Below are 57671 nucleotides of genomic sequence, written 5' to 3'. Positions count from 1 at the left end.
ATCCAGCTCGTAGCCGGCCAGCGTGTATTAAAAGAGGGCTATCGGTTTTTGGACTTTGCCGTAGAGAACACGCCGCAATAGCGGTTTACAGTAAAGGCGGCATAAAAATTGACCTGCATTAGGTAGGAAAAAAGCACCGGACACCTTTAATTTGTGTCTATGTTGCACTTCGCAGTTTGGCAGCGGCTGCCGTATAAACGACCATCGCACGTTTGCAGTCACCAAGGGCGCGATGGGTATCATCTGAAGACAACCTCCCATCTTTTGCAAGATCACTGAGACGGTAGCTCTTCCTGCCGGGCCATGCGCGACGAGCCATTTTCAGGGCACACGAAACACGGTTATTGGCAAGTGCACCAACCTGAGTTTTACTAATTGCGGCATTCAGAAAAGCCATATCAAATTCAGCATTGAAGGACACGAGTGGTAGATCACTTACGAATTCAATGAATTGGGGGAGAGCTGTCTCTAAAAAATCACCGTCTTTCTCTACCATATCTTGGGTAATGCCGGTAATTCCAGTGATCTTTTTTGGAATCTTCTTAGTGGGCCGGACCAACGCTTGAAATGTATCGTGCTTACCAGAGTCTCGATTCACTCGGATTGCTCCGATTTCAATGATTTCGTGAGTATCTGGCTTTAAGCCGGTAGTTTCAAGATCAAAAACCACGAAGCGTTCTGGCAGGATTGTGAGGTCTGGCCGGCTTATTTTTCGCTTTACCCATACATAAATGACTGCGGCTACAATTATCGCTATGACGAACCAAGCCATACTTTCCTCCGAATGCTAACGCTTGCCATCACCGGCGGAAATGAAGCGCAGCGGAATTCCCGTCCGAGTGCATGGCTTTGTTATGCCATTCAGTTATGCTATCGGCTATCAGTTTACCCAATTTCGAGTATCCATCGTGATTTAGATGTGATGAATTTGCGTAGAGATCTTTGCTGGCATTGTAGTCATTAGCGATTGACGAGAATCTAACAAGAAAAACTTTGTCATCGATACCTGATGCTTGAAGTTCTTCTTGAAGTGCCTTTCTATATTCTCTTATCACATCCACCTTGCCACCATCAAACAGCCAAAGGTAAATTGACCGTTTCACCCACGACAGCAAACCAACTGATGGAGTATCTTCTATTCCATATTCTGGAACTTCGACAATTACAGGTTTTATTCCACGAGCTAATGCTGCCTGAACGATGAGAAGCATATGATGAGAGTAAAATGCCTTTCCAATGTGCCCAGCAGAATCGTTTACCCCAGCAACAACTACCAAGTAATCCAAATCATCATCCATGAACAGAGCATTGCTTGAGTTTTTGTTTCCACTTTCTAAGAAGAGGTTTCGATATATTTGCCGACTCTTTGCCCCTGGATGACCCGAGCTAAGAACTACTGTCTCGAATCCAGATTCGGCGACCGTTGATTCAATTGCGTAGTCCAGTTTCTGACGTGCAACCCAGCTGTCCCCAATAACGCCGATTTTTAGTTGTCCGGACAGTCCACTTGATGTTGCTCGTGCAGGGATTTCTGAAAGACTATCAAGCGACGTATCTTTGTGGATGTAGACGGCACAGATAATAAGTCCAATCAAACCAGTAGCAACGACTAACAATAAGGCTTTCTTTAACAGCTTAGTATTCCGCATCATGTTTCCTTGATGGCATAACAATAGTTATATGGTTTCTTCATAACACCTTCGGGCTGCGTCATTTGATATCTAAACCGAGTTCTACTGTAAAGGAACCGATGTTATTGTTGGTGCGCGAGTCTCGTAAAAGGATTGGCGTATACGGGGTCAAACCATCGAAGTAGTACGCATACACAACAGAAACAAACGACTGCTTATCTTTGAAATCGAGCGTGTAAAACGCTGGTTTGACAACTATTGTCGCGCCGGAAGATCTTGGGATGATGTCGCCGAAGATGCCCTCCCTTTGAAGTCTCTCAATGAGATTAAGGCGATCGGCCTGCATCTTCTCAGATTTGTCGATCTTTGGAGTCTTTGGAACCCTAGCAGATGAAGTTGCGTGGTTGCCGTTGGAGTCAGTGCTTGTGCCGGAGTGGTATACCGACATGAAGATTGAAATGATGATGGGGATTATGACGAAGCCGATGACAAAAAATCTAGCGAGAGATGAAATAATATCCCTGCTTTGCATCGGCCTGCCGCAGTGAGGGCAGATTTTCGCAGTGCTACTAACGGAGTTGCCACAATCCTTACATTTCCTCAGAGGCATATTTCCCCCGGTAAGGCCCAACAATGATTGGACAGACTCCTCTTATTCGGATAATTAAAAGGCGGTCGATACATTTTTACCTGCATTTGCTTATTAATCGCCCCCGGCTACGCCGCCGGGCAAAACAAGTCGTATTATAGCCGGATATTGTCCGGCGTCAAGGGTTTTAACGGCATTTTGATTCGTTGCAAAACGCCCCGGATTGCGTCCGGAACGCCCCGAAAGCGTTTTGGAACATTCCAAAAGCATTCTGGAACGCCCCGGAAAGCGTTTGGGGAGTCTGGAACGCCGTCCGGGACACTCCGAATGCCGTTCGGGAAGCCGCGAAAAGCGTCCGGGAGCATCCGAAAACGTTTCTAAAGGCTTTTACTTTTGATTTCGATTCCGTCCGCAAACAGGGTCAGCCATCCTTATGGCCTGTGCGAAAGGCCGGAATTATTTACTTTTAAAAGAGCGAATTATTTATGCAGCGGCCCTTACATATAATGACGCTGCGGTTAAAACAGCCGCCAGAGCCAGCAGGATGCTCAGGGCGCAATAGTCGTTTTTCCTGAATTTTGCAGGCTTTAGAAACTGTCTTTGGTTCGGGCGAGCAAGCCCCCGTGTCTCAGCAACGGCGGCCAGTTCATCTGCCATTTTCAGGCTTCGGATTGTCACCAGTGATATATAGCTCTGGCCGATCAAATGAGGCTGGGTAATCAGGTCACGCTTTCGATGAGCCAAGCGTCGAAGCCGCATGGAATCGTGAATGACCAGGGATTCATTGAGCAGTGTCGGTATAAACCGAACCGCAATTGTCAGCGGCAGGATAATAATATTGGGGATTCTCCAGGCTTCAAGTGCGATAGTCATATCACGCAATTTAGTGGTCACAGCAAACCATAATCCGGTGGTTGCCAGTGCAGTTCCTCTGAAAACCATTCCAACAAACATGGCTTTGGGGTCTTCCATCGGCTTGTCCAGGGCATATTGGAATATCACCATAAAAATAACCCAAAAAATGGCCGCCAATACAGTTGTAAAGAGAAACAATTTCATCAGCTTCGAATAAAAGGCGAGAAAACCGGCAGCTATGAACAGGCCTGCAGAGAAAACGCTGTTGCCTATAATGATCATTATGGTAACAGCAAAAAGGATGATCAGTTTACATCTTGGATCAAGCTGTTCGAAAATACAATCCGGATTTCGCTGTCCCAGTCGCTGGATGAATGAGCGTATCATGCCATCACTCCCGCTTTTGAGATCTTTGCCGTTAGTTTTATACCGGCTAATCCTCCGACAATCGCACCTATTGCAGAAGCGATGATTGAAAGCACGACCAGATACCATACAAATTGCACCTGTGTCATCTCAGTGATGAATGCATACAGCTTGCTGAATGTTGTCTGAGAAGTTCGATAGATAACTAAAGCAATGATCAACGGAACCGTTTTCCCAATCCCGCCAAGCCATTTGGCGGTCAGGTCGCCTAAAACACCGCCGATCACCAGCCCAAACCCCATCAGAATACTGCCGGACAACAGCATCGTTACCAGAGAATATACCGCTGTCATAATGCTAAGTGCCCCGGCTTTGGGGACTTTTTTTATGGCGACAAACAAAATGATACAGGAGGCAAACGCCATTACAAACTGCATCAGGCCGGGGATCAGAGCAATCCCAGTCATATGTAAAACCATCGCAGCTATAAATTGGACAACAACCACCAGCGCAGTCATAACACCCAGAACAGAAATGTCTTTTAATGAAAAGCCCCGCATGGAGTGACCTTGTTTTTTGCTGCCGTATTTTAATGCATGAGGATGCGGCTTTTTGCCGCTTGTTTGCGCAAATGACATTACAGAACTGCTTGCGGCACTTTCATTTTTGCCCATATCCGCAAAATCGGCTGCAATGTTATAACACCAGCACCAGCCATCATCGGTTAATCGGTACTGCTGTCCATCTTTTTCAAGCAATCCATTTTCAAGGTACTGATCAATCTTATCTTGCAAAAGAGTCTTGGGTTCCAACGTACCATCCTGCCAAACAGTTTCAACATTTAGAAAACCACGCTGAAGCTGCCCGGTAACCGACCTTAGCATTCTGGATTTCGACGGCAGCAGAACAGAAGCCATATATCCGGACTTGCCTCCAGAGATTTGCATCTGATACATCTGCTTATCCATGGCGTTCATAAGAACAAGCGGGCCAAGATAGCCGCCGGCACTGCTGCCGATGGGCAGACAGTCTCCATCATCCAGACGGATATTCGCATAGAGATTTCGATCTGTTGGCTTGACAAAATGAGTGCACGTGTCCTGCTGGTAGCCAGCATCGATCAGGAACTTCTTTGTTGCTTTACATTGTTCCAGCTCGATAGAAATATCTGGTAATGGAGGAATTTTGCCCTCTTTTAGCCGTTTTTCTAAAGGTGTTCCGCCCATGGCAATCAAAGGATACAAAGATACACCATCCAGGTTTAACTCGACCGCGCATTCAAGATCAGCCTGGAATTCCTGAAGATTTTGACCCGGCAGGCGATAAAGAATGTCAGAAGAAATGGTTTTGATTCCGGCCTTTCTCGCCATTTCGATGGTGCTGTAAATCGTTTCCTTATCAGAGAGCCTTCCCAGCTGCCGCCGCATATCAGAATTAAATGTCTGCACGCCAAGGCTGATGCGTGTTACGCCAGACTGGACCATTGCATCAAGTTTTTCCTGAGTAAGGTCATGTACCGTTGACTCAATGGTGATCTCTGCCGTTTCGTCAAGTCCAAGTGTTTTGCGAGCAGTATTCAGCAGTTCCGACATAGCTTCAGCAGGTAATAGTGACGGTGTCCCGCCCCCCAGATACAGTGCCTCAAATCCGCCTTGAGAAATGTAACCAGAACCCTTATACCATTGTAATTCCTGTATAACCAGTTGGGCATAATCAGCGGCCATCGCAGCAGTGCCGGGCTTTCTCATGAAATTACAGAACGTACAAAGTGTACCGCAAAACGGAATATGAATGTAAGCTGTTCGCCTGTTCATTTCACTGCTGCCGTTTTTAATGATATTCAGCCGGTATTCTTTTTCATTGCCGGTTGGTGATACCCGGCTCCAGCCGTAAGTATCCATGTGGCTGCGAAAACGTGAGTCAAAAGGAAATTCACAGGGTTTCTCCGTTTGATACTGCTTTTGTCCATTACTATTGGAAAAATTGATTGTTTCAGTTTTTGCATTCATTTTGCAGTCCTTTCGGCCTTTTTCTCTTTGACTTGAGACTGCACGGCAATTGCTACGGTTTCACGGCATTGACAGACTTTGCATTTTCCATCACAGTTACAATTAGAATTTTCACATTTTGGTTTCATTTTATTTCCATTTTAAATAAAAATTCACTAAATCGTCTGCACCAGCAAGCCTAAACTCGCTGGTGTAAACATAACACTTTCGAGTCCCCCCATTTAATATAGAAATAGGCTTTTTATTTTAATTTGATTCTTAGTACTTATCCAATTGTCCATCAAGGTTTACAACATGTAGATAATCCGCTACAGGTGTTTCAAAACATTTCAATTGTTGATGAGAAGTTTTAACATCTCTACTCATTGCTTGCATGCTTTTAGATAATTCCACATCTCCGCTCCCGCTTAAAACAACAATTCTATCTTTTAAATTCGGCAACCTTCGCTTCAATCGAGATGGAATTCCCGAACCATGAATCAAATGGCCACTGCCGCACAAGACAACAGCTATGCTATTTTGCTTTTCTGAAGATTTGATTGCCTTATAAAGACTTTCTGCCATCATTTCATCTCTGCAAACCTGGGCGGTAAACATTCTATCCAGCATGTCAGGATTGTTTTTTACATGTGCCATTACCATCATTGTGTTATTCATATGTTGACGATAAGATTCATTACTGGTGTCAATTTCAACAGGCAACTCATTCCTTTCCTCGTTAGTCAAAGAATCCATTCCTTTTCGAGCCACCTTCCTGACTATTTCCTGACGGGCATTGAGTCCGACTACTTCACCGCCTGCATCATGTACTGCCTTTACAATATCACAATAATCAAGGTAGTTACTCCATCGTGATGGCCAATCAGTTTGTTCGGTTAACTGATCAAGTGTGATTTCGCTACGATTATATTTTTCAATTATTGGCTGCTGAAAAGCTTCGAATTGTTCAAGGCCAAGGATAATATGCTTATCTTTTAAAATCAGCTCTGTAATAATTTTTTGCTGAATATCATGGTGGCGTTTTAGTGTATGTCTCTCACCAAGATAAACAATATCGACCTGCGATAAATCTGTTACCAATTCATCATAAGCAATAGGTTCGCCTATGTAGGCATCTACCCAAAAACCATAACGGCCAACATTAGTATTCATTGTATGGCATCCAGTCAAAAATATAAGTAAGCTTAAACAACATTTTATAAGGAAATTCATTAGTAACCTGGCCCCCACAGCGTTCTCTTTTCAATTGAATCCGGCAACGAAAGTTCGGGCCAGAATATCCCTCCCTGAGACGAAACCGAGAACGGCGCGGGCCATGGATCGGCTTTTTTGCCACTTATGGATTCGACATGGCCATCGATGAACATCAGATTCATTTTGCCACTATGATAAAAACCACTTGTATTTCGATGATGTCCCTCCGATGGTAAAGTATATGGTCGGACATGGGGGTTTTTCATGTCGTAAACCTGACCATAATAGCTGGTTTCCATCATCAGCATCACACTTGATGGGTTTCTGAGCTGGGTGTATTTATATCCGCCGGCAGGCCCGATCCTGATTTCCGGTGACCCGCCAGACCATCCGGAACCGGCCTGGGCTTCTTCATAATATCCATTCAATGCGTAACTTGTGTACTCCTGACCATGCGGGGCGTAATGTAAAGGGTATGGATCATGGTCGGAAGGACAAAACCAAAGCTCTGCCGGTCTTTCAAATGTCTGTGATTTGTTCTGGTCACCCTGGATATAAGGCAAAAGTGCCCATATCCATGGGTTATTGGCTCCCATTATTTTCGATGCGACCGGAATTTTGTCTTCGTTTGACATTCCATACATGTTGAACGCAAGAGATATCTGTCGCATATTAGAAGCACAGGATATTTGCTTTGCTGCTTCTCTGGCCCTGCGCAAAGCAGGCAAAAGAAATGCTATCAACAAACTGATAATAGAAATAACTACCAGAAGTTCTATAAGGGTAAAGCCATTTTGTTTTTCAGTAGAATATTGCATATGTTAGTCCTGCGTTAGTTATCCTGTTGTAAGTATCTAAACAAACTTGTATGCAGCCATGATTCCGAAAATAGGGCCAAGTCCTCAATTCCCACAAAACCGCTATCAGTAAGATCGTAAAACAAAGGTGGTTCTGTTTGCGTCCATTCCAATGCAAAAACAGCAAAATCACAAAAATTAATGATCCCATCAAAATTGTAGTCATTAATATGTCGAACTGGACCTTGCGGTACTGCTGTATTCAAAGCAGTCGTAACCGAAAAAGAGGCGAGGTAGGGCTCCTGACCCGAAATAATAAACTCCACTTCTATTTCTCCGGGGTTGTCAATAAGTTCATATGCCCTTGTGCTGCGGTACCAACTGTGATCCCCTGCAGTACCGACTAATACATCAAAGCCGTTTTCGAGGAATATCTCTTGGCCGGATATAACATTAACATCAACAACACCTCTGTCAAACCAGTCATACTGCACCAATACGGTTAATGAACCTTGCTCTTCTCCGGTTGGTACGAAAGCCGAAAGCGTATGTTGATCGTACGATCCGCCTGCGCCCCGATAAACCCCGCCATAGACTCCCCCGACCCAGTCCGGATGTGCGCTGCCATCGGGGCTGTCAGCAAATGGGTGCCATGTTAAAAAAGGATTAATGATTTCTGAACCGGCAAATTCTTCTTCCTGCTCCCACTCAATATAGGGCTGACCAAAACTGTTTTCCATATAGCCGTCCGCAGTTGCTCCTTGCTCCAGCCGACCAGCCTCGCCTGAAAGGGTCCAGAATTGGGTAGAGAAACCTGAATTGACGCTCCATTCAGGAAGCCACGGCAAATCTAATGGGTCTTCGGATTCTATAATGAACAGAGCCGGCCGCGCAGCATTTGGCATACTTTGGGCTCGAGATGACCAGAAACCTGCATGCTCATTATCATTGGGATCCAACGCTCCTGCATCATCTCTTCCGGTAATAGCCAGTCCCAGATTCTCATATCCCTCAGAGCCGGCAGTATTTTGATAAAGAATCCAGTTGTTTACAATGTCAGTAATGTCCCAGTAACAAACTCCATCTTGAAAGACCATAACACTATCAACCGAGTCAAGAATATGATCGTTAAATACATAAAAATCTCGGGGAGATGTTGTCCCGTCAAGCATTTCTGAAATATCCCTGTCCACAGGATGAACGGAAACCAAAACTGGACGAGAGGTCTCGCCCATTGTGCCTCCAGCCCCTGAACCCAGCCTAAGCCATGCCTGAGAGACCTCTTCCTGGGGGACTGAATCTGTGTCGAATTTCAAAAAAAGCAATGTTTCAAAACTTTCCGGCCCGGATCCCATGTCCATCCACTCGTATGCATTCGAGGTAAGCAAATAAGTCCTGTCTGGAACAACCATTGTTGACATAGGTGTATAGAAATCCAGCTCAGGGTTTAGTTGGAAACCGTTCGATACACCGGTTAAGCAGCCGCATAGCAAAACTGTAATTATGATATATCTTTTGTTCATTTTTTTGGTTTTCCTTTCTTTAAAGATATCAGGCCCTGCCCAACAGGGCCGGATATCAAAATCAACAATTATCTATTTTATTTCCGTTTTCTACGGAACAATAGCCCGCCAAGGCCAAACAAAGCTACTGTTGCCGGCTCAGGAACTACTGTTGTGCTTAGGTATGGAGCATCACCATCAGGATGTCCTATGCTTGAAAATTTTCCTGCTCCCGAAAGAACCATACCGTAGTTGTCTCCTGTAATCCAGCCATTGTAGATATCTGTAATGTCCACGCTAAAGACACCGGGACTTAAAATTGAGGCTGTTATTTCAGGAATCGCAACAACATTGTTATTTTTGAAATTCTCCATAACCGCAGTGTCGATTGTAATGCCGGCCACATCTGCGTTTACTGAATGAATGGAAAAATCAACCGGATTTTCTGGCGTTGGTTCAACATATCCCATTCCGTCTCCGGGTAGTTGGTTCAATACCAGAAATGCCGAATCGACAGGTGCTGTTGCGGTTACATCAAATTTCATCCATGCATAACCCCACATCTCAGGACCATACATTCCGCCATCGAGCGGCTGCAAAAGGACATAATCTCTATCACCTGGCTCTTGGCTAATATGCCCCAGTGGGCTGCCTTGGACACTTCCGCCCATGGCGGTGTAACCTGTTCGCTCCAAATCGCCAAGACTGGCATTCGCACCTGAAACAAGACTCAAAGCTGCAACTGCCGCAACCAACAACGTTAAATTTCTTTTTACATTTTTCATGTGAATTTCTCCAATTCTTTCTTCTTCGTTTTTCATTTAATAAATTTTCATTTCTGCTCCGAAACCATTTCGAGGCTTTATACAAAAACTCCTTTCAACTTCTTCAATCCGTTTACTTTTTAAGCCTATGCCATATCACCAACCTCCTTTCCTCGAAGACTTGCATAAAAAAAGAGCAATAGATGCATGAGGTAAATGCTTCTATTGCTCCCTGGCTGGCTTTTGGATTGCTTGCTGGGTTGCAAGTTATGTCTAATATTGTTAATTATTTATTCATTATCAATTTTCCGTTCCGGGTTATTCTAATTCGGTATAGCTCACCTTCATGGTGTATTTGTATTTCATTGTGGCTTCCGAAAAGCTGCGACGATTCATAAACCTTTGGTTTGCAATCATTCCCATCTGCCTTAGACACTAAATCAAGTACTTGTTTTTTTTCAGAATCCTTCATTTTAATTATCACCTGAAAATCGCTTAAACCGCTTTGCCAGATCATCAGCATTGATATTGCCGTTTAACTTGTTCCCTTCGGCCCCTTCGACATCGCTAAAAAGATGCATAAGCTCTGCCGGCATAGTCAGACATATCTCATAGAAAACCGTGCCGTGGATACATTTTCTTTGCGCCAAAAGAAAAATGAAATCACCTTTTCTCTTGACCTTGATGTCGTTCACAAAAAAAGATGCTTGTGCCATTATTTGCCTTTCTTTAATACTAAACTCGAATCGATCTACTATTGGCCGGCATCGCTGTCATTATTGATAACCTCAAAACACTTGTCAGGCTCAACAGATAAAATATTCAGCAATGCCTGTTGTTTTAATTTGCTCAACTCCGGGTTGCCGCAGGTCGCCCCCTGGTTCTTGAGTTCAAAAAATTCCTCAGGTATTATTCCCGGACGAAGACCGAACACAAGTGATTTGTCCTCGGATATTTTCCTGGCCGTAAACGTGAAACTTTTCAAATCCATCGGCTGGGGTTCACCTTCGAATCTCATCTCCTTGCCCGTATATAAACTCATCATGTCCCATACGCCATCCATTGGTCCTGTTACACTAATCTCAAAGTCAGATGCCTGCGGGACGCTTTGGCCGAAAAGCTCATCAACAGCATAACGAATAGCCTGGTATCCGGTTAAAACTCCCATACAGAGATGGTGATCATTTGATGGGTGCGAATCTTCGGCTTGAGAATGAGAATGTTCATGGTTTTCGTGAAAGGCCATTGCCTGATTGACAGAGATGGATAAAACCTCATTGTCGTCATGTTGAACCTGCAAGGGCTTTATTTGGCCGAGAAGACTATTTATTTCTGTAGATTTATTCTCAGCTTTTTCACATCCCTGTAAAAAAGAAAAACTACCTACCACTATGGCTAAAATTAATATATATTTTCGCATTACCTATATTCCAAAAAAAATTATAAATAACCTTTAGTTTACCAATTTACAATACAGTTCAAATCTTCAGGATTATTGCAGCATAAATAGTTTTCGATCATGGTCGCCAAATCCAAAATATCTACTTTGCAATCCTGATTAATATCCGCGGCCAAGCCCATACCAGCCTGCCAAACTCCGTGGCAAGTTGAAGGTATCGAATTTGGATCATCAAAAAGCGATGCGTCAAAGTCGGGATCATTAGGATCATTGCACTTTTGCCATTGATTCGCAAGCATTGCGAAATCCTTGAGGTTAACATAACAATCCTTATTGATATCGCCCGCTAACGACCATCCAAACAAACCAACCTCATTGCAATCGCCGGGCAGATCGATATAAGCGGTGCTGAATGAATCAAAAAACATTCCGGATTGCGGCTCGGTCACTTCTCTGAAAACTCGGATAAAATGAACATCTGCCGTGAATAAGCCGTCAAAGTCAAAATACGCATCATAAAGCTCACCGCCTATACCGGGAATTTGGTTTAAGTGCCCCTCGATGGTACCAATTTGGGTAAAATCATTGCCATCAGTACTGGCCCAGACAGAAGCTTTCGCTATAGGGCCGCAAAACAGCCTTATAACAAGGTCCGCACCTTCAATATCCTTAATTCCTGCATGAAACTGAACGATAATTTCCTGATTCGCGTGTAAAAGCGATCCTGTCCGCCAGCCTGCGACATAATCGCGGTCGCCCAGGGCAAAGTCATGGGCGTACATATCGCCGTTTCCATCGGCATCGCTGGGACCAAGTACCCACCATGTTGTGGCAGGGGTATTGGGATCCATGAAATGTGCTCCGGGGCCGCCGCAATAACCATCCGCCCAGCTTTGAATCTTATCCGTATGGCTTACAACCTCGTCCGCCCAATTTATTCCTTCAATATACCGAGCCTGTACTGCCTGGCTAAAGGCCAAAATAGCTAATAATATGTAATATTTATTTTTCATAATTCCTTGTTACCCTTATTTTTTCTTTGCATACCAAAATGTACCGAATCTCCTTTCATCAAACCTGGTGCAGAAAGGAATATCCTCTTCTTTGAGGGATTCGATATGCTGGTCGAGAAATATTGCGTTAACTTTACCTCTATGTCTAAATTCAAAATTCGATTTGGGACAACCGTCATATAAGACAGTTCCCGGAGTCTGCATTGTTCCATTGCCGTCGCAAAACATCATTGCCTCACTTGGTCTTCTGTATTCGGATTCATGACGATATTCCATGGCAACAAGAGCTTTCCCCGAAACACCAAGTGTTCCGTTGGCCATATAACTCAATGAATACTCTCGCTCTTGGGCCGGGTAATCCGGCGGGCTGTCTCGCGTCATATCGGGGTGCCTGTGGGTCGGACAGGTCAGAACAGAACGCTCTTTACCTGGACCGATTAGTTCACCGTCCTCATCTTTGAGAACCTCAAGACCCATATTCTTGAGCAATACAGAGTTCATAAACCAGTGCTGACTCTTTTGGCCGTAACTTCCCGGGTAAGGGTCGGCAGAGGGCATTTTGCCTTCATAATCATCAAGATACACTCTGAGGGCAAATCCAATATTTTTTAAGTTGGATTTACAGACAACACATCTTCCCTGTTCTCTGGCAACAGATAATACAGGCATAAGTATCCCCGTAAGCAGCCCTATAATACTTATAACGACTAACAGTTCAACTAAAGTAAACGCGTTGTTAACCTTTTTTGTCATCTTATCAAGCCTTAGCAATCAGAATACAGGCCGTTTAAACGGCCTGTATCCTGATATATTAAATCAACCTACTTCCGCCTTCTTACAAAAGCAGCGCCTAATCCCAAAATCAACATAGTTGCCGGTTCCGGAACGGATGCAAACGAATCAAAGAACATGCCTGTCTGCGGGCCTGCAACATCTCTGTGCACCTTGACATAGTAGGCGTCACCTGAAAACAAACCCGAAAAATCAAATGCAGCATCATACAAATAACCTGGAGTACCCGGTATTTGTCCTGATTCGCCTGTTATAGTGCCAATAGAGGTCCAGCTTGAATTATCCTCACTTACCGAAACGGATGCCTGGGCATTTGGGCCGCCATACAACCTGATAACAAGATCGTCACCGGCAATATCCTCAAGGGCCGTATTAAAACCCACAATGATTTCCTGATTAGCTGCGACACTTCGCCAGCCAGCAACGTAATCCGGCTCTCCAGTATCCCATGCGTACATATTTCCATTCAGATCTACATCTGATTGACCCAGAACCCAGAATTCGGTTGTACTGTCCATAAGCGTGCCGCCATAATTTTGAATTTGGCTGGTGTAGCTTACAACACTATCCGCCCAGTTCTGTCCATTGATGAAAGCTGCCTGACTGGAAGCACCACTAAAAGCAACCGCTGCGATTGCCAATAACATTAAAGTTCTTTTTACATTTTTCATTTGAGTTTTCTCCAATTCTTTTTTGTTTACTTAATTCTTTTCTTCATCCTGGTCCGAAACCATTTCGAAGCTTTTACCTAAACACTCCTTTTTAACTTCTGCACTCCTTTTACTTTTATAAGCTTATGCCATACGATCAACCTCCTTTCAAACCTTGTGCAACCGGCTGGCTTACAGCTTGCGTAGATGCAGGAATTTTTTTGGATTCATTGTTATGATTTATCACCCTTTTTTCATTTCGGGTTTGTTTTAGCCTGAGATATCTTTCACACTGTTGGCAGCGGTCATATCCAAGCATAATGCCCAAAATAAAATCTTCTTCCGCTGTATACCTGGAGAGACATAATTTGCCGATTCTTCTTACGATTTCCAGACAGTCGGTATTGCCGAAAAACACATTGATGCGTTTTTTTCCAAGCGGATAAATAAGGTATTCGATATTATGATGTTCCAGTTTGCAAATAATGCCATATCCTATATCCCTGTAGCAGGTGTGCAGAACGAGATTGCGCAGGCCTTTCTTGTATTCATAAAAATGGTGAAGGAATACTTCCATGCCGCCCGATATACGTCGTTTTTCAAGGTCAGGCGATACCGATGCAAACTTAGATGTTTCATTTAAAGCTATCATATCCTCAGCTCCTCTTTCAATTGTATAACCCATTGCTTAATGCGGTCTGCTGTCATATCAGACTGATTATCATTATCAAGAGCAAGTCCAACAAATTGCCCGTCAACCAAAGCCTTCGAGTCGTCGTATGAATATCCTTCTGTTGAAGTCATTCCAACGATTTGTGCCCCTCTGCCTTTGACGATTTCATACAGCATCCCCATCGCATCGACAAAAGTGTCAGCGTAGCCGTACTGATCTCCCAATCCAAAAAACGCCACTTTTTTACCCTTAAAATCAATGCGTCCCAGATTACTTTCAAACCCCGCCCAGTCGTCTTGAGGTTCGCCATATCCCCAGGTCGAAGTGCCAAATATAAGTATTTCATACTTTGCAATGTCTTCAGTTTTTGTATTTTCAATTCCGAATAATTCTACGGTTGCCGATGACCCGAATTCATCTTTAATCATCTTAGCCGCATTTTCAGTATTGCCTGTTGTACTGCCAAAAAATAATCCTATCTTGGTCATTATTTAAATCCTTTCATTAATTTTTTTCATAACCTGCATGGCCATCTCCGATTTTGATTGCCACTAATTTCGTATAACCATTGTATTTAACAAAAACAAACTTCCGGCGGTTATTGCCGTTAATCCTGCAACCGCAATTGCCGCGATATACGAATTGTCCGGGAGTTTGAACAATCTGTTTAATTGCATGCAAAACCATTTCCAGTGTAATCCAATTTGCTTCCGTTTGGAATATCCAACAGGGTTGTTTGTGTCGTTGAATTGGACATTTTTTCTCTTTCCTTTTCTAAGTGATCAATGCTTTTTCCTAAGCAAACTTGACACTGCTCAATTTCACAGGGCTGAATTTTATTGAAATAACCGTGGAACTTTTCGATCATATCGCTGCCGCATCGGGGACAGGCCTGGATAAATTCCGTGAATGAGGTCAGGCGTTTAATAAGCCTTTCCGGAATAACATGTTCGATTTTACAAGCCCCTTCTTCAGCAACCTTCGGGTCGGCACCAAGAATTCCCACAAAAAAGTCCTTCAGTATTTCATGCTTTCGGATGATTTCTTTGGCCTGCTCAAGCCCCTTAGAGGTCAGGGTAATAACCTCATAGGGCTGATAATTAATATGATCTGTCTTGGAAAGGGCTTTCAGGGCAACCGTGACGGAACCTGCTTTAACGCCCAGATATTTGGCAATATCCTTAGCGCGAACGGCCCCCTTGTCTGAAATGATATTGAATATCGCTTCCAGATAGTCTTCCAAACTCGCACTTAATTGTTCAGTCTGAGTCATTTTTGCCTTTCTGAAAATAAGGAGCATTTAATATAATAAGGCCAGCCTTATTTGTCAAGAAAAATTTATTTACTTTTATTTTTGCCGTTGAAATAACATAAGTTCTTTCTATAAAAGGAATTAAGTAAATATCAGTGCGTTGCAAAGAAAAAATATTTTTTTGATAATCAGTTTTTGACAATAATTTTATGTCCTGTTATAATTGCAACAATGTTGCAGTTTTGGCTTATAGTTACAGGAAAGAATATAAATGAATTACCCTGAAAAAATACTGAAAGATCATGGATTCAATTGCACCCAAATGCAAATTGCGACTCTAAAAGTTCTTATTCAAGCGGATCACCCTGTTTCCAGAGGCGATATTTTGGATTCTTTAGAGGACAGGAGTCCCGATAAAACTACCGTTTATAGAATCCTTGAAAGGTTTTGCGAAAAGGGGATAGTTCATAAAGCCTATGTCGATAAGAAAGCATGGGAATATGAACTGGCCGATAAATGTACCGACCGCCAGTGTCATCCGCATTTCAAATGCACTAATTGCGGCAAAGTCACTTGCTTATTTGATGTTCATGCACCATTAGTGCAGGGCCTGGGAGAAGAATTCATTTTTCAGCGTCAAATGACAATGATCGAAGGTATCGGACCTGAATGTTCGAAAGGTTTTTTTAAGACATGCGGGTAAAACTGAAACAATCTTTTTCATTTATAATATTGGCAATATTCATTGCTAATATTTCAGGTGCACTGTTTTTGTGGCACATTGCCATAGAAGGAGGTTGCGAGCATCATGATTGCGACAATTGTCCAATCTGTCAGAATACATTTATCAATTCTTCCAAGATTATAAACGCACCTCCGGCAACGACTTTTTCGATCAATACAATTGAACAGAAAATTGAATATCATAATGATATTCCTCTAACATTTCTATGCACACCTAATCTCATACCTCGAGCACCGCCCGTTTAATTCTTCGTATTAATTTGAATCAAAAATTTCTGTTTTCATAGAGTATGTCTGTGCACATATTCTACGAACTAATCTTCGATAATAGGAGAATAAGCGATGAATCTTAAGATCATTATTACGCTAATTATGTTATGTGTTTTTGTCAATATAAGTTACGCTGAATGTACATTAGCTCATACTCACATCGGAGTCAATCCGACCTGGAGACCTGACTGGTCTGATCCGGGAAATCCAAGCAAGGCTACAGATTCGGACTTAACCGATAACGATAAACTCTGGTTCTTCTCACTGCCGCCGGTTCACGATGCAGCTACACCCGGCTGGCCGAACTGGGAACAGGCAAATGGCGATGTATTTTTGCAGTTAGTACCTGTTTTAGAAAGCGGCAGTCCGATCATGAAAGGTGATGCCTCAGGGAAACAGCTTTGGACATGTCAATTCATGTATAGCAAGTCTAACGGCTATGGTGATCCGTCAGGCACGCAACATCTTGACGGCTGGCATTCCGCTCATGGCCCGCAGGGAAAATGGAATCTTGAAAGTGTTGATCAGAGCACAACCCCCCAGTGGGATATTTACCTCAAACGCGAAGGGACATCTGTAGTTTCGGATGATTTCTTTATGCTTTTACCGAATGACACACCTGTTTTAATCGCTGACGCAGATACTTATCAGTTGGACAAGGCATGGTTGTCAGATAAAAATGCATGGGGAATTCATGAGCATATGAGTTTTAATTTCTGGCTTACGCCTGATATTGGCCAGGAAGTTACAGCAACATTTTCAGCTTATGATGCAAGTGGTATGTACACAGCATCAGATAATTTTGAAATGGCCTTTGTAACAGTTCCAGAACCTGCTTCTTTATTGCTCATAGGCTTGGGCGCAATCCCTCTTTTGAGAAATAGAGAGAAAAAATGCAACGCGTAAATAAGTTCAGTTTTAGCCGGGGCAGCGAGAACTGCCTCGGCTATAATTCAATCGCTGGCCAATCCAGAGGGTTTACTTTGATTGAGCTTTTGGTGGTGATTGCAATTATTGCTATGCTGCTTAGCATTTTAATGCCTGCTTTAAATAAAGCAAGACAGCAGGCTAAAAGGCTTATATGCACCAGCAATATGCGGCAAGTTGGGATTGCGGTACAGGCTTATATTATCGACAGCGAAAACCGTCTGCCCCCCAGTTCGTGCCATATTAGTAACCCGGATCAGTATTGGCTTAGGGTTCTTTCGAGATATACAGGTGAACAATTGTTGTTCCACTGTCCCAGTGATAAATCCAAAAACTTTGTAGATTGGGACAGGCCTCTAAACGAGCAGCAGGATAAACGTTATTCCAGTTTTGCGGTTAATGCTCTCTTAGACCCTGTCTGTTTCAGATATGGCGGCTCTACGAACCGTTATAATCGTGTCGATTCGATCCGAAAACCCATGTACTGTATTTGGATCAGCGAAGCACCGGATACTGAAAATTTTCTATTGGCCGACCACATACATCCGGAATCATGGGAAGGCTCTGTCGAGTATGCAAAAAAGTTTATCGCATGGGACCGCCACATGGGAAAATCAAACTACCTTTTTGCAGATGGACATGTTGAAACACTGGAATTTGAAGATACTTACCAATGGCCCGGTAAATGTTATTGGTATCCTGAATCAGCTCCGACGTGGCCGGAGAATCCATAACCTAAAACTCCTAAGGAATAGTAAAAATGAAAAAACATATATTTCTAATTTTCTTTTTATCCTTTGTGACTGTTCATGTATATGCTGAATGTCCGCTGGATCACTTTATCATCGGTATAAATGAAGATAGCATCTCTGGTACTGATGATGATAATAAGCTTTTTGTAGATTGCCGTCAAAAATACCGCAGTAGTGGAAATTGGTATTATTCTCTATCGGCGAGTATATTTTCCGATTATAAATGGCGAATCGGTGAACCCGGATTTGATGGTTTCCAGGGAACCAATTCCAATGCCATGTATACTTATGATCCTAACCGATGTCTTGCTGGAAACCCCAATGAAGATTACCAAATAATGATTGAATGTATTTCAATGCCGGCAGATTTCAGAGCGGTTCATAAAGATTACCCGCAATTTACAATTAATCAGATTGGGCAATCTTTCAATCACAGTGAAATTCATGCTCTGCGCGGCGATCCTCACATGCATATGTCTTTTCAGGCAGTCGACGGGATCAGTTTATTTTGGATTACGTGGCAAATGTATGATGCTTTAGGTCAATACGAACCTTCAGAGCCTTTCACTTTAGTTTTCAATGTTAAACCATTGGCCGGTGATTTGGTAGTGGACGGCACAGTAGATATTTATGACCTTGCTGAGCTTAGTTATTATTGGCTTAAAGATGAAGGCTCAATATACAACGATTATTACGAACGAGCCGACTCAAACAGGGATGGTAAGGTAAACTTTCTGGATTTTGCAATGCTCGCTTCAAACTGGCTGGATAGCTTATGATAAAAAACTTCTGTATGAGATATATCAGATTATTTAGAATATTATCAGATAAACTCTGGCGTTTCTTTTTATGGTTTACGGGTATTTTTTTTATCTCAGGTGGTGGCGATGGACCGTGCCCTTTTTGCGCGCAAACAGGTTGTATTGGAGGTCAAGGTGCTTCAGCATTATTAGCGAGCTTAACTGCGGTTTTTATGTGTTTATTGCCCAAGCGAATATTTGGCAAAAAAGATAACTCAATCAAAAAAGAAAAGGTCATTTAAGGCTGTTTTGAAATTTTAAATCCCAATAGTTTCTATGACTTGGTCATAGAAGCATAAAAACATCTTAAGTTGTTAACATGCATTATAGCCAATTACTAATTGGCAGATGTTCTATTGCTTGGCGTAAGACTGGGTCTACGTTTGTATACACTTTAGATTAGGCGAGGAATGTTTCAGGAGTCGTTGGGTGACCGCCGTGGAAACACCATTCTGTGCCAGTAGCGAACAAAATGTTTTATGCAAATCGTGAAACTTCAATCCCGATAATCCAGCTTTGTCACCAATCTTACGCCATTTGCGATACGGGAATTTTTTCGAGAACAATTTCTCTTGGCCGATTTCAAAACCGCAGACATACTTTGAAAGCTCAGACATAATTACTGCTGAAAACGGTCGTGAAGGCATGTATTTTTTCCTTTTAGTGCAAATGCAATTTTGTTCGAAATCGATATCAGAGATTTTTAATGAATTAATATCACCGTTTCTTAATCCTATAGCTAATGTTAAAAGTATACGCATTTTGAGCAGAGGCCCAAATCCTCTTCCAACCCAAATAAATTGGGCCTCTGCTCAAGCTGTTTTCTTTGGGCTGCGTTCTCTGTGGTTGCGTTAATTCGTATCTCAGTCCGAAAATTTGATTCTTTCTAAGGGCAGCAAACGTTCCGGTCTAGTAAGCTTCTATCCTAAACAGCCCTGTGGCGTTTTTATACGGAGCCAAAAACAACCAGTGGCGTAAAAACCACTGCTAACGATTAACGAAGAAGCCCGGTCATGAAAATGGCTGGGCTTTCTTCTTATCTGGATATTTGGCTCTAAATCCCGGTATTTGGGGATTGCCTCGCTTGAGGCGATTCTATCCTACACATCTCTGTTTTCTTTGGGCCGCCAAAAAAAAGGCATATCCTCCGCCGAACTGGCCCGGAACTCTCTTAACCTCTCTGCCAAAAGTTCTATCGTTTTGCTCTCTTACCATAATCGCGCCATCTTCGGGCAAATCATGTGACCGACGATTCTATCTTTTAAAAACGTACCACACTTTGGCTGCTGACATATTTTCCACCGGAACCGTATATTAAAAACAGCTCTGTCCACGCCTTTCGAGAATCTACTTGCCGCAAACAGAGCCTTGTTATTTGCCGCTCACCAGTGAGCCGCAGGACAGGCGGGTAGTCCCTGAACGGTACGGTCGCAGCAGCTATGACACCGTTGCGATTCTGACCGGCAGATTTATCGTAAGGGGCTTGGAGGCGACGCGGAACCCTATGTTGTTGTTCTCGTTGTTCGGGTTGTTGTTGTTCCGGTTGGACGATCTGAGGTTGTTGTCGTTGTTGTTGTAGGAGCCACCGCGGATGCCGCGATTGGATCCATCGCCATTAATCCCGCTGCCCTTTATGAACCGCATAAAACCGCCTTTCTCAAATTCCAGCTTTGGGCGTGTTTGACATGGCCGACCCAGGCAGCCACTGACTGCGACAGAGACGCAGCATCGCCCAAACAATTATTAACAGCTTCCAGGTTCTTTTGATACCGTCTGTGGAAACGCCGCGCCGTTGATCGACGTACACGAATACGACCGTTACCAAACACCACAAATCCGCAAAAGTCCACCCCGCAGTCACACCGCAGCAATCGATATTTATCGGGATGAATCTTCAGTCTCAAACCGTTGACGATTTCACGGACTGCATCACCCCAATCCCGCAACTGATGCTTGTCATTACTAAACAGCAGGAAGTCATCCATATACCGCACATACCCCTTGCAGCGTAAATCGTGTTTGACAAAATGATCCAGCGGATTGAGGTAAACGTTCGCCGAAAACTGGCTGGTCAGGTTTCCGATAGGCAGTCCCCGGCTCGCCAGCTGACCGTCAAACAGCGGCAGCCCGCCTTTCGGCACTACCATCCGCCAGCCGTCACGATGACTGCCGATGACATGTTGCAGCAGGTCCAGCAGCTGTTTATCTCCGATGACCTTTGCGAATAAATACAGAAGAATTTCATGGTCAATATGGGCAAAATACTTGCGAATGTCACACTTCAGGGCATAATCAAAACGCCGCGCATAATGTGCCGCCCGTTTCATTCCAGCATGCGTACCCTTATTCACCCGGCATGCATAGCTATCTTCGATAAACCGTCTCTCAAACAGCGGCTCGATAACCCGGATAACGGCATGATGTACCACCCGGTCCCGAAATTCCGCCGCCGCTACGGTCCGCTGTTTCGGTTCGTGAATCTCGAAGTAATGATACCCGCCGTGACAATAGGTTCCATCCAGAAGCTGCTTTTGCAGCGTGATGATCTCATCCTCCATCTCGGCATAAAAGCCCGCTCCCGGCCGTTTGCCGCGTTTGCCCTTCATGGCCTTTACCGCAGCGGCATAGAGGTTTTCAAAGGAACAGACCGACTCATAGAGTTGTTTATGTCGTTTCATGGCCGGTTCCTTTTTTCGGAATCCTTTATCCAGCCCCCCAGCATACGCCCGCACTCAACCAGTAGACCGCAGGCATATTGATACTGCTTCAGCGTGATGATCTGCCGATCTTTGGCCATGCGGATCAGCCATCTCAAGACCGCCAGATCACGATTGGCGGTCCTGAGCAACTCTAATTTTTTATCACCGCTGCTGTAAGCGGCCTCAACCAGTGTTTCCAAAATCCCCAGTGACCGGTCTGCCAGGCGTGTGCCAAATATGAACCTCTGGTTCTTTGGAAAGCTGTCAACTTTCGCCAGTATCCATTTGCAGACATCGTACCATTTGGACAGCAAGATGGGCACATCGCCTTTTAAACCGTTGGGTTTCTCAGAATTCATTCATTTTAAAATTCAATTTTCGAGCGAGCAGGGGCTTCGCCCCTGCTCCCCAAAAGGGTAAAAGAAAAAAAGGATAAAGGGAAAGCCCCTAACGTTTCCTGTATCGTAAAGCCAATCCACCTAACCCAAGCAACACTAAACTGCACGGTTCAGGGACGGAGGCGACGCGGAACCCTACGCTGATGCTCTCGTTGTTCGGGTAGCCGCTGCCCCGGATGGACGAACTGAGGTCGAAGTCGCTGACGTAGTAGGAGCCACCGCGGATGCCGCGACTGGGACCAGAGATCAGGGCTTCGTTCCACTCCCAAACATTGCCCATCATATCATAGGTCCCGTTCTGTTCTTGGGTGCCATTTCCAACACCAACTTCCCAGGGCTGTCCTATTACATAATCATAGTTCGTATCAGTACCTGCAATCGGAGCTGTATTCGTTCCATTGGCATACAGCGAATAACCGCTACCGGTGTAATACGCCGCCTTGTACCATTCATCCTCAGTAGGAATAACGTATGTGGTGCCATACGCCGAAATGGCAGAAGCGCGGTCAACACCAAGAAAATCTCCGCTTTGGCTGAAATTGTAGGCCCCGGAATACCTGTCACCGCTGGTCAGGTAATTGCAGAACTGAGCCGCCTCATACCAACTGACACTGTTCGTCGGCACGTTCGTGCCCGTCCAGTAAGCACTTCCGTCATAAGCGTGACTTGGATTGCCTGTCGGTGCACCCGCAGCGGATACAAAGGCATTCCACTGGCCATTGGTGATCTCATATTTGCCGATCTGATACGCATAATCGACTGCACCATAACCGGTACTGTCAGCGGCGTTGCCCGCATTACCAATCGTCACAAAATCAAGGTCAATACCCCCAACCGTCACTGTGCCTGCAAATGAAATACCCGAAATGAAACATACACATAAACAAACTGCCAATAAACTTCTCATCTCTTTTCTCCTCTAAAAGAGCCTGTTGCACAATGATTTTCGAATCCAACCATTGGATTCGACGGCTGTCTGGGGCAGACGGCTCAATTCTCTGTTTCCCAAACACCTTTTCTTAGCTTTTTATATGGTATCGTGTTTTCGCCAAAAAAACAAGCAAAATTACACGTCAAAACGAATAAAAACGGCCTTTTTATCAATTCCAGCAGGCCTTTTTGCTTCGCCACAACTTCAAAAGGTTGTGCGTAGCGCAAATCAGCGACCACTCACCGCGGCAAGCCTCAATGCCTCGTTGCATAAATCGATCAAAACCGCGAACATCTTTAATCTGCCCAAACACTGGTTCGACTGTCTGACCTCGAATCTTATATAATTCTCGCCCTCGTTCGGTCAGCAGTTTACGTTCCATCAATTCTGTCGGCGACAAGCCGTCCGGTATCGGTTCTTCCGGCGGCGGTTGCTCGGCCATTGCCTTTCGCTGCTTATAATCTTTCTGTGTCGCCACCAGCAACTCAATGTCACCAGCAGGCTCCTTTGTAAAATTATCTTCACTGCAATAGCCAGCATCTGCCAAAGCCACACCCATTTCCTCTTCGATTTCAACGGCCTGTCGATTTTCTTCGGCCTGCTCAAGCATCGGATGTAATTGCTGTTTATCATTTTCCTCTTGGGTCACATCCTCAGCAACGATAATCTGTTGCTCTGTTGTCACCGCCTGAGCATTAAGACCCTGAACGAAACCTTTTCGAGTTTTCATGATTCTGCTGTCGGGGTCGGTAACATTGGCTTTGGCATCTTTGTTTCCAGCTTCTTCGGCAGGTTTGGGCTTACGACCACGAGGCTTTTTGCCGGTATTTTCTTCTTTGGATTTCCGCTCATCTATCTTGTCCTGCTGTTGTTTTTCGGCTTCTGCTTTTTCCTGCTCTAAACGCTCTTTACAGGCCTTTAGACGGTTTATTCGGCTATTGCGGTCCCGCATATCTTCGGGCAGTTCATCGCCTCGCTTATCAGCGCCATAAGCTTTGTCTTCCTCGGCGTCTTTAGCGTCCGCCTCGGATAGCATCTTATCGATTTCCTGCTCCAGGTGCTTTAGTGTTCGATTGGCTGATAACGAAGCATTGGCTTTGATCTTTGTCCCATCCAATGAAACATTGCCGAGTTTAACAATGTCTGCTTCAACACAAAGCCTGAGGATTTCCAGAAACAACTTCTTTAAATGCGACTGGTTATCCTTGCGAAATCGGCTGATCGTACTGTGGTCGGGATATTGATTGGCAGTAACAACTTTATAGGCTACATCCGTCTGGCAGTGCTTTTCTATCTTTCTGCTGGAACGCTCGCCGCTACAGTAGGAATATATCAGCAGAGCAACCATCATCGAAGGATGAAAAGCTGAATTGCCGACTCCATCAGTACGGTATTTTTTGTAAAACTGCGATAGGTCGATTTGTTCAACCGCATCAAGAACAAACCACGCCAGATGATCTTCCGGCAGCCAATCCGTCAATGAGGGAGGCAGAAGATACGCCTGATTTCGGTCGCAAGGCAGGAAATTGTAAGCCATTTCGTAATCCTTTACATGTTTAGCAATCCTTTTGGCCTATTATAACCGAAAAGCTGGATTTATTCACTTGTAAAAGAGCAATCACTGACAATTATTTATGCAACAGGCTCAAAAAAACCATTAATTTTCAGATTCTAGCGTGTCTTGACGATCAAAACACTATTTAAAGTATCTATTATACCCCCCCCTATCCACTTTTACAAGTAAAAACTGCAAATATATGGCTTATATTGCCATTTTGTTGAATATTTCAACATTTATTCAACCACCTTAACAGTCCGTTCTTTTCAACCCCGCTCTTTTGTGACAGCATGACAATTCAGCGAGTTAACAACGCCTGTCAGGTAAATCGAAACCGAACACTCATTGGAGCTGAATATGTCAAATCTTAAATCGCCAAGCTATGCCGAAAAACTCTCTGCCGCCCATCGCCGAGCTGTCCTGGTCGAGATATTCTCTGAAGCGGCCTGCATTCTGCTACCTGAATCCTGCATAATGTCATACCCTGATTATACACAAATCTCCATATCACTCAATTTCTGATGTTATTTTAGGCGATCCTCCCATGGAGTCAAGAGAATCCCTGCAATAACCGCTTGACAGCCAGATGGCGAATCGATACAATTTCGTTTTAAGAATTTTCTGATGGGAAAAAGAGATTTGTGTAGAATAAGAAGTTCGGCGATAGGCCGGAGGAGCTTCTATGAGACTGACATTCATCCTTTTGTGCTCGCTGTATATCTTCGTCAATTGCGCGGCTGCTCAGGACGGCTCCCGCCTGCGGCAAGGGTTTGAGCGGCTGGACGCCAACAAAGACGGTCAGCTATCGGCGACTGAGCTCAAAACCGTTCCACGGTTAGAATCGCGTCTGGAGGGGGCTGACCAAGACAACGACGGTTTGCTCAGCTTCCGGGAATTCGCCGGTGCGATCGCGCGATCCATGCGTCGTCCTGCGCCGCCCGAGGAAGCCGGGGGCGCCTTCGGAGCGGGCGATCGCACCCGGACCATTGACGTAGAAGGACAAGAACGCCGTTACCGAATCCACGTTCCTCCGAATTACACAGCGGATCGAAAAACGCCAGTTGTAGTCGCATTTCACGGCGGCGGCGGCAATCCGCAGAGTATGATCCGGCTGAGCGGTCTTAATGAGAAGGCGGATGACGCCGGATTCGTTGTCGTCTACCCGTTCGGCAGTGGGACCGACAAAGACAAGAATCTGACGTTCAACGCCGGCAACGTCGGTGGGTATGCCAAGCGGAAGAAGATCGACGACGTGGGGTTCACAAAGGCTTTGCTCGGCGACCTGGAAGCAGTCGTGAATGTGGACAAGGAACGGGTCTTCGCAACCGGCATCTCCAACGGTGGGATGATGGCGTACCGGGTAGCGTCCGAACTGGCCGACCGGTTCGCCGCGATCGCTCCGGTCGGCGGGCCGATGGGCACCGCGGAGTGCAACCCGGCCTCGCCGGTATCGGTCATCCACTTCCACGGGACGGCGGACGAACTGGCTCCGTTTAACGGCGGGCGGGGAAAAGGCACTTCAAATGTTCCGGCATCCATGCGACCGGAGTTTTTTTCGGTGGAGCATTCGATCAACTGCTGGGTTGAAGCCAACGGCTGCGCAAAAGAACCAACCGTTACCCCAATGCCCGACACGGCAGATGACGGCATGCGGGTGATCCGCAAGGTTTGGGGCGAAGGGAAGAACGGTTCAGAGGTGGTGTTGTATGAAATTGACGGCGGCGGCCACACCTGGCCCGGTATGGAACCGCCCGTTGCCATGCTTGGCGCATCCACCACAGATATCTCCGCCAATGACCTCATGTGGGATTTTTTCCAGAAGCATGCGAAGCGTGCGCACAAGGTCAAGAGCGCCGACGCTGTCCACACGGGGCTCACCGAGGAGGGATTGTCCGGCTCGGTCAACCCACGCGGCAATGTGCTGATGTATCACGGTCCGGGAGGTGCCATCTTTGAATTTGTGGAGTGGCGGCAAAACCAGCAGACGGGGTCTGAGCTGACCCGTCCAGAGCGCCTGTTCCAGCGACTCGATGCTGACAACGACGGCAAGGTCACCCAGGCCGAAGCCGGTGGCCCAGATTGGTTCGACAGGCTCGATCGCAATGGCGACGGGAAGCTCTCCGGCAACGAACTCACGCAGTTTCCCAGCCTCGCCAGGATACTCAGATTCGCGGACCGCGACCAGGATGGAGCTTTGTCGATCGAGGAGCTTCGCACGGTATCGGCACGCTGGCCCGGCAGGGAGGCTTCACCTGGCGGAACGTCCGAAGCCAAGCCTGCCCCCGCCGGTTCAGACAAACCCAAAGACGACGCGGACAAAGCCGCCAACAAGGCGCTGAACCTGAGGTATCACGCCATGGACTTCGACGGAGACGGCGTGGTAACCCAACGGGAATTCCCCAACCAAACCATCTTCAAGGTCTTCGACCAGGATCGCAGTGGGGAGATCACCCGGACGGAATTCGTCGCCAAGCTGGGGAAGAGCGCGGAGCGCGGGCCGATCACGCCGGAATCGGCGCTCGTTCCCATCGGCAAGCAGGTCGATTGGTTCACCTTCGAGAAAGACTACTTCCCCGGCACCCGCGACCCGAACGGCCAGCTTCTCGGCGGCACTGAACTGATGTGGCTCACCGCCCACGAGGGCAAGCTCTTCGCCGGCACCAGCATGTTGAAGAGCGATGTTACCGTGAAACCCTACCCCGGCTATCCCGGACCGCAGATTTTGCGCAAGGACCGCGGCGACGGGCCGTGGATCGCCGAGGAGTCCTTCGGCCGGGACCACCTGCGCATTAACTGCCTGGAAGTGCTGCGGTTCACCGAAGATCCTGACGGCAAACCGTTGCCGAAGCCGGTCTCGCTCCTGGCGGCCGGACTTTACGACATCCGCAGGGGAGAGAAGTGGCTCACCGTCGCGGTTCGCAATGACGAAACCGGCACGTGGACCCTTTCACGGATCGCGCCCCTTCCAGAGGATCAGCCCGGTTATGCAGGCATCCGGGACCTGATTGTGCACGACGGCGAGGTTTTCGCCGCCGCGGACTTCGGCGGCATCTATCGGGGCGTCTACGATCCGCAAGCACCAGGGCGGCTGCGCTGGACCCCGGAAAACGAGATGGCAGGTGGCCCGTATGGCCGTCCGCAGCGCATGGAAATTTGCGATGGCGTTCTCTACGCGGCTTTCGGTTACTCGAATCAACGGCAGCGGGGCAAGCAAGGCGGGCTGTTTCGGCGCATCTCCGGAGCGAAACCGCGATGGGAACGGGTCTATTCCTGGTTTGAAAATGAGGGTCCGTTCGAATTCCTGATGCGCGGCCTGACCACGGTGACCGGAAGCGATGGCAAACCGGCGCTGCTTGGTGCCCTGGAGCGCCCGCCGCTACCGGTCATCCGGCGCATCGAACCCACGAACGAGTTCGCCGCCACGGACGAAATCAACTACGAGAACTACTTCGCGAACGTGTTCGATGCCTGGCCGAACGTCGGTGTCTTCATGACTGGCGCCGCGTTGAACCGGTTCACGCCGTTCACCCGCCCGGATGACGGCCGGGCGGTTTATCTGGTCACCACTTTCGTCATCCACCCGCGCAGTCCGCAGGCGGGCTCTAACGGCGCCTACTTCCTGGTGCGCAACGGTCCCGGTTCCTATGATTGGGGCGCGATCAAAGATCCCGCGAACCAGCCCGATGGCGTCCGGCTTCAGGGGGTGCGCACCATTGAACCGTCGCCCTTTCCGGACGAAAAGGGTAAGGTCTGGTATTTCGGTGGTTTCGCCGCCGATTTCGCTTACGTGCGCGACACGGCCTGGATCTACAAGGGCACGCTGCAAAAAGGCGAGGAGTACAAGCCATGAAGGCGCTCCGGGCGGCTCAAATCATTGGCAATGAAATCTCCGCCGTGGCGGCAGGGTCGCCCTGTATGAAGGGGCTCGTCACCATGAAAGTAATCATCACCATCGGCTTGACCATCATACTTGCTTCCGTTCCCCCAATGCCTTCCCTGGAGACGCTATGAAGTCTGTCCTAGCACTCGTCTGTTTCGCGGCGATGCTGCAGCCTGGCCCGGTCTATGCCCAAGCCGCCGGTGATCGTCTCGACCGCGCCTTCAAACGTCTCGACTCCGACCGCAACGGCAGTTTGTCGCACGAGGAGGCGCCCCGCTTTGCCCCGGTTGCCGAACGCTTGGCGGGAGCCGATGCCGACGCAAACGGCGACGGCACAATCACCCCGGATGAAGCCCGCAGCTGGCGACGGGAGGAACGTCGCCAGAACCGGCCGGCGCCCGCGGCCATGAACGGTGCATTGCCAGAGACGGAGTCTGAGGTGACCCGTCAAGAACGCCTGTTCCAACGACTCGATGCTGACAACGACGGCAAGTTCACCCAGGCCGAAGCCGGTGGCCCAGATTGGTTCGACAGGCTCGATCGCAATGGCGACGGGGTTATCGAGCAGAACGAACTGCCGGGCAACAACGCGGGGCCGCGGAATCGCAGGACGGAAACGGAACGAAATGCGCCTGCGATGCCGCAGGAACCCCCGCACACCGCCCATCTCGATCTCCGCTACGACGAGATCGAGGGCGTCGACCCGAACCTGCTGAGCTTGGACCTCTACGTGCCGGAAGGCAAAACGACGCAAACGGGGCGCCCAGTTCTTGTCATGATTCATGGTGGCGGCTGGCGGGGAGGCGACAAGGCCAATCGAGCCATCGTCGGCGGCAAGATGCACCATTTCGTCAGTAACGGCTATATCTACGCCTCGATCAATTATCGCTTGTCGCCGCAAGGGCCGAACGACGCGGGCGTGCAGCATCCGGTTCACGCGCAGGACTGCGCCAAGGCGATAGCCTGGATTCACGATCACATCGATGACTATGGGGGTGATCCGGCTGGCATACATTTGATGGGGCACTCTGCCGGAGCGCACCTGGCCGGCCTGATCGGCACGAACGATCGCTTCCTCAAGGCCGAAGGCAAATCTCTGGCGATCCTCAAGAGCAACGTGTTGCTGGACACCGCCGCACTGGACATCGCGGGCTACCTCGAGGCGCAAGACGGCAAAGGCATGACGGCACTCTATCACAACGCTTTCACGGACAAACCGGCCAACTGGCGCGACGCCTCGCCCCGATTGCACGTAAAGCCTGACAAGCAGATTCCGCCCACCCTGATCTTCTACGGCGGCACGCGGATGCTCCTGAACCGCTTCGCGCCGGACTTCGCACGCGCGCTCCGGGAGGCTTGCACGCCGGCGCAAGCCATCGATGTCGCTCCGCTTGATCACGGTCAGATCAATGCCTTCATTGGCACGGTGGACGATCCGATGACAGCGCTGATCATGCGGCTGCACGCTGGCGACGATGCTTCGCGATTTCCCGCCCGGATCACCGCCTACGCTGCGGAACCGCCCGATCGTGAGGGCGCGGGGAGCCAAAATAGCGTGACCTTCGAACATAGTTATCTTGCGGGAACGCGCGATCCCGAGGGGCATTTCCTGGGCGGCACCGAGACCATGCATCTGGTTGCGCACGAAGGAAAATTGTTCGCCGGTCTCGGCTACTGGACCGATCAACCCGGCAGCGACCCACGGCCCGGCGCGCAGATCCTCCGCAAGGATGGGCCCGACCAATTGTGGCGCCTGGAACACAATTTCTCGGGGGCTCTTCGAATCAACGCGATGGACTCGGTGACCTTCTCGGTCGATCACCGTGGCGAGAAACTGGGATCGCCCGTTACCCTGCTCGTTGCCGACGCCGGGCTGATTCGTTCCCGGGGGTCGGGCGCGCTCGTGTGTTTCGTCAGAAACGACGGATCGGGCGGGTGGGACGAAAGCCGGATCGTGACGAATGCGAACCGGGCCTACATCCGCGCCTTCGGCTTTCACCGGGACGCGAAGACCGGCGTCGAATACCTGTTTGCGGGCACCGGCGCCGGCGAGGTCTACCGCGGCAGCTACGACGCTACCGTGCCCGGGCGCATCCGGTGGGAATCGACGCCGGAGTATGCGAACCCCGATTTTGATGACAGCCCGTTTAAGCGCTGCCAGGGTTTTGCCGTGGCCAACGGCCGGCTCTACGCCTCCGTGTCGCCGCGATTGTTGGTACGTCGCGACGGCCCCGAGCCGAGGTGGACGGCGGTCTTTCGCTGGAAACCGGAACAGCGGCCCGGCGCTGGCTTGCGCGGAATAACAGCCGTAGCCGCGCCCGACGGCACCCACGAGGTCATACTCGGCTCCAGAGAACAGGAAGTCCGCATCCTCCGCATCGACCCTGAAGATGGGCACAAGGTCACCGATGAACTCAACTCCCAGCAATTCCTCAAAGAGCAGCTCGGCAACTTCCGCGGCGGCAGGCTGGTCGCCTACAACCGCCTCGTTCCCGGCCGGCATCCGGTTACCGGCCAACCGATCCACTGGGTCACCGTGGCGGGAATCAAGCCCAACGACACCCGCGCCGCCTGGCTGCTGATTCGGCACGCCGACGCCACCTACGACACGGTCCGCGTGTTCGATCCGAACCTTGATCCGCATCCGCTGCTTGTCTCCACCCGCACCCTCGAGTTCGCGCCCTGGAATACCCGCGAATTCTACACCGGCGGCTACGACGGCGCGGCCAACGATCGCAAGAACCACAACACCGCCTGGATATTCAAAGGCATCATGAAATAGGAAACTGAACAAAATCATTCACCTTGTTGTCGTGTAGGCACCCCAAGAGGTGATTGTTGTCGTTCTGGCGATAGACAGGAGGAATCTTACATGAGACAGACATCCGTCCTTTTATGCTTGCTGTATTTCTTGGTCTGTTGTGCGGCCGCTCAGGACGGCCCCCGCCTGCGGCAAGGGTTTGAGCGGCTGGACGCCAACAAAGACGGTCAGCTATCGGCGACTGAACTCAAAACCGTCCCACGGTTAGAATCGCGTCTGGAGGGGGCTGACCTAGACAACGACGGTTTGCTCAGCTTCCGGGAATTCGCCGGTGCGATCGCGCGATCCATGCGTCGTCCTGCGCAGCCCGAGGAAGCCGGGGGCGCCTTCGGAGCGGGCGATCGCACCCGGACCATTGACGTAGAAGGACAAGAACGCCGTTACCGAATCCACGTTCCTCCGAATTACACAGCGGATCGAAAAACGCCAGTTGTAGTCGCATTTCACGGCGGCGGCGGCAACCCGCAGAGTATGATCCGGCTGAGCGGTCTTAACGAGAAGGCGGATGACGCCGGATTCGTTGTCGTCTACCCGTTCGGCAGTGGGACCGACAAAGATAAGAATCTGACGTTCAACGCCGGCAACGTCGGTGGGTATGCCAAGCGGAAGAAGATCGACGACGTGGGGTTCACAAAGGCTTTGCTCGGCGACCTGGAAGCAGTCGTGAATGTGGACAAGGAACGGGTCTTCGCAACTGGCATCTCCAACGGTGGGATGATGGCGTACCGGGTAGCGTCCGAACTGGCCGACCGGTTCGCGGCGATCGCTCCGGTCGGCGGGCCGATGGGGACCGAGACGTGCACCCCCTCTCGGCCGGTGTCGGTCATCCACTTCCACGGGACGGCGGACGAGCTGGCCCCGTTCAAGGGTGGAAAGGGGAAAGGGTCTCCGAACGTCCCGGCATTCCTCCGACCCGAGTTCTTCTCGGTGGATCACTCGATCCAGGCCTGGGTGAAGGCGAACGGCTGCGGCCCGGTTCCGAGAGTTCAGAAGTTGCCGGATGTCGCCGACGATGGGATGCAGGTCGTGCGAAAGACTTGGGGCAACGGCCGGGACGGATCGGAAGTGGTGCTGATCAAGATTGAGGGTGGCGGACACACATGGCCGGGTCAGAATCCGCCCGTAGCCTTCTTGGGGAAGTCCACCAAGGACATCTCCGCTAATGACCTCATGTGGGAGTTTTTCCAGAAGAATGCGCGCAAGGCCGACAGTCCACAGAGCAAGCAGAAGGCCCCCGAGAACGGCGCAATGGAACTGCTGCGCACTCCGGATGAGCACTTCGCCAATCTGCGCGGTTATCCATTCGAGCCGCGTTATCTCTATGTGGATGATCCGAATCTGCCAGACGGCAACCGCCGAATCCGCATGCATTACGCGGTCTCCGGACCGGCCAATCGGCCCACCTTGCTGATGCTCCACGGAAACCCGTCATGGTCGTATCTCTTTCGCAAGGTCGTTCCGCTGATCAACGAAGCGGGTTATCGGACGATTAGGATTGATTATGTCGGCCACGGGAAATCCGACAAACCGGCAAAAGAGTCCGACTACACGTATGATCGCCACCTTGAGTGGATCCGGCAGGCGTTCAAGCAACTGGACGAAGACCCTGAACTCGCTCTCAAAGAAGTCGTTTTGTTCGGTCACGACTACGGGCATCCGCTGGGCGCGCGCCTGATGGCGGAGCATTACCCGGATCGTTTTGATGGATTCATCAATGGGAATGCGGGACTGAACCGAGGGCGATGGGGAATCGCAAAGCGCCATGATCGCTGGCGAAGTTTTGTCCGTTCGGTTCCTAAGGTTCCTATCGGCGCGGTGGTCTTCCGTAATGACGTCCGGCAGAACATGGGCTTGCCTCCCGGCACGGACGCCGAGAAAAGAGGCTACGACGCTCCTTATCCAACGGGTGACTATCAGGCTTCGATTCGCGCATTTCCTGAAATGGTCCCTGAAGATGCCACCTGGCCGGAAGCGAAGGCCAATCAGAAAGCCTGGGATTTTCTGACTTCCTCCTATGACAGGCCCTATCTGGTCATCTGGGAGAGCATGGACATGCCCGATGTGCAGAATCGGCGAGACGAATACATTTCAAGCACCCCAGGCGCATTTGGTCTGGAGCAACCGCAATTCAGGACGGGTCACTATTCACCTGAAGATGATCCCGAAGGAGTGGCTGGCGCCGTCATCCGATTTCTCAACGATATCTACATTCCAAACCAGTTCGATGAAATACGCCGCGCGACATTCACAGAAAACCTCGAAGGGTTCGCTTGTGAGGGCAATCACTGCTCCCTCGATCCGGAGAAAGAGGCGGTCCGAATGACGCCAGGTTCTCAAATGGTACATCGGGAAACGATAGACCTTTCCTCAAGCGAGGAACTGAAGATTGCATTTCGCTACCTGCCAGAGGGAGTGGCGTCAGGTGGAACACTCTTTGTCGATCTTTGGTCGGATGGTGATTGGGTGAATCTGCGGGAATTCGAGCGAGGATACGGACCTGGCAGGGGCGATTTCAACAATCGCTCGACCGACTACGGATATATCCGGGTCGAACACAATTCTGCAACATTCTCGACTGATGCAAAGGTTCGCTTTCGCTTTGCCTGCGAAGACGAGAAGGCTGCGATCTTCATCAAGGAGGTCGGGATTTATAGGAAGACAAGAAGGCAGAGATAGAGGGGCAATGTGCAGGGGCAGAACAAGCACATTCACTCGGACACCGCTTCGGTCGGCATGACAACCCTTTTTAAAGCATCGGCTAAGCCGATTCCTTATTTTTCGGATTTATAGCTTTTGATTTAGGATTTTGCTTCGCAGCTCTTCGTGTCCTGCTTTAGCAGGCGAAGGATCCGCGGGTCAGAAAGTTCCTTACCCATTAAAAAATCTAATTTCTACCATCTAATTTCTAACATCTGCCTTTCATAGTGCATTTGCTGATAAATTTTGTCAAAGTTTGTGTTGTGGTATTTAAAGGGAGAAGTATAATAGGATTATTAACTAAGAAAATAGGTGACTGTCCCCATTAGTTTTTTGCTGAAGACGTACATGTACACAGTTTTGAGTAAAACTAGGCATGGAATAAAATTTTATTGACCCTGCGGGTCTGAATTTTGTAAAATTAGGATATCGTTATTAGAATTTATGTTTTTAACAGTTTAAATGGGAAATGTCAGCTTATTATTAAGGAGTAATATTCAAATGTCATTTAAAAAAACACTAAGAAACATCCTTGCTGGTGGTTTAGTAGGTCTTGCAGCACTTGTTGGAAGTGCACAGAAAGCTGATGGTGCGATAGTGTCATTTAATCCTGATCAGTCCACATTGACGGATAGACCGATATACGGTATGTCACAAGCAACTGATGATTTCTACTTAACCGGAAACTCCGACACTTTTAAACTAGATAAGAATTTCTCTGGAAACTTCCAAGAGACTGCGGAATATTCTAATGAACATACCATGCAGGATGCTGCGTCCTTAGGAAATGATTATACACTACATTTAGGAATTGATAATGTGATTTATAGAATGGATAATAATACTGGTAATTTTGCTCCTTTTGGTTCGCAAGGCACACTAGGAAGTGCTGGACTGAATTCATTCGGTCTTGGAGCTCTAGCTAGTGAAAATAAAGCATATTCATTCGCAGTGAATGGCAATAATGAAATTATTGGAAAAGAATGGGATTTGAATTCTCTTTTAGTTACTGACACAATCAACTTTGGAGTTTTAGGATCACAATATGGAACACCTACTGGTGCAGAAGCCTATAAATTAGACAATGGAAACATTGGTTTCTTACTTACAACTAAAGATGCTCCAAGTTCAAGAGAAAATTATTTCCTTGACTTCAATAGAGATGGAACATTTACTGGTAATGGTGGACTGCTTAATGGCGCTTTTGGATCACTAGAAGATTTGACTTACAATAATGGAGAAATTGGACTAGGATATGATTCTGCATTTTTTGGTAGAGTTCAAACAGGTCAATACCAAGGTACTGCAATTCCAGAACCAACAACTGCTCTTCTTTTCGGATTAGGTGCTTTAGGAGCTGCTACCATTAGAAGATCTCGAAAATAATCTTTATTTCATATTTTTGAATCGCCACATTTCTTTTAACAATGACCTTTTGCTGAGGCTATCGGGGGGCATTAATTGCCTTATGTTAATTTTGCATCAAAAAATAATATCTGTAAACCGCCCCAAATATAGAATGGCAGTAAATTTCTATCTAATTTACCCCTGTGCCGTTTTTATACGGAGCCAAAAACAACCAGTGGCGTAAAATCCACTGCTAACGATTAACGAAGAAGCCCGGTCATGGAAATGGCTGGGCTTTTTCAATATCCGCATATTTGGCGTAAAATTGGGGGGTTTCGGGTGATTTATGGCTTAAGGCGGTTCTATCCTACCGCTCTCTGTTTTCTTTGGGCTGCCAATAAAACGGTAAATTCTCCGCCGAACTGGCCCGGAACTCTCTAAACCTCTCTGCCAAAAGTTCTATTGTTTTGCTCTCTTACCATAATCGAACCATCTTCGGGTAAATCGCGTGGCAGACGATTCTATCTTTTCAAAACGTACCACACTTTGGTCGCGAGCTCTCATCCCGCCGGATTTCGCTTAACAACCAGCTATCATGAACCCCGCTCTATCGTGACAGCATGACAATTCAGTGAGTTAACAACGGGTGTCAGGTAAACCGAAACCGAACCCCCGATTGGAGCTGAACATGTCAAAACTTAAATCGCCAAGCTATGCCGAAAAACTCTCTGCCGCTCATCGCCGAGCCATCCTGGTCGAGATGTTCTCTGAAGCGGCCTGCCGACTAGCGGGAATCTCCGTAAATTCGCCAAAATCCGGCAAAAACCTTTCAGAAAATGCAGATTCTGCGTTAACCGGACTTGATGTTTCCGGCAAAACGAGGCTTCATGTGTCTATCGATAAACCCTTAGAGCACAAGGAGCTATAAAAATGAATATGACAATTGAACAACACCAGAAACGCCTTGAGAAGCTCTCTATCGCCGAGCTGCGGGAAGAGTATGAGAAGGTCTTCGGTGAGATCACTACCAGCCGCCACGCCAGGCATATCATAAAGCGGATTCTCTGGCAGATGCAGGCAAACGCCTATGGCGGGCTTTCAGAAGAAGCTCTGGAGCGGGCAAATAAGCTGGCTGACCTGAATCGGCTTCGTATGACTTCACCACGGCCAAAACCACCCTCGGAGGACGCTCAGACCGTCAGCCGGACGCTGCCGCAGACAATCACTTCGAATCAGTCTGACGTTGCACCGGGGACACAACTTGAGCGGATGTACAAAGGCCAGCGCATTGTGGTAACCATCATGGAAAACGGAGTGCGATTTAATGGCCAGCTCTATCGCAGTTTGTCGGCTGTCGCCAAAGAGGTCACCGGTACACATTGGAATGGCAAGCTCTTCTTCGGGCTAAAGAAAAAGAAAGGCAATAAATGAAAACAGATATACCCAAGACAATCCGCTGCGCCATTTACACTCGTAAATCGACCGATGAAGGACTGGAGCAGGAATTCAATTCATTGCATGCCCAACGTGAAGCAGCAGAAGCCTATATCACCAGCCAGAAATCTCAAGGCTGGACATGCCTGCCGGATCAATATGATGATGGCGGTTTCACCGGAGGCAATATGGATAGACCCGCATTAGGCCGCATGCTGGCTGACATCGATGCCGGTTTAATTGACTGCGTGGTTGTCTATAAGGTTGACCGGTTGAGTCGTTCGCTGATGGATTTTGCAAAAATTCTGGAACGCTTCGAATCCAAGGGGGTGTCATTTGTTTCGGTTACACAGCAGTTTAATACAACCACCAGCATGGGGCGGCTGACGTTGAACATTCTTCTCTCGTTCGCGCAGTTCGAGCGTGAGGTTATTTCTGAACGTACACGCGATAAGATTGCCATGGCACGCAAGCGAGGTAAATACACTGGCGGCAGGCCAGTGCTCGGATACGACATTTCGGCAGAAGTCGGCAAGCTCGTCATTAATGAGATCGAAGCTGAGCGAGTGCGGACGATTTTTGATATGTACCTGCGGCTCGGCAGTGTCCTACCGGTAGTTGAAGAACTCCGCCGGTTCGGCTGGCATACCAAGGAATGGGTTACCCGAAAAGGCACAGTACATAAAGGCCACCCATACGACAAGAATCGCGTTCATGCCTTGCTGAAAAATCCTATCTATACAGGCAAAATGCAATACGATGGCGTTCTTTACGAAGGCGAACACGAAGCTATCATTACCGAAGAAATCTTCAAGCAGGCGCAACGCCAACTTGCCGCCAATCGCAATGTGCCAACCTGCGCCAAGCCCAACAAACATGGCGGGATATTGAAAGGCATCATTCGCTGCAAAACCTGCGGCTGCGGGATGAGCCACTCGTATTCTAAAAAGGCCGACGGGCGGCGATACCGTTATTATATCTGTAACAATGCCACGAAGACTGGTTGGAAGAATTGCCCGCATCCGTCACTGCCAGCTGCTGAGATGACAAATGAAACAACCTTTGCCGGTGCCGGCTGGGATTTTGACAAAAGTGATGGAACTGCCGACTGGTTCATGAACGGTTATCCTCAATTGACCTGGCAGCCGCCTGCAGAGAAAGTTGACTTTGATGAACTTCTGACTCTGACAGAGTACTGGCTGTTCACAGGTTGCACCTCGGATCAGCCGTGTACTAGTGCCGATTGGTACACAGATGGCAAAATTAATTTGCTTGATTTTAGACAGTTGGCATTAAGCTGGATGGGTGAGGATATGATCTTTCAGCCGCGGTCTGTTATGACCGATGATTTTGAAACAGGTGATTTTACTGCTCTGGACTGGGACGACTACTATACTGATTGGATCATTGATGATAGCACTGTTTTTGAGGGAAACTTTAGTGCCCGTTCAAAAGTGATTACTAACAATCAAAGAAGTGATATGTATGTAGAAGTCGATACTACCGGTTTTGACCGTATTAGTTTTGTTTGTAAAGTTTCAAGCGAACTTGAAGATGATTACTTGTATTTCTATATCGATGGAGTTGTTCAGCAAAGGTGGAGCGGCGAAAGCAATTGGCAGTTACAAACATTTGAAGTAACCGAAGGCGTGCATTCTTTTATGTGGACTTTTGCAGATGATGCCTCAACAATTGGTGGAGCCAATGCCGCATGGGTCGACAATATAAGACTATTCAAAGCCGAGTAAATAAATAAGTATTTGGTAGGATCATGCAAGATTATTTCTGTAAAATTGATTTTTATTTGAATTGGCGTCCTCGGCTTCGTCCTCTATTACGTTATTCATATTCAGGTATTTTCTTCCAGCGACCCAATCTTCTGATATTTCGATTTCTATTGCGCTGATTAGTCTTATTAGAGCTTTTTCGTTTGGGAATATTCCTGCTACCCTGGTTCTTCTGTTGATTTCTTCGTGCAGTCTTTCGAGCATATTTGTAGTTCTCAATCTTTTTCTGTGTTGTTTTGGCAATTCAAACACTGCCAGTCCTTCTGGCAGATTTTCTTCCATCCACTCAGAGAGCTTAGGTGCCTTATCGGCATATTTTTTGACATAATAATCGAGCCTTGATTTTGGATAGTGTAAAATCTTTCCTGTAAATTGGGTTAAGGTTATTCTCTGGGTGGAGGTGAGGAGGCCGAAAGATTTCGCTTCAAATCGTAAACCTCAATCAGAATTGGTCTGAGATAGATACCGAACTGACTAACATATTGAATTAGAGCCGAAAAACAAAACTGATTCAGGCGAATATGGCCGAGCCGATGCGGAGGTCTGTTGCCCCTTCTTCCACAGCGATTTTGTAGTCGTTTGTCATCCCCATGCTCAGGCGTGAGAAGCCTTCTCTGAGGTTTTCGGGAAGTGCTTTTCGTGCTTTTGTCAGTGTTTCACGTGCGAGGGCGAATGTTTCATGGAGGTGTTTCTCGCTGGCCTCGAAAACTGCCATAGTCATAATGCCGGCGGGTATAATGTTCTCATGCTCTGCGAGCCTTGCGGCGAATTCTGCAGCCTCGCTCGCAGGCACGCCGTACTTTTGCTCTTCGCGGGAGCAGTTTATTTGAATGAACGCCTCAAGCTTTCTCCTCTGTTCTGCGAGGAGCTTATTCAAAACGCCGGCAAGCTTAAGCGATTCGAGCGAATGGAGCATATCCATCAGCGGGAGGAAGTGTTTGGCCTTGTTTCTCTGCATATGGCCGATCATATGCCAGCGGACGCCGGGCAGAAGCTCTGATATTTCTTCGCTGTTTTCTGCGGCCTGCCTGATTTCGGAGAAATGCTGGAGGCGGTTTTCCCCGAGGTTGGTGCAGCCCAGGCGAACCGCCTCTACCACCTGCTCGGGCGCTGCGGTTTTCGTAACAGCAACAAGGCGCAGCTCATCCCTGCTCCGGCCTGCCCTTTCACAGGCGGCTTGGATATTCTCTTCTACGATATTCAATTTTTCTTCGATCTTGCTCATTTTATTGCATCAAATGCGTCGTTTTTGAGGTTTTCGCTGCCGCAGTACATACATTTCTGATGGCGGGGGTTTAATGTTCGCCCGCAGCTGGCGCATTTCTTCAGCTCCTTGCGGAGTTTGCCGTCCAACTCGCCGTCTCGCATATCTATCTCGGCAGCTTTGCTGAAAAGCTCGTCATCAGTGAGGTTTGTCTTTTCGCTGAGCAGCTCCCAGAGCGCACGATTAACGAGGATAAGCCTGTCGAGCTGGTCTTCGAGTTCGTTTATTCTGCTCTGATTGCTGCGGGTCTTCCCGCGGCTGATTGTATCAACCTTGGCGTTTATGAACGTGTCTGCTTCTCTTCCAATATTGTACATAGCATTTGCCCAATCTCAAAACCGCCATATTTCGCAGGCAAGCCTTGCCATTTCCTTCTGCCTTGAATCTATCGCTTCAGGTGTCCAGTGCTGCGGATAGTACTCTGCTATTGCCTGTGTTGTTTTAAATTTGCTGTTTTTGTAAACATCGAGCTTGTATATGTATGGTTTATTGCCCAGATGCTGGTTTTCTTTCTTTTTAAGCAGGCAGAGGTTTCCGATTCGCTCGCTGAAGATATTGAGGTTTTCGCTGCTGAATTCCTGCCAGTTTTCCTCTTGCGGGTTTGTCGGAAGTATATGCTCGATATCGTACTTACTGCTTTCAAAGCTTATGTCCAATTTGTTCCTGCTTTTCGGCAGCTCAAGCAGGATATATCTTGCAATTTTGTTCCTGCTTTTCGGCAGCGTTTTAGTTTCAAAATGTGATTTGAAGGTCTCGTCGGGAGGCATAATCTCCCTAAGCCTTTCAATCACAAATCCTGCCTCTTTTTCATGGTCGAGCTCAAGACAGATTTTGTTGTACTCCTTTTCCTGCTCATTTGGATTAAGCCCGCAGATAACATTATACCTGAATGAAAGAATGCTGCAGGCCTTGAGGATTTTGGTAAAATCAGAGGTCTTAAACATCTTAAAACATCTCAGCAGAAGCGGGTAGGGCTGTTTTACCCTGAAGAGCTTAAGCTCTTTGAGCAGCATCTTCTGTTCGGGGTCTAAATCGCCCTCTTCGGGATTTTTGAACACCCTGTAGATATCTGCGTTGTTCCGGAAATCTCTGAGAAAATCAAAAACCTGCTTTTCGCTTTTTATTTCTTTCTTGAGCGATTTGAAAAGCCGGCTCTTTCTGCAAAGCTTTCTTCTGCTGTTCCAGTATATCCTCAGAAAATCGGGGATCTGCTCAGACTGCAGGATTTCTATTATCTCTCTCCAGTCTCTGTCAACGGCATCAAAATATTCTGCGTTGTTATCAACGATTGAGAAGAAATAATTCTTCACAAGATCTGTCGGCGAGAGCTGCACGCCTCTTGCATTGAGCGTTTCAAAAACTGAGTATGCGTTTATCTCATCACGCACATAGATGGTTGTGAAAAAGAGCTGCTCGGTAAGACGGCTTATGAAGTTTGCGATATCTATGCTGGTCTTGCAGCTTTCGGCGATACGTTCATAATACCAGTTAAAGGCCTTCTTCAGCAGATCGTTAGACTTGCTCAGCCTCCTTGCGGGCATATCCTCAAGCTGCACGAGCGTTTGTTCGTAAAAACGGTCGTTGTTTGCGTTGAGATGGAGCTTTCTGTTTGTTAGAAGCGAAACATAATCCATCTCGCCTATGAAACGGTTTCTAATCTGCTCTTCTCTCTGCTCGTTTTCGCTGTTTTCTTGGTCGCTGAGGCCTCTGAGAACCTTCAAGGCAGAGAGTATCATAAGGTTTATTGTGGTGATTCTCTGCTGGCCGTCGATTATGCGGAAGTTTTTCCCGCCGGAGCCCTCAAGCACAAGATATCCCATATAATGGAAGGATTCGCCAGGCTCCTGCGAGCCTTTCTCACCCGATGCCTGAAGCTCTGCGAGGTCCTGCCAGAAATCGTCCCACTGCTCTTCGCCCCAGCTGTAGTCCCTTTGGAATTTCGGCACATAGAAGCCCCTGCCGTTACCGAACATTTCGGTAAAGGTTTCGTTCCTTGATCCGAAGCCAAAATTTGCCATCATTATTTCCTGCTGAAAACCGGTTACTGCATAACCCATTCAGTTCCGTTTGGGGTGTCTTTGAAGGTAACGCCGAACTTTGCCATCTCGTCTCTTATGCGGTCTGCCTCTTGGAAGTTTTTCTCGGCTCTGGCCTTGGCGCGTTTCTCGATTACATCCTGCATAAGGTAGTCTGCGAGGTCTGTAAGCGCTTTGGAATCTTCGGGGTAGCTCTCGCGCACAACGCCCAGCACATCCCCGCCCAGCGAGCTGAAGAGCTCATCAACTGCATTAAGCGATGCCCTGTTTGCTTTGCCCGCTTCCTTTTCTGCAAGCTTTACCAGCTCATACAGCACAGACAGCGCAACACTCGTGTTGAAATCGTCGTTCATCGCCTTCTCGAAGCGGTGGCGAAGGCCCTCAAGCTGCTTTTGCACCTTCGGATTCATCTCGCCTTCAGGGGCCTTCTCGGCCGCCCTTCTAACGGCCTTCACAGCCGAAGATATCTTATCGAGCCCGCTTTCCGCCGCAGAAAGAGCCGCATCGGAGAAGTCCAGAGGGCTTCGGTAGTGGCTGTTGAGGATCAGCATACGAACAGCAAGCGGGTCGTAGGCCTTGCTGAGACGTTCATGGCTGCCGGCGAACACCTGCTTCAGGTTGATGAAGTTGTTCAGGCTTTTGCCCATCTTCGTTCCATCAACGGTAACCATATTGTTGTGCAGCCAGTATTTCACGAAGGGGCATTCGGTTACCGCTTCGGACTGGGCGATTTCGCATTCGTGGTGCGGGAATTTATTCTCCAGCCCGCCGCCGTGGATGTCGATTGTATCCCCGAGATACTTCATACTCATCACCGAGCATTCCAGATGCCAGCCCGGATATCCCATCCCCCAAGGGCTCTTCCACTGCATTATATGGTTCGGCTCTGCCTTTTTCCAAAGGGCGAAGTCTGCGGGGTGCTTCTTTTCCGATTTCACATCCACACGCGTTCCGCTGAGCATATCCTCAAGATTCCTGCCGGAGAGCTTGCCGTAGCCTTTGAAGCTTGTAACATCGAAATATACCGAGCCGTTCACCTCGTATGCGTGGCCGGCGTCTATAAGTTTTTCGATAAGCTCTATCTGCTCGGGGATGTGCCCTGTGGCCCTCGGGCTGATATCCGGCCTGCGGCAGTTGAGCTTGTCCATATCCTCGAAGTAGCTGGCGGTGTAGTATTCGGCCAGCGCCATCGGATGCTTTTTCTGCTTCTTCGCCGCCACTGCAAGCTTGTCTTCCCCTTCGTCGGCGTCGTCTGTGAGATGGCCTACGTCTGTTATGTTCTGAACGTATGTCAGATCGTAGCCGAGGTATTCGATGTATCGGGCGATGATGTCGAAGCTTACGTAGCTTTTTGCGTGTCCGAGGTGGGCATCGCCGTAAACGGTAGGCCCGCATACGTACATACCAACTGAACCTTCATTGATCGGCTTGAAGCTCTCTTTCTCTCTGGTTAGCGAATTATATATTTTTAAGCTCATTTCCTGTTTCCTGTTTCGGGTGGTTAGCGAAGTTGAAACACTGATGTTATTCTATATTCCTACGCAAGGATTGTAAACAGCAAATAAAGCAGGGGGCAAAGCTGCGGGCTTATATCTTAATGCTGAGATCTCTTTTCGACTTGGTTTTCTATTTCTCTAATTTCTTCCAAGTCTGCTTTTCGAGCCTCAAAAGCTTTTCTTTTTTCATCAAATTGCTGGTATATCTGCCTTGCCGTTTCTTCCATCTGTTTATTGCTTACCGAACCCCGGTCTTTGAGTATCTTCCTATCGCTAAGCTGGATGATTCTTTTGGCATTATCCCGCCAGAAATCGAGCGTTAAATCTCTGCGTTCTTTTGCCCTTAATTCTGCTGTCTCCAAAAATACTGTTACAAGTCGGCTCAGTGTGTCGATTTCATCTTTGAAGAGATAATTTTTAGCAGTAAAAATATCCCTCTTTCGCACTATAGAGCCTTCCCAAGAGGTAAGAGCCATATTGGGCTTATCAGCATCGGCTCTGGAGACAATAAGCTCAGCGGCAGTTTTGCCGGTAACGGCATAGATGAGTTTATTCTGCGTTTCAGCGAAGAACATCTGCGCTGCTTTATCTGTTTTGTCATAATCGCTGCTCAAAGAAAACAAATCTTTAAGTTTCTGATAAAAACTTTTTTTCGATGCCCGTATATCACGTATTCGCTCTAAAAGCTCGTCGAAATAATCCGGTCTCCCGTCAGGATTTTTAAGCCTTTCATCGTCAACCACAAACCCTTTAACCATATACTCCTTGAGGTTTCGGTTTGCCCAAGTCCTGAATTGGGTGCCTCTCTTTCCTCTTACTCGGAAACCAATCGCCAAAATCATATCAAGAGCGTAATAAGTAACGCTGTAATTTTTGCCGTCATCGGCAGTTGTAAAGTAATTCTTTACAACTGAATTTTTGTCTAACTCTTTGTCATTTAGTATTTTAGCTATATGCTGGCCAATGTTTTGCTTAGAGGTGGCAAAAAGTTCAGCAATCTGATACTGATTGAGCCATAGCGTGCCGTCTTTGGAATAAAGCCGCACTGAAGACTTGCCGTCTGGGCTGTTATAGATAATTATATCGTTCTGCCCGCTCAAATTCTTATCCTGACTGCCTGACATTATCCTGCTCCATCGGCCTTTTGACATTCTCTGTAAATCTGGACATATTTATTGAGGCTGTCTTTGAACCCCTGCCTTGTTCTAACCTGCATTGAATCAGGTGCGGTGTTTGTATGCTTTGTCATTTTTCCCTGCTTAAAGAAAGGAATCCTCCGTATGTATTGTGCGGTATTATAAAGGCTTTTCAAAGTCTTGTAAAGTGCTTTTTGCTTGGGCTGATCTGCAGTATGCGACAATTGGCAGGGCTTTTCTAAAAAGGTCTCAGATTACCGGCGAAGAGGAGCTTTAAGATGTGCTGAGGAATTACTAACCACTAATTCACGCTAATTCTCACTGATGATTTTGCCACTTGCTACTCGCCACTCGCCACACGCCACTTGCCACTCGCCACTTGCCACGAATCTGTCCGCTTGTTCTCCGCCTTCGGCGGACAGGCTTGGCAAAACCATTTACCGCAGTCGGAGAGTAAACGGAGGAAGATTTTTTGGGCGGGTAATTTGTTTTGAACCAAGTGGGATTGGTTTAAACCGCGAAGGGCTCGAAGGGCAGGAAGTTTTGTTATAAATTGTTTTACAGCAAGCTCTTACATTCATAAAATTATCTGTGCGATCAGTGTCATCTGTGGATAATAGTTTTACCAAAACATATCCCCTTCGTGTCTTTCTATGACTTCGTGGTAAAAAGACATAAAATATGTGGATAAAACCTAACTCTCGTCCAGAGCATTTTGTTTGGTTTATTGTAATGTGAATTATATCAGCAGTTGAAATTTCGTTTGATTATCTCGAGAAGCTGCGTTTCTATTTCTGCCTCCATAATTTCCAGCACCACCTTCTTCCTCTCTGGATGCCGTTTGCAGTACTGAGAGGCGAACTTTCGGAAGAATCTCGTTACCCTTCCCTCCTCCTGAATCTGCTGCAGAAGCCTGATATGCCTAATCATCACCTCGCCAGCCTCCTGAACGGTGGGCGGGGCCGGTTTTTCTCTGCCTTCGACAATCGCTCTTGCCTCGCTTATCAGCCATGGATTTCCCACGATCCCCCTTGCAAGCAAAACGCCGTCTAAGCCGGCATTGAGCTTTTCAGCTGCAGACTCGGGGGAAAAGATATCGCCGCTGCCGATTACAGTTAGCTCGGGATGAAGGCGTTTGATTTCATATATCGGCTCCCAGTTCGCAGAGCCGGAATACTTCTGGAGCGTTGTCCGCCCGTGGATAACCAGCGCATCTGCCCCGAGCCGGCTGAGCTTTTCGCAGATTTGATAAAAGCTCTCAAGCGATTCTGGGCTGCTGTCGAAGCCTGTCCTGAGCTTTACAGATATCGGCAGGCTGATGCTCCCGCGCACCCTCTCGAAAATCTCGCCCACGGCCTCAGGCTTCGAGAGCATATGACCGCCTCTTCCCCGCCTCAAAACCTTCGGTGCTGGGCAGGCGAAATTGAGGTCTAAAAGCTTGTAGCCCGTGCGTTCGAGATCCTTGGCTGCCTTTGCCATAATCTCGGGGTCTGTGCCCATAATCTGGGCGCCGAGAAGCTCCTCTCCCGGATAAGGCCTGAAGCACTGCTTGCTTAGCACCTTCGGCATCGCTGCGGATTTTGCCAGAAACACCCCGGGGAAAGTGAGCTCTGCCCCGAAGTCCCTGCAGATATTTCGCATTGCCCAGTTTGTATAGCCGCTGAGCGGGGCAGATATCAGCGGACACGATAATGTTAAGTCTCCGATTTTCAGCATAGCGGGGTATTAGATTGAGAAGAGGGGTTAAGTCAAGCGAAATTGGAAAATCGAACGGGCAAATTATTATTGCATATTCAGTATTTTTTTTGTAACCTGAAAACTGCGGTAAACGAGCCTTTGATTAGGGGTATTTCAATGGGCTCAGAGATTTTATATGGTTTTTATTAAAGGGTCTTTAAAATGTACAAAAGCTGTCTTTACGTATTGTCATTTTGTTTCACACTTCTTATCGTATCAAGCTCGATTGTCTCAGGTGCAGGCGATGCAGCCTTAGACAATGAAGAAACGGCGCTCTTGAAAAAAGAGAGCATCCTCAGCAATATGCGGCTTGCAAATGAGTATTTCATGGATAAATGGCCGAACCCGGGCGAGGATACTGTTACCGACAGGCGAAGACCGAGCAATATCTGGACTCGCGGAACATATTACGAAGGGCTTATGGCGCTTTACAGAATCGAGCCGGAAGAAAGCCAAAGTCAGCAATACTATGATTATGCAGTAGAGTGGGGCGAATCGCACGACTGGGGCATGTGGGGAGGCACCAAAACCCGAAACGCAGATAATCAATGCTGCGGCCAAACCTATATCGAGCTGTATCAGATAAAGCCCGAGCCTGAAAGGATCGCCAAGATCAAAAAGAGCATTGATCGTATGGTGAGCAGCGAAAAAATTGACGACTGGAACTGGATCGATGCGATTCAGATGGCGATGCCCGTTTTTGCAAAGCTCGGGGTGGTATGCGGGGATGATAAGTATTTCGGGAGGATGTATGAGATGTATTCCTATACCAGAAACAAACACGGCGACAGCGGTCTCTACAATCCCGAACATGGATTGTGGTGGAGAGATAAGGATTTCGACCCGCCATACACAACCCCTAACGGGAAAAACTGCTACTGGTCTCGGGGAAACGGCTGGGTGTATGCTGCGCTTGCAAGGGTGCTGGATGTGCTTCCGGAAAACGCGCCGCACAGGAACGAATACATCAAGGATTTCAAAGATATGTCTAAGGCGATTAAAGAGGTTCAGCGGGAAGACGGGTTCTGGGACGTAAGCCTCCACGACCCCGAGCATTTCGGCGGCAGGGAGCTCAGCGGAACCGCTTTCTTTGTTTACGGGATGGCTTGGGGAATCAATAACGGCCTGCTCGAGCCCGCTGATTATATGCCCGCTGCAATTAAGGGCTGGGTCGCTATGACTGAACACGCCCTGCACACAGACGGTTTTCTCGGATATGTCCAGAGCACTGGCAAGCAGCCCTCGGACGGCCAGCCTGTAAAATACGATAAAAAGCCGAATTTTGAGGATTACGCCCTCGGGGCATTCCTCCTTGCAGGCAGCGAGATTTATAGACTTGCTGAGTAAATTGCAGAAATAACCTTGCTTGATCAATTTTTACACTGAGCATTTTAACATCTGAAGTTTTCATACTGTCAAGCATTAACAAAAAGTCTTTTAATCCGGTCTTAACGCTTAGAGATTTCGGCGGCAGAGGCCTGCGTTTTGATTTGCAGCAGATTTACTAAAATGCACAGCAAAAAAGTGCTAAAGAGTTTTCCGCTGCTTAATTTTTCAAAGCATTTTAGCACAATACTGCTACTAATAGCTTGGATAGTTAAAGAATAATTCCCACTTTTGCTTTAGAATACTACCATCAAAACAACTATTAAGCAATTAGGGGAAATATTATGACAGGCAGAGAAAGAGTACTAAACGCTATCAGGTGCAGAGAAACCGACCGCATACCTTGGGTTCCTTTTGTGGGCAGCCATGCGGCCTCGCTTCTGGGAATAGGAGCGGAGGAGTATTTCAAATCAGCGGAGCTTATCTCCGAGGGAGCTCAGCTGGCGATAGAGAGATACAAACCCGACGGATTGCCGGTAACATTCGATCTCCAGATAGAGGCTGAAGTGCTCGGATGCGACGTTAAATACTCGCAGGACAATCCGCCGGCTGTATTCGGACACCCGCTGACTAAAGGCAAAAAACTCGAAGAGCTTTGGATGCCCCAAAAGGATGAGGGCAGGATTAAGACTGTTCTGCAAGCCGCCGAGACAATAAGACAGAAGAATCCGGATATCGCACTTTACGCAACAATCACAGGGCCTTTCACGCTTGCCCTGCACCTTCTCGGCACTGATATATTTATGAAAATGTTTGAGGATGTGGATTACGTAAAGCAGCTGATCGCATACTGCAGCGAAGTTGCCAAGAAAATGAGCGAATACTATATTCACGCCGGCTGCGATATTATTGCACTGGTTGACCCGATGACAAGCCAGATTGGCCCGGATATGTTCAAGCAGTTTGTTTCTCCCTATGCCTCAGAAATATTTGAGTTTATCAGGGCAAACGGTGCGGCCGGTTCATTCTTTGTTTGCGGGCATGCCCAGCAGAATATCGAGGCAATGCGGGACTGCAAACCGGAAAACATCTCTATAGACGAAAATATCTCTCTTGAATTTGTGAAACAGAAGTGTGAGGGGATGCAGGTGAGCTTTGGCGGAAACCTCCAGCTCACTACAGTTCTGCTTCTCGGCTCGGAGACTGATTCAGCTAAAGATGCTGTGCGGTGCATTGACAGCGCAGGGAAAACCGGTTTCATCCTTGCCCCGGGATGCGATCTGCCCTATGCAACGCCGCCAAAAAATCTCGAGGCGGTTACGAAGGTGGTGCAGGATGAATACGAACAGCAAATCGCTAGAAATATGCCCGATGAGAGCATTAAATTCGAGGATATAAGCCTGCCGAATTATCAGGACACTCAGAAGGTAACGGTAAACGTTATCACTTTAGACTCCGAGGCCTGCGCGCCCTGCCAGTATATGGTGGATGCGGTAAAAGCGGTCTGCGGAAAATTCGGAGACAAAGTGGAATGGCAGGAACACAAAATCAAAACACGCGACGGGCTTAAAGTTATGGCGGCTCTGGGCGTTCAGAATATCCCCACCGTCTGCATTGACGGTGAGATTTCGTTCATCTCAAGAATCCCGCCTAAAGAGGAGCTTGAAGAGGTTATAAGGAAAAAGCTCCAGAAGAAGGCTGAATCTGTTTGATTAAGGAGGAATGCTGTGGCAGTTTCAGTTTATGTTTTAACAGGGTATCTTGGGGCGGGAAAAACCACCGCCCTGAACTCAATCCTGAAAAGCGAACAGTTCAGGGATAAGAGAATCTCGCTTATAATCAATGAATTCGGGAAGATCGGCGTTGACGGCAAACTTCTGGAAAACCACTCTTTCCCGCTTTACGAAATCAACAAAGGCAGCGTTTTCTGCGTTTGCACAAAAACGGATTTCATCAAAACCGTTACCCAAATCAGGGAGCAGGCAAATACAGATATACTTATAATCGAGGCTACCGGCATAGCGGAGTCGTGCGATATTGAAAGCTTTATGAAAGAACCGATATTTAAGCAGGGATTTGAGATAAAGGCGAATGTATGCCTCGTGGATGCGGCAAACTTCACCAAAATTGCACCTTTCCTCAAGCCTGCTGTATCTCAGGTGCAGTATGCTGATCTAATAAACATAACCAAAACCGACATCGCAGATGAAGATGAGATTGCAGCTGTTGAGAAGCTGGTGAGAAACTACAACCCGCAGGCAAGGATTACCCTCGGCACTTACGGCAGAGGGCTTGCTGAGGATATCATCCAAACAAAACGCATTGAAAGAGAATCTGCAGGCATATCAATGACCCCGCCTGAGGATGTAATCGCTGTTTCGTTCACTCCGGAAGGAAACGTAAGCAGAGAAGAGTTCTTATCGCTTTTGGACAAACTCAAAAATCAAATCCTGAGGCTCAAAGGCTATGTGAATTTTGACGGGCAGCTCGAATATATAGAAGTTGTATGCGGAAAAGTTTTCAGCAGAAAAGAGCCTTCAAACAAGCGTCCTTCGCTTACGGTAATTGCATGGAAAATAAGCAGGGAAGAGATTGAACAGAAATTCAAAAACGTACTGAAAATATAGCGATTTCTCGGCATAAAGCCAAGATAAAGGGGAGCTGCCGGTTCTAAGTGTGCGACAATATTTTCCGGCAAAGCTTTTTAAAGCCGAATCAATCCGCTTGGGGCGCACAGTACTGCGCTGCAGTTTGCAATTTTCTCTCAGCCCATTCAGAGCCCGCAATTCCGCCTTGTCCTCAGGGAGTTTCTTACTTATTTGGCCCCGCAGAGGAATTTGCGGAATTATGCTCTTTGTTTTTCCGGCTTAATCAGCTTTTGAGAAGTTTGAGGCCAAAGCCCGGTGTTTCCGGGGTGGATATTTTCCCGTTTTCAATCTCGAAGCCTGAGAAATCCACGTCATCGGAAAAGCAGGTTACCCCTTCAATCGTGGGGATATTCCCGAGCCCTCTTGAGAGGTGGGAGATATAGCATGTTTTCAGCATAGACCCCCACGCATGCGGCGAGGCGAGGATGCTCATCTTTTTTAGGCGAGGCATCATATCCCTCCAAGGCGAAAAGCCCAATCCGATAATATCTGTGAGGTAATAGTCGAGAAGGCCTTTCTTTGCCAGCGATATGAGCTGCGCTTGAACAGGTCCCCATTCGCCATCTGCAATGAAGGTTGATTTGCCGCTTTCCTTGAGCCATTTTTTTAGCTTCCTGAAGCCTTCTTCCTCTTCGCGGAAGGGCTCTTCCATCCAGTAGAGCTCTGTATCGCCGATTCCTTTGAGGTATTCGATTGTGTCCTGATAAGTGTACATATCGTTTGCATCAGCAAGCAGGGTGGCATAAGGGAAGGCCTTGGCAATCTCGTTTGTAACATCAATATCCCGCTGCATACCCTCTTTCTCGGGCATCCATTTCTTTCCGCGCCCTATCTTTATCTTGAACTGCCTGTATCCGAAGTTGTAGTCGTATCGGCAGTTCTCGAGCACCTTGTCTATACCTGCGGGGTTGTCCTCCGGGTCGAGGTCGTCGAAGTATATCATACCGCTGTAGCAGTTTGTGCTCGCTGGGCCTTCTGCGCCGAGCATCTTGTAAACCGGCATATCCAGAATCTTGCCGGCAAGGTCGTGCAGGGCGATATCAAGCTGCTCGGGAGCAGAGTATTTTATGCCTGAGGCAGGGGATATAAGCTCTGAAATTTTTATGCCTTTTAGCGAATCATTCAGAAAGCCCGCTCTGTCTCTGCCTGCCGGGAACACGCCCCAACCCTCTGCGCCTTTGTTTGTACGGATTTTGCAGATGCTGACTGTCGGTCCCCTGCCGTGGTGTCCGAGGCGGGAATTTCGCCCTACATGGCGGGGATAGTTCAGCTTTACCCTGTCGTACTGTATCGAGCTGATTTTGTGTTCTGATAGAGCCTGCGAATGCTCGGATGGTGATTTTGCAGATGCAGCGGATGAAGACCCAAGAGCCGCTGCAGCGGCGGATGCCTGAAGGAATTCACGTCTTTTCATTTTTTCTCCTTATCGTCTTGCTGGAAGCTTTAATGCCTTGCTGACGAGCTAATTATAAAAATTTTTCAAGCGAATCCAATTTTTTATGTAAAAAAAACGCTTTTCGCACAGTATATTATACTAAAACTTAGATTTTAATTTGAAGCGCAACGCTTCGCTAATTTAATCAGCCCGCGTGGCGGGCTGGAGTTTATCGCTTTTAGCTGCCTGGATAGATAAAGAATAAGGGCGGCGGTTAAGCCGCCTCTATCCAGTATAGATTGTTGCGGTGCTCGGGTTGCTCTCCAGCATTGCCCTATCCCCTGCAACAAGATAATCTATTATAGCGATGGCGATTGCTTTTAAAAAGTAAAAAAAGAGCACCCATTACGGTTGTTTCCGATAGAGTGTTTTTTGACAAAAAAAGAACTCTATTTAAGGAATCGTAATGGGCTATGGACATCTTACCATTGATGAACGGGAAAGCATATTAAAAATGCGTTCAGAACGAAAAAATATGACGGATATTGCCAAACTGATTGGTCGTAATAAAGGTACGATCAGCAGGGAACTGTCGCGTAATATCAGCTCAACAGGCGAGTATAAGCCTCATCTGGCGCAGCGGTATTATCGCAGGCGTAGGGCTGAATCCAAACAGCCTTATCACCTTGAAGAAAACGGACGGCTGAGGCGGTATGTGATTGGTAAACTCAAAAAATATCTGTCCCCTGAACAAATATCAGGCCGCATTGAGATAGACTATCCAGATGACATTCAAATGCGTGTAAGCCCTTTGACCATATATAGTTGGGTTAAACGAGACAAGGTTGACGGCGGTGTTTTTTACAAGTTTTTGCGTCAAGGCCGTCGCAAACGACGAAAGAAGCACGGCAGTAATGACAAGCGTGGCCGGATACCGAACAAACGTTCGATCAGTGAGCGTCCGGAGGTTGTTGACAAGCGTAATCGCTTCGGCGATTGGGAGGGTGACAGCGTCAGCGGTAAAGGACACGGTTCATTTATTGCGACACTTGTCGAGCGTGCAAGCCGCTATCTGCTCTCTGGCAGGATGAAAGATAAGAGTGCCCAGAGCATGAATGAAACCACCCGAAGGTTGTTCAGGAAGATACCAAAGTCCAAGCGTCAAACGATGACAGTTGACAATGGCAAGGAGTTTGCCCAGTTTAAAGAGATGGAAAAAACAGTCGGCCTATGCTGCTACTTTGCTGATCCATACAGTTCTTATCAGCGTGGAACTAATGAAAACACAAACGGCCTGCTTCGTCAGTTCTTCCCTAAGGGAACTGATTTTAAGAAAGTTAGTGATAAGGAACTTGACAAAGTTGTCGCCTTAATCAATAATCGACCAAGGAAATGTTTAAAATATCGGACACCAAATGAAGTGCTCTGGAGCGATGAAAAAAGTTGCGCTTCAGATTTTATTCTAAGAAATTTTTTATCTAAGGAGTTTTAAATGTCAAAACGATTTTTTACTGCAATTGCGATATTCAGCATCCTTATTGTAGCTGATAAAGGGCTGAGCGAAACTGTAACTTTTCCTTCACTCCTTGAGGAAATGGTGAATCCGCGTATTACTGCCCAGTGGCCGGAGCCGGAGTATGAGTGTCTTCAGTTCAGCAGCTTCGACCGTGATTCCCGGGACAAGGGCGTCCCGAGCTGGTGGGACAATAAAGACAGAAGCCATTTCATTAGAACAGAGCAAAACGAAGGCAGAAAAGAATTCGTTTTGATGGATGCCGAAGGCCCCGGTGCGGTAGTGCGATTCTGGAGCACTTGGCACGGCCCGGGCGGAGGCGAATTCAGCAACGGTACATTGCGGTTCTATTTCAACGGAAGCAGCGAACCGGAAATTGAAGCCCCTATAGCCGATGTCCTCGACAAAGGCTATCTCGCAGAAGCACCTCTGGGCAATTCTGTTGCCAAAACTACAGAATACGCAAAGCGCGGCCATAACCTCTATTTGCCTATCCCATATTCTAACGGCTGCAAAATAACCTACCAGACCGGCGCCTTTATAGACAGAGGAGCTGTTGAGGGAGAGGCGCTTTACTACATAATCAACTGCAGAAAATATACGAAGGGAACCGATGTAAAGACGTTCTCTTTGGCCCAGCTCGAGAAAAACAAAGCACTCATCAGCGAGGTGCAGAAAACGCTGGAAAAAGGGTTGAAGTTTAGCTCAAAACCCGCTGCATCTTTCAGCGCAATGCTGAAAAAGGGCGATAAAAGCCGGATTACATTAGCCGGCAGCCGCTGCATTAGCGGTATTAAAGTTAAGCTTGGAGGCGGGGATGTCTCAGAGGCTCTTCGAAGAGCCGTTATCAAAATCCGCTTCGACGGCAAACCCGCTGTATGGGCTCCTCTGGGCGATTTCTTCGCCACTGGATACCAGCTCCATCCCTACAAGACCTTTTATGCAGGCGTTAAAGAGGATGGAACGATGTATTGCAGATGGATTATGCCTTTCAGAAGCGATGCCCAGCTCGCTATCGAGAATATCGGCAGCGGAACTGTTCATATCGAGAAGGCAGAGGTCTATACAGAGCCTTGGCAATGGGACGAAAACTCGCTCTACTTCCATTCGCGATGGAAGCAGTGGAAAGATATAAAAACCCGCAGCAATAAGGACAACCCCGCCAACGGGGCGTTCGATCTGAACTGGATTACAATAAACGGCAGGGGCAAGTATGTGGGCGATGCGCTCACGATTTTCAACAACGCTCCGAGATGGTGGGGCGAGGGCGATGAGAAGATCTACATCGACGGCGAAGATTTCCCGTCCCACTTCGGCACAGGTACAGAAGACTACTACGGCTATGCATGGTGCAGGCCGGCGAAATTCAGCGCTGCCTTCCACGCTCAGCCCTGCGGGGCGGGCAATTTCCAGCGCGGGTTTACGGTGAACAGCAGATTCCGCTCTCTGGACGCAATTCCGTTCAGCAAAAGCCTGAAATTCGATATGGAGCTTTGGCACTGGGCGGAAACCACTGTAGATTATGCCCCTGTGATGTTCTGGTATGCCAAGAAAGATTCCAGCTCGAATCTCGACCCCCAGCCCGAAGAGGCGATCAAGCCTCTGCCTGATATAAGCGAAGAGGGAAGGGTTCAGATCGATATTGAAGGCGCGATTGAAGGCGAGAGGATGCAGATAGTGCGATGCGAAGGAGGCAGGGCATTTGTTCAGAAGAATACGAGGTTCGGCTGGAGCGAGGACGAGCAGGTTTGGTGGCAGAACGGAAAACCGAATCAAAAGCTTGTATTGAGCTTTGAAAGCGAAAAAAGCGGGAAGTTCAAGATTTACGCAAACCTGACGAAGGCAAGAGACTACGCTGTAGTGGATATCAGGGTCAACGGTAGGCTTATGAAAGAGGGTCTTGATCTTTTCAATCCGGCAGTTAAGGCAAGAGAAACCCTGCTCGGGAAAGCCGAAATACGTGAGGGAGAGAATAGCATTGAGGTGCAGATCAAAGGCGCCAATCCAAAAGCGGTTAAGAGGTATATGTTCGGGCTTGATTATATAAAGCTTATTGAGGCTGAATAGTGAAAGAAAGTTTAAAATGAATCGGTTAAACAGAAGATTATTTTTAAAACGCGCCGGAGGGCTTGCAGCTTTAACGGCCTTTTCAGGGCTTGCAGAGAGTTTGTCAGCCGCTGATGCGTCCGAGAAGCTTCCCAATTTTGTTGTAATACTCACAGATGATCAGGGATATGAAGACGTAGGCTGCTACGGCGCCGACGGCTTCGAAACGCCCAACTTAGACAAAATGGCCGCTGAGGGGATGAGATTTACCGATTTCCACGTATCTCAGAGCGTATGCAGCCCCTCCAGAGCGGCTCTTATGACAGGCTGCTATCACCCGCGTGTCGGGATATACAAGGCCCTTTTCCCGCATGTAAACCGAGGCCTCAATCCGAAGGAAGAAACCATAGCCGAGGTGCTAAAGCCCAGAGGCTATCGCTGCGGGATATTCGGCAAATGGCATCTTGGCCATCGCTATCCGTTCCTTCCGCTTCAGCAGGGGTTTGATGAGTATTTCGGACTGCCTTACTCGAATGATATGTGGCCGCGGGATTTCGACGGCACAACCCTCAAAGACGGCTGCCACCCCAAAGCCAGATGGCGCATCGGCATACCCGATCTGCCTGTGATGCAGGGCAATACAATAATCGATAGAATCAGAACCATGCAAGACCAGAATAAGCTCACAGCTATGTACACTAAAAGAGCTGTTGACTTCATTGAAAGGAATAAATCCCAGCCGTTTTTCCTCTATCTGCCCCATTCGATGCCGCATGTTCCGCTTGGGGTGAGCGATAAGTTTCGCGGAAAGAGCAAAAAAGGCATCTACGGCGATGTGATTATGGAGATAGACTGGTCTGCGGGCGAGATTATCAAAGCTCTGAAACGAAACGGATTAGACGAAAACACGCTCGTAATCTTCACCTCAGACAATGGGCCTTGGCTAAATTACGGCAAGCATGGCGGCTCAGCAGACCCGCTCAGAGAGGGCAAAGGCTCAAACTGCTGGGAAGGGGGAAGCAGAGTTCCGTGCATAATGAGATGGCCGGGCAGAATCCCCGCCTCCAGCGTTTGCGATAAGCTCGCAGGGACTATCGACATCCTGCCCACATTTGCCAGTCTCAGCGGGGCAAAGCTTCCAGAGAAGAAAATAGACGGCGTTGACATTACCTCCCTGCTTGAAGGCAGGGAAAATGCAGAGCCTCGAAAATATTATTTCTACTATTACGAAAAAGAGCTTGATGCTGTAAGACGCGGGCCTTGGAAGCTGGTATTCCCGCATAAATACCGCGGCTGCGAAGGGGTTGAGCCCGGGAAGAACGGCTTCCCCGGACCGAGAGAGCTTCGCAGGGCCGAGAAGGCTCTTTACAACCTGAACGAAGATATCGAGGAGCATAACAATGTTATTAACGAACACCCCGAGATAGTTAGAGAGCTTGAAAAACTGGCCGAATCTGTTAGAAAAGAGCTTGGCGACGGCAGGAAAAATATGCGCGGCAGCGGCCAGAGACCGGTCGGAAGAATATAATATTAAAAGGAGAAATTATGAAATCCAGAAGAGAATTTTTGAAGGCGGGCTGCCTTATGAGCGCCTCGCTTGCTTTCGGTTCGTCATTAATCGGGGCTGAAAAGAAAGCCAAAAGGCCGAATATTATATTCATTATGGCCGATGACCACGCCTCGCAGGCCTTCAGCTGCTACGGCAGCAATCGCAACAAAACCCCCAACCTCGACCGAATCGCAGAAGAGGGAATGCTGTTTGAAAACTGCTTCTGCACAAATTCGATCTGCGCACCGAGCCGTGCGGTAATCCTGACAGGCAAACACAGCCACATCAACGGCAAGACAACCAACAGGCACAATGAGCCTTTCGACGGCTCACAGCAGACAGTGCCCAAGCTGATGCGCAAGTGCGGCTATCAGACTGCAATGATCGGCAAATGGCATCTTCGCAGCGAGCCGACAGGCTTCGATCACTGGGAGGTGCTCCCCGGGCAGGGCAAATACCACGACCCGGTCTTCAAAACAGAAAAGGGGAAGAAGAAGTATAAGGGCTACGTAACAGACCTTATCACAGACTTCACAATCGACTGGCTCGAAAACCGCAATAAAGACAAGCCGTTCTTTTTGATGAGCCATCATAAAGCCCCGCACCGGAGCTGGCATCCAGATGAAAAACACAAGGGGATGTATGAGGACAAAGAAATCCCCGTACCAGAGACTTTCGACGACGACTACTCCACCCGCTGCGCTGCGGCAGAGGAAAGCGAAATGACAATTCTAAATCACCTGCGCAAATGGGACTTGAAGAAAACCCCGCCCAAAGGGCTCACCAAGGAAGAACGCAAACACTGGAACTACCGCAGGTATATGGAAGACTACCTCGCCTGCATCGCCTCGATCGATGATAATATCGGAAGACTGCTTGACTATCTCAAAAAAAGCGGGCTCGAAGAAAATACAATAATCATATACACCTCCGATCAGGGTTTCTTCCTTGGTGAACACGGCTGGTTCGACAAACGCTTTATGTATGAGGAGTCGCTAAGGATGCCTCTTCTTA

General features: G+C 47.9%; 52 protein-coding genes and 1 pseudogene (1 of these 53 only partly in view). 19 read left to right on the top strand and 34 right to left on the bottom strand.

Translation table 11 applies throughout. The annotated features are described in order from the left end of the window. Window positions 1-157: 157 nt before the first annotated feature. The 19 genes from L21SP3_RS08450 to L21SP3_RS12010 form a co-directional block, all read right to left on the bottom strand. Window positions 158-772 (bottom strand): 3'-5' exonuclease, encoded by a 615-nt coding sequence (locus L21SP3_RS08450; RefSeq protein WP_077540565.1) that lies wholly within the window; start codon window positions 770-772, stop codon window positions 158-160. A 28-nt stretch (window positions 773-800) separates the two neighbouring features. Beyond that, window positions 801-1649: an SGNH/GDSL hydrolase family protein gene (locus L21SP3_RS08445; protein WP_077540563.1), complete on the bottom strand. Its 849-nt coding sequence runs from the start codon at window positions 1647-1649 to the stop codon at window positions 801-803. A 61-nt stretch (window positions 1650-1710) separates the two neighbouring features. Continuing rightward, complete coding sequence (locus L21SP3_RS08440; protein WP_077540561.1) at window positions 1711-2163, bottom strand: hypothetical protein; 453 nt, start codon at window positions 2161-2163, stop codon at window positions 1711-1713. Window positions 2164-2703: 540 nt separating this feature from the next. Further along, a complete protein-coding gene (locus tag L21SP3_RS08430) occupies window positions 2704-3462 on the bottom strand; it encodes an energy-coupling factor transporter transmembrane component T family protein (RefSeq protein WP_161488156.1) in 759 nt (252 codons plus the stop codon). Beyond that, entirely contained in the window at window positions 3459-5450 is a 1992-nt protein-coding gene (locus L21SP3_RS08425; RefSeq protein ID WP_077540555.1) for a radical SAM protein, read from the bottom strand. Before L21SP3_RS08425 ends, L21SP3_RS08430 begins: the two co-directional genes overlap by 4 nt. Window positions 5451-5708: 258 nt before the next feature. Next, entirely contained in the window at window positions 5709-6602 is an 894-nt protein-coding gene (locus tag L21SP3_RS08420) for a ChaN family lipoprotein (RefSeq protein ID WP_161488155.1), read from the bottom strand. Between the two features lie 59 nt (window positions 6603-6661). Further along, window positions 6662-7462, bottom strand: coding sequence for a DUF1559 family PulG-like putative transporter (locus tag L21SP3_RS08415; protein ID WP_077540551.1), 801 nt, complete (start codon window positions 7460-7462; stop codon window positions 6662-6664). A gap of 14 nt (window positions 7463-7476) precedes the next feature. After that, entirely contained in the window at window positions 7477-8964 is a 1488-nt protein-coding gene (locus L21SP3_RS08410) for a hypothetical protein (RefSeq protein ID WP_077540549.1), read from the bottom strand. Between the two features lie 77 nt (window positions 8965-9041). Further along, entirely contained in the window at window positions 9042-9764 is a 723-nt protein-coding gene (locus tag L21SP3_RS08405; RefSeq protein ID WP_077540547.1) for a PEP-CTERM sorting domain-containing protein, read from the bottom strand. A gap of 229 nt (window positions 9765-9993) precedes the next feature. Further along, window positions 9994-10179: a hemin uptake protein HemP gene (hemP, locus tag L21SP3_RS08400; RefSeq protein ID WP_118084535.1), complete on the bottom strand. Its 186-nt coding sequence runs from the start codon at window positions 10177-10179 to the stop codon at window positions 9994-9996. A gap of 1 nt (window position 10180) precedes the next feature. Continuing rightward, entirely contained in the window at window positions 10181-10423 is a 243-nt protein-coding gene (locus L21SP3_RS11845) for a hypothetical protein (protein WP_118084533.1), read from the bottom strand. Window positions 10424-10461: 38 nt separating this feature from the next. Continuing rightward, window positions 10462-11127: a hypothetical protein gene (locus L21SP3_RS08395; protein WP_077540543.1), complete on the bottom strand. Its 666-nt coding sequence runs from the start codon at window positions 11125-11127 to the stop codon at window positions 10462-10464. A gap of 38 nt (window positions 11128-11165) precedes the next feature. Next, window positions 11166-12119 (bottom strand): dockerin type I domain-containing protein, encoded by a 954-nt coding sequence (locus L21SP3_RS08390; RefSeq protein ID WP_077540541.1) that lies wholly within the window; start codon window positions 12117-12119, stop codon window positions 11166-11168. 15 nt (window positions 12120-12134) lie between these two features. Then, on the bottom strand, window positions 12135-12872 hold the full coding sequence (locus L21SP3_RS08385; protein WP_077540540.1) for a type II secretion system protein: 738 nt from the start codon (window positions 12870-12872) through the stop codon (window positions 12135-12137). Window positions 12873-12940: 68 nt separating this feature from the next. Further along, the gene (locus tag L21SP3_RS08380) at window positions 12941-13582 is read right to left on the bottom strand and encodes a PEP-CTERM sorting domain-containing protein (protein ID WP_077540538.1); all 642 of its coding nucleotides are present in this window, start codon (window positions 13580-13582) and stop codon (window positions 12941-12943) included. Window positions 13583-13718: 136 nt separating this feature from the next. Continuing rightward, window positions 13719-14246, bottom strand: coding sequence for a DUF2023 family protein (locus L21SP3_RS08375; protein ID WP_227806755.1), 528 nt, complete (start codon window positions 14244-14246; stop codon window positions 13719-13721). Next, entirely contained in the window at window positions 14210-14722 is a 513-nt protein-coding gene (locus L21SP3_RS08370; RefSeq protein ID WP_077540537.1) for a flavodoxin, read from the bottom strand. The genes L21SP3_RS08375 and L21SP3_RS08370 overlap by 37 nt, the downstream gene beginning before the upstream one ends. A 179-nt stretch (window positions 14723-14901) precedes the next feature. Next, window positions 14902-15507: a metal-dependent transcriptional regulator gene (locus L21SP3_RS08360; protein WP_161488154.1), complete on the bottom strand. Its 606-nt coding sequence runs from the start codon at window positions 15505-15507 to the stop codon at window positions 14902-14904. Continuing rightward, the gene (locus tag L21SP3_RS12010) at window positions 15494-15688 is read right to left on the bottom strand and encodes a hypothetical protein (RefSeq protein ID WP_077540531.1); all 195 of its coding nucleotides are present in this window, start codon (window positions 15686-15688) and stop codon (window positions 15494-15496) included. Before L21SP3_RS12010 ends, L21SP3_RS08360 begins: the two co-directional genes overlap by 14 nt. Window positions 15689-15757: 69 nt before the next feature. Between L21SP3_RS12010 and L21SP3_RS08350 the strand changes: the two genes are divergently transcribed. The 5 genes from L21SP3_RS08350 (at window position 15758) to L21SP3_RS08330 (ending at window position 19221) form a co-directional block, all read left to right on the top strand. After that, entirely contained in the window at window positions 15758-16189 is a 432-nt protein-coding gene (locus L21SP3_RS08350) for a Fur family transcriptional regulator (protein WP_077540529.1), read from the top strand. A 383-nt stretch (window positions 16190-16572) separates the two neighbouring features. Then, window positions 16573-17406: a PEP-CTERM sorting domain-containing protein gene (locus L21SP3_RS08345; protein WP_077540528.1), complete on the top strand. Its 834-nt coding sequence runs from the start codon at window positions 16573-16575 to the stop codon at window positions 17404-17406. Next, window positions 17394-18161, top strand: a complete 768-nt coding sequence (locus tag L21SP3_RS08340; RefSeq protein ID WP_077540526.1) for a prepilin-type N-terminal cleavage/methylation domain-containing protein — start codon at window positions 17394-17396, stop codon at window positions 18159-18161. The genes L21SP3_RS08345 and L21SP3_RS08340 overlap by 13 nt, the downstream gene beginning before the upstream one ends. 26 nt (window positions 18162-18187) lie before the next feature. Then, window positions 18188-18958, top strand: a complete 771-nt coding sequence (locus tag L21SP3_RS08335) for a dockerin type I domain-containing protein (RefSeq protein ID WP_077540524.1) — start codon at window positions 18188-18190, stop codon at window positions 18956-18958. Then, a complete protein-coding gene (locus L21SP3_RS08330) occupies window positions 18955-19221 on the top strand; it encodes a hypothetical protein (protein ID WP_077540522.1) in 267 nt (88 codons plus the stop codon). The genes L21SP3_RS08335 and L21SP3_RS08330 overlap by 4 nt, the downstream gene beginning before the upstream one ends. A gap of 135 nt (window positions 19222-19356) precedes the next feature. On the opposite strand, the gene L21SP3_RS12380 is transcribed toward L21SP3_RS08330, so the two are convergent. The 6 genes from L21SP3_RS12380 to L21SP3_RS08300 form a co-directional block, all read right to left on the bottom strand. Further along, on the bottom strand, window positions 19357-19740 hold the full coding sequence (locus L21SP3_RS12380) for a tyrosine-type recombinase/integrase (protein ID WP_077540520.1): 384 nt from the start codon (window positions 19738-19740) through the stop codon (window positions 19357-19359). A 676-nt stretch (window positions 19741-20416) separates the two neighbouring features. Then, window positions 20417-20623: an SUMF1/EgtB/PvdO family nonheme iron enzyme gene (locus tag L21SP3_RS08320; RefSeq protein ID WP_077540518.1), complete on the bottom strand. Its 207-nt coding sequence runs from the start codon at window positions 20621-20623 to the stop codon at window positions 20417-20419. Then, the gene (locus L21SP3_RS08315) at window positions 20611-21657 is read right to left on the bottom strand and encodes a reverse transcriptase/maturase family protein (RefSeq protein WP_077540516.1); all 1047 of its coding nucleotides are present in this window, start codon (window positions 21655-21657) and stop codon (window positions 20611-20613) included. The genes L21SP3_RS08320 and L21SP3_RS08315 overlap by 13 nt, the downstream gene beginning before the upstream one ends. Further along, window positions 21654-22037: a diversity-generating retroelement protein Avd gene (gene avd, locus L21SP3_RS08310; protein ID WP_077540514.1), complete on the bottom strand. Its 384-nt coding sequence runs from the start codon at window positions 22035-22037 to the stop codon at window positions 21654-21656. The genes L21SP3_RS08315 and avd overlap by 4 nt, the downstream gene beginning before the upstream one ends. 88 nt (window positions 22038-22125) lie before the next feature. Continuing rightward, on the bottom strand, window positions 22126-22983 hold the full coding sequence (locus L21SP3_RS08305) for a formylglycine-generating enzyme family protein (RefSeq protein WP_077540511.1): 858 nt from the start codon (window positions 22981-22983) through the stop codon (window positions 22126-22128). A gap of 193 nt (window positions 22984-23176) precedes the next feature. Beyond that, window positions 23177-24544 (bottom strand): transposase, encoded by a 1368-nt coding sequence (locus tag L21SP3_RS08300; RefSeq protein WP_077538585.1) that lies wholly within the window; start codon window positions 24542-24544, stop codon window positions 23177-23179. Between the two features lie 703 nt (window positions 24545-25247). On the opposite strand from L21SP3_RS08300, the gene L21SP3_RS08295 reads away from it, so the two are divergent. From L21SP3_RS08295 to L21SP3_RS08265, 7 genes are all read left to right on the top strand, one after another. Beyond that, entirely contained in the window at window positions 25248-28415 is a 3168-nt protein-coding gene (locus tag L21SP3_RS08295; protein ID WP_077540509.1) for an extracellular catalytic domain type 1 short-chain-length polyhydroxyalkanoate depolymerase, read from the top strand. Between the two features lie 157 nt (window positions 28416-28572). After that, window positions 28573-31227, top strand: a complete 2655-nt coding sequence (locus L21SP3_RS08290) for a carboxylesterase family protein (RefSeq protein WP_077540507.1) — start codon at window positions 28573-28575, stop codon at window positions 31225-31227. A 90-nt stretch (window positions 31228-31317) separates the two neighbouring features. Next, window positions 31318-33942, top strand: coding sequence for an extracellular catalytic domain type 1 short-chain-length polyhydroxyalkanoate depolymerase (locus tag L21SP3_RS08285; RefSeq protein WP_077540505.1), 2625 nt, complete (start codon window positions 31318-31320; stop codon window positions 33940-33942). Window positions 33943-34464: 522 nt separating this feature from the next. Then, window positions 34465-35349 carry a PEP-CTERM sorting domain-containing protein gene (locus L21SP3_RS08280; protein ID WP_161488153.1) on the top strand — a complete coding sequence of 295 codons (885 nt, stop codon included), beginning with the start codon at window positions 34465-34467 and terminating at the stop codon, window positions 35347-35349. 649 nt (window positions 35350-35998) lie between these two features. Then, entirely contained in the window at window positions 35999-36238 is a 240-nt protein-coding gene (locus L21SP3_RS08275; protein ID WP_077540501.1) for a hypothetical protein, read from the top strand. A 2-nt stretch (window positions 36239-36240) separates the two neighbouring features. Further along, window positions 36241-36741, top strand: coding sequence for a DUF2924 domain-containing protein (locus L21SP3_RS08270; protein ID WP_077540499.1), 501 nt, complete (start codon window positions 36241-36243; stop codon window positions 36739-36741). Next, window positions 36738-38492: a recombinase family protein gene (locus tag L21SP3_RS08265; protein WP_077540497.1), complete on the top strand. Its 1755-nt coding sequence runs from the start codon at window positions 36738-36740 to the stop codon at window positions 38490-38492. The genes L21SP3_RS08270 and L21SP3_RS08265 overlap by 4 nt, the downstream gene beginning before the upstream one ends. A gap of 96 nt (window positions 38493-38588) precedes the next feature. Here L21SP3_RS08265 and L21SP3_RS08260 read toward each other — a convergent pair. The 8 genes and pseudogenes from L21SP3_RS08260 to L21SP3_RS08230 all read right to left on the bottom strand — a co-directional run. After that, window positions 38589-38870 (bottom strand): annotated as a pseudogene (locus L21SP3_RS08260) (transposase); the annotation flags it as partial. A 172-nt stretch (window positions 38871-39042) separates the two neighbouring features. After that, on the bottom strand, window positions 39043-39756 hold the full coding sequence (locus L21SP3_RS08255; protein WP_077540493.1) for a YggS family pyridoxal phosphate-dependent enzyme: 714 nt from the start codon (window positions 39754-39756) through the stop codon (window positions 39043-39045). Then, window positions 39753-40112 carry a hypothetical protein gene (locus tag L21SP3_RS08250; RefSeq protein WP_077540491.1) on the bottom strand — a complete coding sequence of 120 codons (360 nt, stop codon included), beginning with the start codon at window positions 40110-40112 and terminating at the stop codon, window positions 39753-39755. Before L21SP3_RS08250 ends, L21SP3_RS08255 begins: the two co-directional genes overlap by 4 nt. A gap of 15 nt (window positions 40113-40127) precedes the next feature. Then, entirely contained in the window at window positions 40128-41852 is a 1725-nt protein-coding gene (locus tag L21SP3_RS08245; protein WP_077540489.1) for a DUF262 domain-containing protein, read from the bottom strand. Then, window positions 41837-43309 carry a cysteine--tRNA ligase gene (gene cysS, locus L21SP3_RS08240; protein ID WP_077540487.1) on the bottom strand — a complete coding sequence of 491 codons (1473 nt, stop codon included), beginning with the start codon at window positions 43307-43309 and terminating at the stop codon, window positions 41837-41839. Before cysS ends, L21SP3_RS08245 begins: the two co-directional genes overlap by 16 nt. Before the next feature lie 116 nt (window positions 43310-43425). Then, the gene (locus tag L21SP3_RS08235; protein ID WP_193791083.1) at window positions 43426-44451 is read right to left on the bottom strand and encodes a virulence RhuM family protein; all 1026 of its coding nucleotides are present in this window, start codon (window positions 44449-44451) and stop codon (window positions 43426-43428) included. After that, window positions 44451-44576 carry a hypothetical protein gene (locus L21SP3_RS12245; RefSeq protein ID WP_261340798.1) on the bottom strand — a complete coding sequence of 42 codons (126 nt, stop codon included), beginning with the start codon at window positions 44574-44576 and terminating at the stop codon, window positions 44451-44453. Before L21SP3_RS12245 ends, L21SP3_RS08235 begins: the two co-directional genes overlap by 1 nt. 631 nt (window positions 44577-45207) lie before the next feature. Then, window positions 45208-46179: a tRNA dihydrouridine synthase gene (locus L21SP3_RS08230; RefSeq protein ID WP_077540485.1), complete on the bottom strand. Its 972-nt coding sequence runs from the start codon at window positions 46177-46179 to the stop codon at window positions 45208-45210. A gap of 183 nt (window positions 46180-46362) precedes the next feature. Here L21SP3_RS08230 and L21SP3_RS08225 point away from each other — a divergent pair, with 183 nt between their 5' ends. From L21SP3_RS08225 to L21SP3_RS08215, 3 genes are all read left to right on the top strand, one after another. Further along, window positions 46363-47547, top strand: a complete 1185-nt coding sequence (locus tag L21SP3_RS08225) for a glycoside hydrolase family 88/105 protein (protein WP_077540475.1) — start codon at window positions 46363-46365, stop codon at window positions 47545-47547. Window positions 47548-47870: 323 nt separating this feature from the next. Continuing rightward, window positions 47871-49238: a uroporphyrinogen decarboxylase family protein gene (locus tag L21SP3_RS08220; protein ID WP_077540473.1), complete on the top strand. Its 1368-nt coding sequence runs from the start codon at window positions 47871-47873 to the stop codon at window positions 49236-49238. 15 nt (window positions 49239-49253) lie between these two features. Further along, a complete protein-coding gene (locus L21SP3_RS08215) occupies window positions 49254-50153 on the top strand; it encodes a CobW family GTP-binding protein (protein WP_077540471.1) in 900 nt (299 codons plus the stop codon). A gap of 244 nt (window positions 50154-50397) precedes the next feature. Here L21SP3_RS08215 and L21SP3_RS08210 read toward each other — a convergent pair whose 3' ends face one another. Further along, complete coding sequence (locus L21SP3_RS08210; RefSeq protein WP_077540469.1) at window positions 50398-51588, bottom strand: enolase C-terminal domain-like protein; 1191 nt, start codon at window positions 51586-51588, stop codon at window positions 50398-50400. 427 nt (window positions 51589-52015) lie between these two features. On the opposite strand from L21SP3_RS08210, the gene L21SP3_RS08205 reads away from it, so the two are divergent. The 4 genes in view from L21SP3_RS08205 to L21SP3_RS08190 are tightly spaced (at most 17 nt apart) and all read left to right on the top strand, a layout consistent with a single transcriptional unit that may run on beyond the window. After that, window positions 52016-53041 carry an IS30 family transposase gene (locus tag L21SP3_RS08205; RefSeq protein WP_077540467.1) on the top strand — a complete coding sequence of 342 codons (1026 nt, stop codon included), beginning with the start codon at window positions 52016-52018 and terminating at the stop codon, window positions 53039-53041. Next, a complete protein-coding gene (locus tag L21SP3_RS08200; RefSeq protein ID WP_077540465.1) occupies window positions 53042-55129 on the top strand; it encodes a glycoside hydrolase family 172 protein in 2088 nt (695 codons plus the stop codon). A gap of 16 nt (window positions 55130-55145) precedes the next feature. Continuing rightward, window positions 55146-56636, top strand: a complete 1491-nt coding sequence (locus L21SP3_RS08195) for a sulfatase family protein (RefSeq protein ID WP_077540463.1) — start codon at window positions 55146-55148, stop codon at window positions 56634-56636. 17 nt (window positions 56637-56653) lie between these two features. Further along, window positions 56654-57671, top strand: the 5' portion of a protein-coding gene (locus tag L21SP3_RS08190; protein ID WP_077540461.1) for a sulfatase family protein. It continues 449 nt past the right edge of the window; the window shows 1018 of its 1467 coding nt (coding positions 1-1018); the start codon lies at window positions 56654-56656; its stop codon lies off the right edge, out of view.

The organism is Sedimentisphaera cyanobacteriorum (genome assembly GCF_001997385.1).
Classification (GTDB): Bacteria; Planctomycetota; Phycisphaerae; order Sedimentisphaerales; family Sedimentisphaeraceae; genus Sedimentisphaera; species Sedimentisphaera cyanobacteriorum.
The sequence above is the reverse complement of the archived record's forward strand: the minus strand, read 5'-3'. Positions and strand labels throughout refer to the sequence as shown.

Bases quoted from the DNA above. Each gene is read 5' to 3' on its own strand.
- L21SP3_RS08450 (WP_077540565.1), bottom strand. From the start codon at position 772: ATGGCTTGGTTCGTCATAGCGATAATTGTAGCCGCAGTCATTTATGTA.
- L21SP3_RS08445 (WP_077540563.1), bottom strand. From the start codon at position 1,649: ATGCGGAATACTAAGCTGTTAAAGAAAGCCTTATTGTTAGTCGTTGCT.
- L21SP3_RS08440 (WP_077540561.1), bottom strand. From the start codon at position 2,163: ATGCAAAGCAGGGATATTATTTCATCTCTCGCTAGATTTTTTGTCATC.
- L21SP3_RS08430 (WP_161488156.1), bottom strand. From the start codon at position 3,462: ATGATACGCTCATTCATCCAGCGACTGGGACAGCGAAATCCGGATTGT.
- L21SP3_RS08425 (WP_077540555.1), bottom strand. From the start codon at position 5,450: ATGAATGCAAAAACTGAAACAATCAATTTTTCCAATAGTAATGGACAA.
- L21SP3_RS08420 (WP_161488155.1), bottom strand. From the start codon at position 6,602: ATGAATACTAATGTTGGCCGTTATGGTTTTTGGGTAGATGCCTACATA.
- L21SP3_RS08415 (WP_077540551.1), bottom strand. From the start codon at position 7,462: ATGCAATATTCTACTGAAAAACAAAATGGCTTTACCCTTATAGAACTT.
- L21SP3_RS08410 (WP_077540549.1), bottom strand. From the start codon at position 8,964: ATGAACAAAAGATATATCATAATTACAGTTTTGCTATGCGGCTGCTTA.
- L21SP3_RS08405 (WP_077540547.1), bottom strand. From the start codon at position 9,764: ATGAAAAACGAAGAAGAAAGAATTGGAGAAATTCACATGAAAAATGTA.
- hemP (WP_118084535.1), bottom strand. From the start codon at position 10,179: ATGAAGGATTCTGAAAAAAAACAAGTACTTGATTTAGTGTCTAAGGCA.
- L21SP3_RS11845 (WP_118084533.1), bottom strand. From the start codon at position 10,423: ATGGCACAAGCATCTTTTTTTGTGAACGACATCAAGGTCAAGAGAAAA.
- L21SP3_RS08395 (WP_077540543.1), bottom strand. From the start codon at position 11,127: ATGCGAAAATATATATTAATTTTAGCCATAGTGGTAGGTAGTTTTTCT.
- L21SP3_RS08390 (WP_077540541.1), bottom strand. From the start codon at position 12,119: ATGAAAAATAAATATTACATATTATTAGCTATTTTGGCCTTTAGCCAG.
- L21SP3_RS08385 (WP_077540540.1), bottom strand. From the start codon at position 12,872: ATGACAAAAAAGGTTAACAACGCGTTTACTTTAGTTGAACTGTTAGTC.
- L21SP3_RS08380 (WP_077540538.1), bottom strand. From the start codon at position 13,582: ATGAAAAATGTAAAAAGAACTTTAATGTTATTGGCAATCGCAGCGGTT.
- L21SP3_RS08375 (WP_227806755.1), bottom strand. From the start codon at position 14,246: ATGGGTTATACAATTGAAAGAGGAGCTGAGGATATGATAGCTTTAAAT.
- L21SP3_RS08370 (WP_077540537.1), bottom strand. From the start codon at position 14,722: ATGACCAAGATAGGATTATTTTTTGGCAGTACAACAGGCAATACTGAA.
- L21SP3_RS08360 (WP_161488154.1), bottom strand. From the start codon at position 15,507: ATGACTCAGACTGAACAATTAAGTGCGAGTTTGGAAGACTATCTGGAA.
- L21SP3_RS08350 (WP_077540529.1), top strand. From the start codon at position 15,758: ATGAATTACCCTGAAAAAATACTGAAAGATCATGGATTCAATTGCACC.
- L21SP3_RS08345 (WP_077540528.1), top strand. From the start codon at position 16,573: ATGAATCTTAAGATCATTATTACGCTAATTATGTTATGTGTTTTTGTC.
- L21SP3_RS08340 (WP_077540526.1), top strand. From the start codon at position 17,394: ATGCAACGCGTAAATAAGTTCAGTTTTAGCCGGGGCAGCGAGAACTGC.
- L21SP3_RS08335 (WP_077540524.1), top strand. From the start codon at position 18,188: ATGAAAAAACATATATTTCTAATTTTCTTTTTATCCTTTGTGACTGTT.
- L21SP3_RS08330 (WP_077540522.1), top strand. From the start codon at position 18,955: ATGATAAAAAACTTCTGTATGAGATATATCAGATTATTTAGAATATTA.
- L21SP3_RS12380 (WP_077540520.1), bottom strand. From the start codon at position 19,740: ATGCGTATACTTTTAACATTAGCTATAGGATTAAGAAACGGTGATATT.
- L21SP3_RS08320 (WP_077540518.1), bottom strand. From the start codon at position 20,623: ATGCGGTTCATAAAGGGCAGCGGGATTAATGGCGATGGATCCAATCGC.
- L21SP3_RS08315 (WP_077540516.1), bottom strand. From the start codon at position 21,657: ATGAAACGACATAAACAACTCTATGAGTCGGTCTGTTCCTTTGAAAAC.
- avd (WP_077540514.1), bottom strand. From the start codon at position 22,037: ATGAATTCTGAGAAACCCAACGGTTTAAAAGGCGATGTGCCCATCTTG.
- L21SP3_RS08305 (WP_077540511.1), bottom strand. From the start codon at position 22,983: ATGAGAAGTTTATTGGCAGTTTGTTTATGTGTATGTTTCATTTCGGGT.
- L21SP3_RS08300 (WP_077538585.1), bottom strand. From the start codon at position 24,544: ATGGCTTACAATTTCCTGCCTTGCGACCGAAATCAGGCGTATCTTCTG.
- L21SP3_RS08295 (WP_077540509.1), top strand. From the start codon at position 25,248: ATGAGACTGACATTCATCCTTTTGTGCTCGCTGTATATCTTCGTCAAT.
- L21SP3_RS08290 (WP_077540507.1), top strand. From the start codon at position 28,573: ATGAAGTCTGTCCTAGCACTCGTCTGTTTCGCGGCGATGCTGCAGCCT.
- L21SP3_RS08285 (WP_077540505.1), top strand. From the start codon at position 31,318: ATGAGACAGACATCCGTCCTTTTATGCTTGCTGTATTTCTTGGTCTGT.
- L21SP3_RS08280 (WP_161488153.1), top strand. From the start codon at position 34,465: ATGTCATTTAAAAAAACACTAAGAAACATCCTTGCTGGTGGTTTAGTA.
- L21SP3_RS08275 (WP_077540501.1), top strand. From the start codon at position 35,999: ATGTCAAAACTTAAATCGCCAAGCTATGCCGAAAAACTCTCTGCCGCT.
- L21SP3_RS08270 (WP_077540499.1), top strand. From the start codon at position 36,241: ATGAATATGACAATTGAACAACACCAGAAACGCCTTGAGAAGCTCTCT.
- L21SP3_RS08265 (WP_077540497.1), top strand. From the start codon at position 36,738: ATGAAAACAGATATACCCAAGACAATCCGCTGCGCCATTTACACTCGT.
- L21SP3_RS08255 (WP_077540493.1), bottom strand. From the start codon at position 39,756: ATGAGCAAGATCGAAGAAAAATTGAATATCGTAGAAGAGAATATCCAA.
- L21SP3_RS08250 (WP_077540491.1), bottom strand. From the start codon at position 40,112: ATGTACAATATTGGAAGAGAAGCAGACACGTTCATAAACGCCAAGGTT.
- L21SP3_RS08245 (WP_077540489.1), bottom strand. From the start codon at position 41,852: ATGGGTTATGCAGTAACCGGTTTTCAGCAGGAAATAATGATGGCAAAT.
- cysS (WP_077540487.1), bottom strand. From the start codon at position 43,309: ATGAGCTTAAAAATATATAATTCGCTAACCAGAGAGAAAGAGAGCTTC.
- L21SP3_RS08235 (WP_193791083.1), bottom strand. From the start codon at position 44,451: ATGTCAGGCAGTCAGGATAAGAATTTGAGCGGGCAGAACGATATAATT.
- L21SP3_RS12245 (WP_261340798.1), bottom strand. From the start codon at position 44,576: ATGACAAAGCATACAAACACCGCACCTGATTCAATGCAGGTTAGAACA.
- L21SP3_RS08230 (WP_077540485.1), bottom strand. From the start codon at position 46,179: ATGCTGAAAATCGGAGACTTAACATTATCGTGTCCGCTGATATCTGCC.
- L21SP3_RS08225 (WP_077540475.1), top strand. From the start codon at position 46,363: ATGTACAAAAGCTGTCTTTACGTATTGTCATTTTGTTTCACACTTCTT.
- L21SP3_RS08220 (WP_077540473.1), top strand. From the start codon at position 47,871: ATGACAGGCAGAGAAAGAGTACTAAACGCTATCAGGTGCAGAGAAACC.
- L21SP3_RS08210 (WP_077540469.1), bottom strand. From the start codon at position 51,588: ATGAAAAGACGTGAATTCCTTCAGGCATCCGCCGCTGCAGCGGCTCTT.
- L21SP3_RS08205 (WP_077540467.1), top strand. From the start codon at position 52,016: ATGGGCTATGGACATCTTACCATTGATGAACGGGAAAGCATATTAAAA.
- L21SP3_RS08200 (WP_077540465.1), top strand. From the start codon at position 53,042: ATGTCAAAACGATTTTTTACTGCAATTGCGATATTCAGCATCCTTATT.
- L21SP3_RS08195 (WP_077540463.1), top strand. From the start codon at position 55,146: ATGAATCGGTTAAACAGAAGATTATTTTTAAAACGCGCCGGAGGGCTT.